The sequence below is a fragment of the Pseudomonas auratipiscis genome (assembly GCF_036324085.1).
Classification (GTDB): domain Bacteria; phylum Pseudomonadota; class Gammaproteobacteria; order Pseudomonadales; family Pseudomonadaceae; genus Aquipseudomonas; species Aquipseudomonas auratipiscis.
Map to the genome: position 1 here is coordinate 56,192 of NZ_JAZDCU010000020.1, position 57,206 is coordinate 113,397.

Consider the following 57,206-nt stretch of genomic DNA (forward strand, 5'->3'; position numbering starts at 1 on the left):
GATGTATTCGAGAACGTGGCGTTTCCGCTGCGGGTACATACCAAGCTGTCTGACGAGATGATTCGCGATATCGTCTTGATGAAGCTGCAGGCCGTCGGCTTGCGCGGCGCCATCGAATTGATGCCTGACGAACTGTCCGGTGGCATGAAGCGCCGAGTGGCCTTGGCGCGTGCCATTGCCCTGGACCCGCAGATCCTCATGTATGACGAACCCTTCGTCGGCCAGGACCCGATCGCCATGGGCGTTCTGGTGCGCTTGATCCGCTTGCTCAACGATGCCTTGGGTATTACCAGCATCGTGGTATCCCATGACCTGGCCGAAACTGCCAGTATTGCCGACTACATTTACGTGGTCGGTGATGGCCAGGTGCTTGGCCAGGGCACTCCGGATGAGCTGATGGGGTCGGATAACCCGCGCATTCGTCAATTCATGAAAGGCGACCCGGATGGCCCGGTGCCCTTTCACTTTCCTGCGCCGGATTACCGCGCCGATCTTCTGGGGAAGCGTTGATGCGCAGAAAATCCTTACTCGAACGTATTCGCCGCTTTGGCCGTTCGGCCATCGATGTGCTGGCGATACTCGGCCGCTCGTTCCTGTTCCTCCTGCATTCTCTGGTAGGGCGCAGTGGGACTGGCGGCGGTTTTCAACTGCTGGTCAGGCAACTTTATTCGGTCGGCGTCCTGTCGCTGGCGATTATCGTCGTATCCGGTGTGTTCATCGGCATGGTGCTGGCGCTGCAGGGCTTCAGTATTCTGACCAAGTACGGCTCGGAACAGGCGGTGGGGCAGATGGTTGCCTTGACCCTGCTGCGAGAGCTGGGTCCGGTGGTCACTGCGCTGTTGTTCGCCGGGCGGGCCGGTTCGGCGCTTACCGCCGAAATCGGCAACATGAAGTCCACCGAGCAGTTGTCCAGCCTGGAAATGATCGGTGTTGATCCGCTCAAGTACATTGTTGCTCCGCGGCTATGGGCTGGCTTCATCTCGCTGCCATTGCTGGCGCTGATTTTCAGCGTGGTGGGAATCTGGGGTGGGTCGTGGGTGGCAGTCGACTGGCTGGGCGTCTATGAAGGCTCGTTCTGGGCGAACATGCAAAATAGCGTGTCGTTTACCGATGACGTGCTCAATGGCGTGATCAAAAGTATTGTTTTTGCCTTCGTTGTTACCTGGATTGCCGTATTCCAAGGTTATGACTGTGAGCCCACGTCAGAGGGGATCAGTCGTGCCACTACCAAGACCGTGGTCTATGCCTCGTTGGCAGTCCTGGGTCTGGACTTTATTCTGACCGCCTTGATGTTTGGAGATTTCTGATGCAAAACCGCACCCTGGAAATCGGTGTCGGCCTGTTCCTCCTGGCGGGGATCCTGGCGCTGATTCTGCTGGCCCTGCGTGTCAGCGGCCTGTCGGCGAGCCCGAGCAGCGATACGTATAAAGTTTATGCAAATTTCGACAATATCGCTGGTTTGACGGTCAGAGCTAAAGTGACCATGGCCGGTGTAACCATCGGTAAGGTCACAGCCATCGATCTGGACCGTGACACCTATACCGGTCGAGTGACGCTGCAACTGGAAAAACGCGTAGACAACCTGCCTACCGACTCCACTGCATCTATCCTCACCGCTGGGTTGCTCGGCGAGAAGTACATCGGGATCAGCGTGGGCGGTGAAGACGCAGTACTCAAGGATGGTTCGACCATCCATGACACGCAGTCGGCGCTGGTGCTGGAAGATCTGATTGGCAAGTTCCTGCTCAATACCGTTGGCAAAGAAGCTAAATAAGGGGTTTCCATGATTTCTATCCTGCGACGCGGCTTGCTGGTGATTTTGGCGGCGCTGCCGTTGATGGCTGGCGCGGCTGCCCAGTCACCCAAAGAGGTGATTCAGGGCACCACCAATCAATTGTTGGCCGATCTGAAGGCCAACAAGGAGCAATACAAGGCCAATCCTAGTGCGTTCTACGATGCGCTCAATGCCAACCTGGGTCCGGTTGTGGACGCCGATGGCATTTCGAAAAGCATCATGACCGTCAAATATTCGCGCAAGGCCACCCCGGAGCAGATGCAGCGCTTCCAGGAAAATTTCAAACGCAGCCTGATGCAGTTCTATGGCAATGCCCTGCTCGAATACAACAACCAGGGCATTACCGTCGGCAATGCCAAGCTTGACGGTGATGATCGTGCCAGCGTCGACATGACGGTCAAGGGCAATAATGGCGCCGTCTACCCGGTGTCCTACACCCTGACCAAGCTGGGTGGCGAGTGGAAGGTGCGTAATGTCATCGTCAATGGCATCAACATCGGCAAACTGTTCCGTGATCAGTTCGCCGATGCCATGAACCGCAATGGCAATGACCTGGACAAGACCATCGACGGCTGGGCAGGTGAAGTGGCCAAGGCCAAGGAAACCGCCGACGAAGCAGTCGAGAAGCAAGCCCAATGAGTGATAGCGCCGTAACCATGAGCGAGCCGGGCGTCCTCAGCCTGGCCGGGGTGCTGGACCACCGCAGTGGTCCCACCTTGCGCAAGGAAGGCAAGGCCTTGATTGCTGCGTGCAAGGCCCAAGGCCTGGTGCTCGATTGTTCCAGGGTGGAAAAATCCAGCAGCGTCGGACTGTCGCTGTTGTTGGCGTTCATGCGCGATGGCAAGGCGGCCGGGAAGGCAGTCGAGTTGCGTGCGATGCCCCAGGACATGCGTGAAATCGCCGAGGTTTACGACCTCGATGAGGTGCTGGTCGGTCAATGATCGCCAGCCAGTAACTGGCCCCTCTGTCAGAGTCTCCGATTACGGGGTTCGCAGGCGAGGGGCTTTTTTGTATGATGGCCGACCCGCGCGCACAGGGCGCCGATTGAGGTTGAGCATGCAGGCCGTAGAAGTTAAGAACTTCCTTGAAGAAAAGTTGCCGGGAACCCGGGTCGAAGTTGAAGGCGAAGGCTGCAACTTCCAGTTGAACGTGATCAGCGACGAGTTGGCGGCCCTGAGCCCGGTCAAGCGTCAGCAGCAGATCTATGCTCATCTTAATCCGTGGATCACCGATGGCAGCATCCATGCGGTAACCATGAAATTTTTCAGCAGCGCAGCCTGGGCTGAGCGCACCTGAGCCTAAATTGGCGGCGAGACAGAAATGGACAAACTGATTATTACTGGCGGTGTTCGCCTCGATGGCGAAATCCGCATTTCCGGTGCCAAGAACGCGGCTCTGCCGATTCTTGCCGGTACTCTGCTTTGTGATGGACCAGTAACGGTCGGCAACCTGCCGCACCTGCACGACATCACCACCATGATCGAGCTGTTCGGACGCATGGGCATCGAGCCTGTGATCGACGAAAAGCTCTCGGTTGAAATCGATCCGCGCACCATCAAGACCCTGGTCGCACCGTACGAGCTGGTTAAAACCATGCGTGCCTCGATCCTGGTTCTGGGCCCAATGGTCGCTCGTTTCGGCGAGGCCGAAGTGGCGCTGCCTGGCGGTTGCGCCATCGGTTCGCGTCCTGTCGACCTGCACATCCGTGGCCTTGAAGCCATGGGCGCGAAGATCGAGGTCGAAGGCGGCTACATCAAGGCCAAGGCGCCTGAAGGTGGCCTGCGTGGTGCACACTTCTTCTTCGACACCGTCAGTGTGACCGGTACCGAGAACATCATGATGGCCGCGGCCTTGGCCAAGGGCCGCAGCGTTCTGCAGAACGCCGCGCGTGAGCCGGAAGTGGTGGACCTGGCCAACTTCCTCAACGCCATGGGCGCCAAGGTTCAGGGTGCCGGTACCGATACCATCACTATCGATGGCGTCGAGCGTCTGGGTTCTGCAACCTACCGCGTCATGCCAGACCGTATTGAAACCGGTACCTACCTGGTCGCTGCTGCCGTCACCGGTGGCCGTGTCAAGGTCAAGGACACCGACCCGACCATTCTTGAAGCCGTCCTTGAGAAGCTCAAGGAAGCCGGCGCCGAAGTCACCACCGGTGAAGACTGGATCGAGCTGGACATGCATGGCAAACGGCCAAAAGCCGTCAACCTGCGTACCGCTCCGTACCCGGCTTTCCCGACCGACATGCAGGCGCAGTTCATCTCTCTCAACGCGATTGCCGAAGGCACTGGCGCAGTGATCGAGACGATTTTCGAGAACCGTTTCATGCACGTCTACGAGATGCATCGTATGGGCGCATTGATCCAGGTCGAAGGCAACACCGCGATCGTTACCGGTACCAAGACCCTCAAGGGTGCTCCAGTAATGGCCACCGACTTGCGGGCCTCGGCCAGCCTGGTGCTGTCGGCCCTGGTCGCCGAGGGTGACACCTTGATCGATCGCATTTACCACATCGACCGTGGTTATGAGTGCATCGAAGAAAAACTGCAGATGCTGGGCGCCAAGATCCGTCGCGTACCGGGCTAGTCTGTTATCGGCGCAGGGACGCGCCAGCCAATTGCTGCACCGAATTGAATGCGGTCGGGCCAACTCAGGCCCGGCCGGCTGTAGCCGCATAAGGACCGACGTTTCCCATGTTGACCATCGCGCTATCCAAGGGTCGGATTCTCGACGATACCCTGCCACTGTTGGCAGAAGCGGGTATTGTTCCGACCGAAAACCCGGACAAGAGCCGCAAGCTGATCATTCCTACGACGCAGGACGATGTACGCCTGTTGATCGTACGCGCTACCGACGTGCCGACCTATGTCGAGCATGGCGCCGCCGATCTGGGTGTGGCCGGCAAGGACGTGCTGATGGAGTACGGCGGTCAGGGTCTCTATGAGCCGCTCGACCTGCAGATTGCTCAGTGCAAGCTGATGACTGCCGGCGCAATCGGCGCAGCCGAGCCCAAGGGCCGGTTGCGAGTGGCGACCAAGTTCGTCAACGTTGCCAAGCGCTACTATGCCGAGCAAGGCCGTCAGGTCGATATCATCAAATTGTACGGTTCGATGGAGCTGGCGCCGTTGATCGGTCTGGCTGACAAGATCATCGACGTCGTCGATACCGGCAACACGCTGCGCGCCAATGGCCTGGAACCCCAGGAAATGATTGCCACCATCAGCTCCCGGCTGGTGGTCAACAAGGCTTCGATGAAGATGCAGCATGCACGCATTCAAAGCCTGATCGACACCCTGCGCCAGGCTGTCGAATCGCGACACCGCGGCTGACCTCTGCGCGCGACCTTCGCTGTCGCGCCCGTCTATCCGCGTCATAGCCAATTTTCTCGGGTGCCCGCGCGGATGGACTGGTAGCTTAGGGTGCCTGAGCAATCGCCATTTATTGAGGCCCTCGCTATGACCACGTCCACTGCAATTGCCCGACTCAATGCCGCTGACCCGGATTTCGCCCGACATCTGGATCATCTGTTGAGCTGGGAAAGTGTGTCTGACGATACGGTCAACCAGCGTGTGCTCGACATCATCAAGGCTGTGCGTGAGCGCGGTGATGCGGCACTGGTGGAATTTACCCAGCGTTTCGATGGCGTGGATGCCAAATCGATCGATGACCTGATCCTCGGTCGTGAACGCCTGGAGCTGGCTCTGACACGCATTACCCAAGCTCAGCGCGAAGCCCTGGAAAAGGCTGCCAGCCGTGTGCGCAACTATCATGAACGGCAGAAGCAGGATTCCTGGAGCTATACCGAAGCCGACGGTACCGTGTTGGGCCAGAAGGTTACGCCACTGGATCGCGCCGGCCTCTACGTACCGGGCGGCAAGGCATCCTATCCTTCCTCGGTGCTGATGAATGCGATTCCAGCCAAGGTGGCCGGTGTTGGTGAGGTCGTCATGGTGGTGCCAACCCCGCGCGGTGAAGTCAACGAGCTGGTGCTCGCAGCGGCCTGTATTGCCGGTGTCGATCGGGTGTTCACCATTGGTGGAGCGCAGGCGGTCGCCGCGCTGGCCTATGGCACCGAAAGCGTGCCGCAGGTAGACAAAGTGGTCGGGCCCGGCAACATCTACGTGGCTACTGCCAAGCGTCATGTATTCGGCCAGGTAGGTATCGACATGATTGCCGGACCTTCGGAGATCCTGGTGGTGTGTGACGGCCAGACCGACCCGGACTGGATTGCCATGGACCTGTTCTCCCAGGCTGAGCACGACGAAGACGCACAATCGATCCTGGTGAGCCCGGATGCCGCGTTTCTCGACAAGGTGGCGGCGAGCATCGACAAGCTGCTGCCGACCATGGAACGTGCCGAAATCATTAAAACGTCGATCAACGGCCGCGGTGCGCTGATCCAGGTACGTGACATGCAGCAAGCCATGGAGGTCGCCAACCGTATCGCGCCCGAACACCTGGAACTTTCGGTAGCGGATCCACAAGCCTGGCTTCCACAGATTCGCCACGCCGGTGCGATCTTCATGGGGCGGCACACCAGCGAAGCGTTGGGTGACTACTGCGCAGGTCCAAACCACGTATTGCCGACCTCGGGCACCGCACGCTTCTCATCACCACTGGGGGTCTACGACTTCCAGAAGCGTTCGTCGATCATCTACTGCTCCGAACAGGGTGCATCGGAGCTTGGCCACACTGCGTCGATCCTGGCGCGCGGCGAATCGTTGACCGCCCACGCCCGCAGTGCTGAATACCGTATCGTTGCCGACAAAAAGGGGAACTGAGCATGAGTAAATTCTGGAGCCCCTTCGTCAAGGACCTGGTGCCTTACGTACCGGGTGAGCAACCGAAACTGGCCAGGCTGGTCAAGCTCAATACCAATGAAAATCCGTATGGCCCATCGCCAAAGGCGCTTGAGGCGATGCGTGGCGAGTTGAGCGACAATCTGCGTCTTTACCCCGATCCCAACAGCGATCTGCTCAAGCAGGCGGTAGCGAACTACTACGGGGTAAATGGCAACCAGGTGTTCCTGGGCAACGGCTCGGATGAAGTGCTGGCGCACATTTTCCACGGCCTGTTCCAGCACGGCGCGCCCTTGCTGTTCCCGGACATCAGTTACAGCTTCTATCCGGTCTACTGCGGTCTTTATGGCATTCCTTTCGAACAGGTTGCACTCGACGAGCAGTTCCAGATTCGTGTGGAAGATTATGCCAAGGCCAATGGCGGCATCATTTTCCCCAACCCCAACGCGCCTACTGGCTGCCTGTTGGCGCTGGATGCCATTGAGCACTTGCTCAAGGCCAACCCCAACTCGGTGGTGGTGGTCGATGAGGCCTACATCGACTTCGGTGGCGAAACGGCAATCAGCCTGGTGGATCGCTATGACAACCTGCTGGTCACTCAGACCTTGTCCAAGTCGCGCTCGCTGGCAGGCTTGCGAGTGGGTCTGGCAGTAGGGCATCCCGACCTGATCGAGGCTCTGGAGCGGATCAAGAACAGCTTCAACTCCTACCCGCTCGATCGCATGGCAATCGTCGGTGCGGCGGCGGCGTTCGACGATCGCGCCTACTTCGATGACACCTGCCGCAAAGTCATCGATAGCCGTGAAGCGCTGGTGGGCGAGCTTACTGCCCGTGGCTTTGAAGTGCTGCCTTCGGCCGCCAACTTCATTTTCGCCCGTCATCCGCAGCACGATGCCAGCGAATTGGCGGCGAAGCTGCGCGAGCAAGGGGTAATCGTGCGTCACTTCAAGCAAGCGCGTATTGCCCAATTCCTGCGCATTACTATCGGTACACCGGAGATGAATCAGGCATTGCTCGATGCGTTGAACTGACACTGCTACAAGTGGCTCGCGGGGCAAGCTCGCTCTCACAGGTTGGGAGCAGGCATGCCCCGCGATTGCTTTTACACATTCGAGAGGGGTATTCTCTCTCGCCTGAATTCATCCGATGATTGGATGTAAGTGCACATGACGCTACTCATCAAACGTTCTCTGGTCGAACAGGCTGTCGATCAACTCCGTCAACGCATTGCCAGCGGTGCTTGGTCGATAGGGCAGCGTCTGCCTACCGAACCTGAACTGGCCACCGAGCTTGGCATCAGCCGCAACACTGTGCGCGAAGCTATGCGGGTGTTGGCGTTCAGTGGTCTGGTCGAAGTCCGCCAGGGCGATGGCAGCTATCTGCGTACTGCTGTCGATCCGCTGCAGGCGGTGCAGGCTTTGTCGCGCTGCAGCCTGGAGCAGGCACGCGAAGCCCGGCACATTCTGGAAGCTGAGGCGATTGGCCTGGCAGCCTTGCGCCGCACCGATGAAGACCTGCACGGCCTGCGTGAGGCACTCGCTCATAGCAGCGAGCATTTCCATGCAGACCTCGAGCGTTACGTAGACTGCGATCTGATCTTTCACCAACGCCTGGTCGACGCTGCGCACAATCCGGCCCTGAGTGAGTTGTATCGCTACCTCTCCGGCGTGGTGGCGGCGACTGTCCATCACAATTTGAGCCACGCTCCGCGCTGCCAGCTGGTTTTCGACCTGCATGGGCAGATTCTCGAGGCCATCGAACAACGTGATTCGGACAAAGCCAAAGCGCTGAGCCGAACCCTGATCAACGAATCCTGACCTTGCGAGACTGCCATGGCGCATGACACTACCCGATCCGCTCCAGTGGCCAGTGGCCCGGAGCTTGAAGAACTGTTGATCGATGCCGAAGTGGACGATGAACAGGTGCAGCAGCAACCTGTGATGTTGCTGCGGCCCTGGTTGCTTCTGGTCGGCCTGGTGCTGGTGGCCCTGAACCTGCGCCCGGCATTGTCGAGCATGGCGCCGTTACTCGGTCTGGTTTCCGAAAGCCTCGGCCTCAGTGCTTCTCAGGCTGGACTGCTGACGACCTTACCCGTGCTTTGCCTGGGTTTGTTCGCGCCGTTGGCGCCGGTACTGGCTCGGCGTTTTGGCAGTGAGCGAGTGATCCTCGGCATTCTCCTGACCTTGGCGGCGGGCATTGCCGTGCGCAGCGCATTTGGTGCCACCGGGGTGTTCGTTGGCAGTGTCATGGCCGGCGCCAGTATCGGTGTGATTGGTGTGCTGTTACCCGGTATCGTCAAGCGCGACTTTCCCAGGCACGCCGGCACCTTGACCGGGGTCTACACCATGGCGCTGTGCCTGGGGGCTGCGATGGCGGCGGGCGGCACGGTGCCGTTGAGTGAGCACTTGGGCAATAGCTGGGAGTTGGGCCTGGGTTTCTGGTTGATTCCGGCGCTATTCGCTGCGCTGGTATGGCTGCCTCAGGCGCGCCAGGGCCATGGGCCGCATCATGTGGCCTATCGAGTTCGCGGTCTGCTGCGTGATCCGCTGGCCTGGCAGGTAACGCTGTACATGGGATTGCAGTCGTCACTGGCTTACATCGTATTCGGCTGGTTGCCATCGATTCTTATCGGCCGTGGCCTGTCGCCGACCGAAGCCGGCCTGGTGTTGTCCGGCTCGGTGATTGTGCAATTGATCAGCTCACTCAGTGCGCCTTGGCTGGCAACGCGAGGGCAAGATCAGCGCCTGGCCATTGTGTTGGTCATGCTGTTGGCCCTGGCTGGCTTGTTTGGATGCCTCTATGCGCCGATTGAAGGCCTCTGGGGCTGGGCTGTGGTGTTAGGCCTGGGGCAGGGTGGTACCTTTGCACTGGCGCTGACGCTGATCGTGCTGCGCTCCAAAGACGCTCATGTGGCGGCCAATCTATCGAGCATGGCTCAGGGGGTAGGTTACACCTTGGCATCCATGGGGCCATTTGCCGTGGGGCTGGTGCATGACTTGACCGGCGGCTGGGATGCAGTCGGCTGGATCTTTGCCGTGCTGGGCGTCGGCGCCATTGGCTTTGGCTTGAAGGCTGGGCGCAATCTGCATGTTCAGGTGGTCAGTGAGCGTGTGTGAGGCCTCACGAGTCATGCATTAGTCGGCATTTTGGAGGTTGCCGCTATTCATCCGGCAAATGCTCGTAGCTTTTTGCCACTTGCGCAGACTATCGTGCGGGTCCCTCCCTTCGGAAACGGACCCGCCTCATGAGCGCTGGCAATTGTGCTTTGATCAATCGCTTCTATCAGGCTTTCCAACGCCTGGACGCAGAAGCCATGGTGGCGTGCTACAGCGATGACATCGTCTTCAGTGACCCGGCCTTTGGTACCTTGCGTGGTAAAGACGCTGGCGACATGTGGCGCATGCTGGTCACCCGCGCCAAGGACTTCTCCCTGACCTTTGACAGCGTGCGCGCTGATGAGCACAGCGCAAGTGCTCATTGGGTCGCTACTTACCTGTTCAGCCAGACCGGTCGTATCGTAATCAATGACATTCAGGCCCATTTCGTTTTGCGCGATGGAAAAATCTGCGAGCACCGGGACAGTTTCAGTCTGTGGCGCTGGTCGCGGCAGGCGTTGGGCACCTCAGGGCTGTTGCTGGGGTGGACGCCGTTGGTGCAGGGCAAGGTGCGTGCTCAGGCGCTCAAGGGCTTGCGAGCGTTTCAGGCAGGCCGCTGAGGCGTTAAGCTGTGCGCTTTACCCTTCGCAGTCGATACCGTGACAGAGCCTATTGCCCAAGCACTGAACAAATCCTGGTATGTCTATCTGGTTCGCGCGGCCAACGGTTCGTTGTATTGCGGGATCAGCGATAACCCGCAGCGGCGTTTCATTGCTCATCAAAAAGGCCAGGGTGCCCGCTACTTCAGTACCAGCCCGGCAGTGGCGCTGGTATACGTCGAGGCGTGGCCGGACAAGGCCGAGGCATTGCGTCAGGAGCGCCTGGTAAAGAAACTGCGCAAGAGCGCAAAGGAGGCCTTGGTGGCCTCCTGGCAGGGGCTCAGTCCTTGCGGCGCTTGAGCTGATCGGTGAGCTGCGTCGGCAGTCCCTTGATGATCAGCGTGCCATTCTCTTCGTCATATTCGATCTTCGAACCCAACAGGTGTGCTTCGAAGCTGATCGACAGGCCTTCAGCGCGTCCGGTGAAGCGGCGGAACTGGTTCAAGGTGCGCTTGTCAGCGGGAATCTCCGGTGACAGGCCGTAATCCTTGTTGCGAATGTGCTCGTAGAACGCGCGGGGACGATCCTCGTCAATCAACCCGGAAAGCTCTTCCAGGGTCACTGGTTCGCCGGCCTTGGTTTGACTGGTGGCGTAGTCGACCAGGGTCTGGGTTTTTTCCCGGGCGGCCTCTTCAGGCAGATCCTCGCTTTCGACAAAATCGCTGAAAGCCTTGAGCAAGGTACGGGTTTCGCCGGGACCGTCGACGCCTTCCTGGCAGCCGATGAAGTCGCGGAAGTACTCCGAGACTTTTTTGCCGTTCTTGCCTTTGATGAACGAGATGTACTGTTTCGACGCCTTGTTGTTCTGCCACTCCGAAAGGTTGATCCGCGCGGCAAGGTGCAACTGGCCAAGATCCAGGTGACGGGACGGAGTGACATCCAGCTCGGCGTTCACCGCCACGCCTTCACTGTGGTGCAGCAGGGCGATTGCCAGGTAGTCGGTCATGCCTTGCTGATAGTGGGCAAACAGGACGTGGCCACCCACCGACAGGTTGGATTCCTCCATCAGCTTTTGCAGGTGCTCGACGGCAACGCGGCTGAAGGCAGTGAAGGTGCTGCTATCTTCCAGGTATTCTTTCAACCAGCCGCTGAACGGATGGGCGCCGGATTCGGCGTGAAAGTAGCCCCAGGCTTTGCCCTGTTTGGCGTTGTAGCTGTCGTTGAGGTCGGCCAGAAGGTTTTCGATGGCGCCGGACTCGGCAAGCTCGGAGTCGCGAGCGTGCAGCACAGCAGGGCTGCCATCGGGTTTCTTGTCGATCAGGTGGACGATGCAATGACGGATCGGCATGGGATTCTCGGTTGAAAATGGGCGGTGCTGGCCGCGTTGCAAAGTTGCCAAGTGTACCTCAGGCCGAAGGTGATTCTGCGGCCAGATGTTGGCAGAAATGTCGGTTGTTCGTTTTTTGTTCAGTTTTTTGCGCTTTTTCGCGCAAACCCCCGAAAAACCTGCACATTTACCGTGTCAGCAGCGGATATTTATCCATTCCTGTGGTAGTTTTGCCCGGTCTTGCGCACCGTGTGTGGCGCATTGCTGGCAGACCGCTCGCGTCAGGTCGAACCAAACGTCTTTTTGCGTATCTACATACGCGATTGACATGGCTTTAACTCCGGACCGCTGGATACCCCGCAGGTCTGGCTCGATGACTGACGTAGCACTCTGCATACTCACTGAATTTGATAGGGAAGGAACACCACCATGGCATTGACCAAAGACCAACTGATCGCCGACATCGCCGAAGCTATTGACGCGCCGAAAACCACCGCGCGTAACGCTCTGGAGCAACTGGGTCAGATCGTTGCTGATCAACTGGAAAATGGCAGCGAAATCACTCTGCCAGGCATTGGCAAACTGAAAATCACCGAGCGTCCTGCCCGTACCGGCCGCAACCCTTCGACTGGCGCTGCCATCGAAATCGCTGCCAAGAAAGTTGTTAAGTTCGTGCCAGCCAAAGTGCTGACCGACGCTGTAAACAAGTAAGTGTAAACAGCAAAAAAAACCGCGTCTGGTGTGAGCCAGGCGCGGTTTTTTTGTGCCTTGTGCTGGGCGCGCGTGTTACTTGCTCGCCCAGCGGGCTTGGCGGGCGCTGGCATCCTGGAAGGTCCAGGCCACCATCCGGCTTTGCTTCTGTCCTTGGCCCATCTCGACAATGCGCACTTCCTGAGCACCGGCCTTCTTCAATGCAGCTTCAATGCCGGGCAGGTTGGACGCCTTGGACACCAATGAGGTGAACCACATCACCTGTTTAGCAAGCGCAACGCTTTCAGCCACCAACTGGCTGACGAAACGGATTTCTCCGCCTTCGCACCAAAGTTCATTGTTCTGCCCACCAAAGTTGAGCACCGGCAACTTGCGCTTGGGGTCTGCCTTGCCCAGTGCTCGCCATTTGCGCTGGCTACCACGAGTGGCTTCCTCTCGCGAGGCGTGAAACGGCGGATTGCACAGGGTCAGGTCGTAACGCTCGTCGTCTTTTAGCAGGCCCATGAGAATGTGCTTGCGGTTGCTTTGCTGGCGCAGGCTGATGGCTTTGTCCAGGCCGTTGGCGTGCACGATGGCCTTCGCTGCCGCTAGCGCCGTGGCGTCGATGTCCGAGCCGAGGAAGCGCCAGCGGTAATCACTGTGGCCCAGTAACGGGTAGATGCAGTTGGCACCGACACCGATATCCAGGGCGCGTACCTGGGGCCCACGGGGGATTTCGCCGCCGTTGTCCAGGGCCAGCAGATCGGCTGCTACGTGAATGTAGTCGGCACGACCAGGAATCGGTGGGCACAGGTAGTCGGCGGGAATATCCCAGTGTTGGATACCGTACTGAGCCTTGAGCAGGGCACGGTTGAACACCCTGACTGCCTCGGGATTGGCAAAGTCGATACTGGGCTTGCCGTATGGATTGGTGATCATGAACTGGCCCAATTCAGGGCTACTCTTGATCAACTCGGGGAAGTTGTAACGGCCCTGGTGGCGGTTGCGCGGATGCAGGGTCGGTTTGTCAGGTGTCGTCATTTTAAGGTCCGGTGAAAAGCATCGCGGGTCAAGCCCGCTCCTACAGGGTGTCCTGTGGGAGCGGGCTTGACCCGCGATAGCATCACTGAAATCAGCGATGTTTACAGGGCGGCGATCCGTGCATGCTGCTCGGTGAAGTTGGCCAGGGCTTGTTCAGCCTCGGCCAGCTTGGCGCGTTCCTTGTCGATCACTGCTGGCGGCGCCTTGTCGACGAAGGCTGCGTTGGACAGCTTGCCGCCCACACGCTGAACTTCGCCTTGCAGACGCTGAATTTCCTTGTTCAGGCGTGCCAGCTCGGCGTCCTTGTCGATCAGGCCAGCCATCGGCACCAGCACTTGCAGGTCGCCCACCAGCGCCGTGGCGCTCAGCGGTGCTTCGTCCTGTTCGCCCAATACGGTGAAGGACTCGATTTTCGCCAGCTTTTTCAGCAGCGCTTCGTTTTCCTGCAGACGGCGTTGGTCTTCGGCGTTGGCGTTCTTGAGGAACAATTGCAGCGGCTTGCCAGGGCCGATGTTCATTTCGCCACGGATGTTACGGACACCGAGCATCAATTCCTTGAGCCACTCGATATCGTCTTCGGCCGCCGCATCGATGCGGCTGTCATTGGCCACCGGCCATGGCTGCAGCATGATGGTCTTGCCTTCGGCACCGGCCAGCGGCGCGAGGCGCTGCCAGATTTCTTCGGTGATGAACGGCATGAACGGGTGCGCCAGGCGCAAGGCCACTTCCAGCACTCGCACCAGGGTGCGGCGGGTGCCACGGGCGCGCTCGACCGGGGCGTTTTCGTCCCACAGCACAGGCTTGGACAGTTCCAGGTACCAGTCGCAATACTGGTTCCAGATAAACTCGTAAAGCGCCTGTGCAGCCAGGTCGAAGCGGAACTGCTCCAACTGGCGGGTGACTTCGGCTTCGGTACGCTGCAACTGCGAAATGATCCAGCGGTCAGCCAGCGACAGCTCGTAGGCTTCGCCGTTCTGGCCACAGTCTTCGCCTTTGTCCAGCACGTAGCGGGCGGCGTTCCAGATCTTGTTGCAGAAGTTGCGATAGCCTTCTACGCGGCCCATGTCGAACTTGATGTCACGACCGGTAGATGCCAGCGAGCAGAAGGTGAAGCGCAGGGCATCGGTGCCATAGCTGGCGATGCCTTCGGGGAACTCGGCCTTGGTCTGCTTGGCGATTTTTTCGGCAAGCTTGGGTTGCATCAGGCCGCTGGTGCGTTTTTCCAGCAGTTCATCCAGGGTAATGCCGTCGACAATGTCCAATGGGTCAAGGACGTTGCCCTTGGACTTGGACATCTTCTGGCCCTGGCCATCGCGAACCAGGCCGTGAACGTACACGGTCTTGAACGGAACTTGCGGGGTGCCATCCTCGTTCTTCACCAGGTGCATGGTCAGCATGATCATCCGGGCAACCCAGAAGAAAATGATGTCGAAACCGGTGACCAGTACATCGGTGGAGTGGAAGGTCTTGAGGAATTCGGTCTGCTGCGGCCAGCCCAGAGTCGAAAAGGTCCACAGGCCCGAGCTGAACCAGGTATCGAGTACGTCGTTGTCCTGATTCAGGACAACCTCGGCGCCGAGGTTGTGCTTGCTGCGAACCTCTTCTTCGCTGCGGCCTACATAAACCTTGCCGGACTCGTCGTACCAGGCAGGAATGCGGTGGCCCCACCACAGCTGACGGCTGATGCACCAGTCCTGGATGTCACGCATCCACGAGAAGTACATGTTTTCATACTGTTTAGGCACGAACTGGATACGGCCATCTTCAACGGCGGCAATGGCAGGCTCGGCCAGCGGTTTGGTCGACACGTACCACTGGTCGGTCAGCCAAGGCTCGATGACAGTGCCCGAGCGGTCGCCTTTCGGCACTTTAAGGGCGTGGTCATCGACGCTTACCAGCAGGCCGGCGGCGTCGAAGTCGGCGACGATCTGCTTGCGCGCAACAAAACGGTCAAGGCCAGCGTACTGGGCGGGCAGGGTGGCGTCGACGCTTTCGTTGACGCTGCCGTCGAGATTGAATACCTGGGCAGCAGGTAATACGAAGGCGTTCTTGTCGAAGATATTGAGCAGTGGCAGGTTGTGGCGCTTGCCGACTTCATAGTCGTTGAAGTCGTGGGCCGGGGTGATCTTCACGCAACCGGTACCGAACGCCGGGTCACAGTAGTCGTCGGCGATGATCGGGATGCGACGGCCAACCAGCGGCAACTCGACAAACTTGCCGATCAGTGCCTTGTAACGTTCGTCTTCGGGGTTAACGGCAACGGCGGCGTCGCCGAGCATGGTTTCCGGACGGGTAGTTGCAACCACCAGGTAGTCTTTGCCGTCGGCGGTCTTGGCACCGTCAGCCAGTGGGTAACGCAGGTTCCACAGGTGACCTTTCTCGTCGTGGTTCTCCACTTCGAGATCGGAGATCGCCGTGTGCAGCTTGGTGTCCCAGTTGACCAGGCGCTTACCGCGGTAGATCAAGCCGTCTTCGTGCAGGCGCACGAAGGCTTCCTTGACCGCTTCGGACAGGCCGTCGTCCATCGTGAAACGCTCACGGCTCCAGTCGACGGAGGAGCCCAGGCGGCGGATCTGACGGCTGATGTTGCCACCGGACTGATCTTTCCATTCCCAGACTTTTTCCAGGAACTTTTCGCGGCCCAGGTCGTGGCGGCTCTGGCCTTTGGCTTCAAGCTGACGCTCGACCAGCATCTGGGTAGCGATACCGGCGTGGTCGGTGCCCGGCTGCCACAGGGTGTTGCGGCCCTGCATACGACGGAAACGGATCAGGGCGTCCATGATCGCGTTGTTGAAGCCATGACCCATGTGCAGGCTGCCGGTTACGTTCGGCGGCGGAATCATGATTGTGTAGGCATCGCCCGCGCCTTGCGGAGCGAAATAATTCTCTGACTCCCAGGTGTTGTACCAGGAAGTTTCAATAGCGTGCGGCTGGTAGGTCTTATCCATGCGCGGCGGGACCCTATGGCATTTATTCAGGAAAGCCGGAGAGTATAACGAAGCGGCAAGCTTCAAGCGACAAGCTCAGCGCGCCGCACGGCGCTTGAAGCTTGCCGCTATTGCCTATTGATTGAGCAGGCGTTCGAGCCGGGCATCGAGGCGACGCTTGATTTCGTTCTCGATGTGCGGGGTAAAGTCGTTGATCACGTCCTGCATGATCAACTGCGCCGCCGCGCGCAGTTCGCTATCAAGGTGCAGCAGGGTTTCCTGACGCTTTGCCTGTGGGTCGGCTGGCGCTTGCGGTGTGGGTTCTGTTGCCACCACAGGGGCTGGATCGGCTTCTTCGAGCAGTAGTGGAATCTGCTCTTCGACGGTCTCGGTCAGCAGTGGTGGCTCGAGAGACTCATCGCCCAGCAATTGGCGAATCGATTCGAGGTCGTCCAGCAGGTGGGCGGATTGGGGCAAGGGAGTGGGTTTGTCCATTGTCTTCAGAGTCGCTGTAAGCGGTGATCTTGCAGAGCATAGCCCTGTTCGCGATAGAAACGGAAACTCTCTCGGGCGGCCTGGCGGATCGTTGGCTCTTCGACAACGATCTCGGCAATGCGGGCAAAGCGCGCGGCGAACGGAGCCACCTTCAGATCAAGGTTGATCAGCAGGTCCGTGTGGCTGCCGCAGTCAGCACCGAGCCCCAGCACGACACCGCCCAGAGCGAACTCTTCGGCGTTGTTGTGTGGTACGAACGTCTCAGCCTTGAACGCCCACAGGCGCGCGTCCAGATCGTCACGCTGGGCGGCATCGGCACAGTGCAGGTAGACCTGATGGCCCATGCGCCAGGCTTTCTCGCAGAGTTTGCAGGCAAAATCCAGGCGCGCCGACGGCGCGTCACTGGGCAGAATATAAAAGTCGACTTTACTCATGATTAGCGGGCCGGCCGGCTACGCCCGAATGGGCGCAGGCGGCAGGCACTGTCTCAGACGTTGGCGCGGTCGAGCAGGTATTGGGTCAGCAGCGGGACCGGACGGCCAGTGGCGCCTTTGTCCTTGCCGCCACTGATCCAGGCGGTACCGGCGATATCCAGGTGCGCCCAGTTGTAGGCCTTGGCAAAGCGCGACAGGAAACAGCCAGCGGTTATGCTGCCTGCCTTGGGGCCGCCAATGTTGGCGATGTCGGCAAACGGGCTGTCGAGTTGCTCCTGGTACTCGTCGAACAGAGGCAACTGCCAGGCGCGGTCGTCAGCGCGCTTGCCGGCGTCGAGCAACTGGTTGATCAGATCGTCGTTGTTGCCCATCAGGCCCGAGGTGTGGCTGCCCAGGGCGACGATGCAGGCACCGGTGAGGGTGGCGATGTCGATCACTGCCTGAGGCTTGAAGCGCTCTGCGTAGGTCAGGGCATCACACAGTACCAGGCGGCCTTCGGCGTCGGTATTGAGGATTTCGACGGTCTGACCGCTCATGGTGGTAACGATGTCGCCTGGACGGGTGGCGCCGCCGCTTGGCATATTTTCGGCACAGGCCAGCAGGCACACCAGGTTGATCGGCAGTTGCAGTTCGAGCACTGCACGCACAGTGCCGAAGACACTGGCAGCACCACCCATGTCATATTTCATTTCGTCCATGCCGGCACCGGGCTTGAGGCTGATGCCACCGGTGTCGAAGGTGATGCCTTTGCCCACCAGCACGTAGGGCTTCTCGCTTTTCTTGCCACCCTGATAGTTGAGCACGATCAGGCGTGGTGGCTGGTCGCTACCCTGGCCTACGGCGTAGAAGGCGCCCATGCCCAGTTCCTTGATTTTTTTCTCATCAAGGACTTCGACCTTGAGACCCTTGTAGGCCTTGCCCAGACCTTTGGCCTGTTCGGCGAGGAAGCTTGGGTGGCAGACGTTAGGTGGCAGATTGCCCAGGTCACGGGCAAGGCTCATGCCGGAGGCAATGGCGCTAGCGTGCTTGACGGCGCGCTGGACCTCGGCGGCACCGGCCTTGTCGGCCAGCAAGGTGATTTTCTTCAGGGCGCGAGGCTCGGCTTTTTTACTCTTGAACTGGTCGAAGACGTACTCGCCATCGAGCAGGGTCTCGGCCAGCAGGCGCGATTGGCTGTAGAAAGCATCGCGGCCGGTCACTGCCACTTCGTCCAGTGCCAGCACCGCGTCGCTGCCGTTGAGGCCCTTGAGTACGTTCAGCACGCAAGAAACCACTTTGCGCCAGCTGCGGTCTCCCAGTTCGTTGTCCTTGCCGGTGCCAACCAGTAGAACCCGTTCGGCCTTGAGGTTGGGCAGGCCTTGCAGCAGCAGGGTCTGGCCCAGCTTGCCGGTCAGGTCGCCACGCTTGAGAACAGCGCTCAGCGCGCCGGCGCAGGCTTCATCGACAGCCTTGGCGCTGGCGCCAAGCTTGCGCCCTTCGCCCACCCCAAGCACCAGGGTGGCGGTTTTCAAGGATGCAGCGGCTACACTTTTTACAACCAGTTCCATGTCAGGGTCCCCGAATGATCTGTCTTTGCGCGTTGTCTATGCAGGCGCTTGAGCGAGCTGGCCGCGTACTCGCGCACCAGTTAGAAAGCTGCCAGTTTGAGCCTGCTCGGACCGACCTGACAACCCCGTTGACCACGCATTGTGCGTCGCCAGTGACAGGCACGGCCAATCACAGGATAATGCGCCAACTTTTGTGCAGGTTCGCTCAGGCGAGCCAGCAACTATCTTGGCTGTTATGGATTTCTTGTTTGGCTGTCCGAGCCTGACAACCCAGGAGTGTCTGGTTTGATCGTCTTCCGATATCTATCCCGCGAGGTCCTGGTGACCTTGAGTGCCGTCAGCGCCGTGCTGCTGGTGATCATCATGAGCGGGCGCTTCATCAAGTACCTGGCCCAGGCGGCCCAGGGCATACTCGATCCGGGTGTGCTTTTTCTGATCATGGGCTATCGGCTGCCGGGTTTCCTGCAACTGATTCTGCCTCTGGGGTTGTTCCTGGGGATTCTCCTGGCCTACGGTCGCCTGTACCTTGAAAGCGAGATGACTGTGCTCTCGGCCACCGGCATGAGCCAGCAGCGTCTGCTGGGCATGACTATGGCCCCGGCTGCGCTGGTGGCAGTGCTGGTAGCCTGGTTGAGTCTGGGCCTGGCACCGCAGGGTGTTACCAAAGTTGCTCAGATCATCAACCAGCAGGATGCCTTGACCGAGTTCGATACCTTGGTACCGGGCCGTTTCCAGACCTTGCGCGATGGCAGCCGTGTCACTTACACCGAACAACTGTCTGAAGATCGTGGCAACCTGGCTGGAGTGTTCATTTCCGAGAAGCGTTTCTCCCAGGACAAGACCAAAGAGCGTGCACCCTCGGTACTGGTGGCTGAAAAGGGTCGCCAGGAAATCGGTGCCGACGGCAACCGTTACCTGATCCTGGAAAACGGCTATCGCTATGATGGCAACCCTGGACAGGCCGACTACCGTGCCATCAAGTACGACACCTATGGCGTATTGCTGCCCAAGCCCGAGGTCAGCGAAGAAATCACTGATCGCGAGGCTATTCCGACCTCCGAGCTGTTGGCTAGCGACGGGCGACGCGAGCGTGCCGAGCTGCAATGGCGTCTGTCGTTGCCCCTGCTGGTATTCGTCGTAACCCTGCTGGCAGTGCCGCTGTCACGGGTCAATCCTCGCCAGGGCCGCTTCCTCAAGCTGCTGCCGGCAATTCTTCTGTATATGGCGTATCTGACTATGCTGATTGCCGTGCGCGGTGCCCTGGAAAAAGGCAAGTTGCCGATCGGCCTTGGCATCTGGTGGGTCCACGGACTGTTCCTGCTCATCGGCCTGGGCTTGATGTATTGGGAGCCATTGCGCCTCAAGCGTGCCGCGCGTCGTGCGGAGGTGGCCCATGGTTAAGCTCGACCGCTACATCGGCAGGAGTGTGCTGGTGGCCATTCTTGCCGTGCTCGGGATCATCCTGGGCCTGGCATCGCTGTTTGCCTTTATCGATGAGATGGGCGATATCACGGACAGCTACACCCTGATGGATGCGGGCAACTTCGTGTTGCTGACCGCGCCGCGGCGCCTTTACGACATGCTGCCAATGGCAGCCCTGATCGGTTGCCTGATCGGCCTGGGCAGCCTGGCCAGCAGCAGCGAACTGACCATCATGCGTGCTGCCGGGGTTTCCATCGGACGCATCGTCTGGGCGGTCATGAAGCCCATGCTGGTACTGATGCTCGCCGGTATCCTGATCGGTGAGTATCTGGCCCCAGTAACCGAAAACAAAGCCCAGGCCGACCGCTCCCTGGCTCAGGGCAGTGGTAACGCCCAGAGCTCCAAGCGCGGTATGTGGCACCGCCAGGGCGACGAATTCGTGCACATCAACTCGGTGCAGCCCAATGGCCTGCTGTACGGGGTAACCCGCTACCGCTTCGATAACGAACGGCACCTGGTTACCTCGAGCTTTGCGCGCCGTGCGCAATACCAGGAAGACCACTGGCAGTTGAGCGACGTGACCACCACGCATTTTCGTGGTGACCACACCGAAGTCGTCAAGGCGCCGGCAGAGCGCTGGGATGTTACGGTTACCCCGCAACTGCTCAACACCGTGGTGCTGGCACCAGAATCTCTATCGATTACAGGCTTGTGGGATTACATCCATTATCTGTCCGACCAGGGCCTGAACAATGCTCGCTACTGGCTGGCTTTCTGGACCAAGGTGTTGCAGCCGATGGTTACCGCTGCGCTGGTGCTCATGGCTATTTCCTTCATCTTCGGTCCGTTGCGTTCGGTGACCTTGGGTCAGCGAGTGTTTACCGGTGTACTGGTAGGCTTTGTATTCCGCATTGCCCAGGACCTGCTGGGCCCGTCCAGCCAGGTATTCGGTTTCCCACCGCTGCTGGCGGTAGTGATACCCGCGGCGATCTGTGCGGGTGCAGGATTGTGGATGCTGCGTCGAGCGGGTTGAGTACACGCGCGTAAAAAAGCCGACCCCAGGGTCGGCTTTTTTGGGCCTGTCACTTTTTGCTCTTGGGTAGCTGAACCAGTTGCGTCTCGGAGTACATGTCATGCCAGGTACGCTGGCGCTTGTCGAGCAGCGACCATATGAAGCCCAGGCCCAGGCACAACCAGGAGGCGATGGAGACGACGAAACGCAACAGGGCCTGCCACAGGCTGATGGCACTGCCGTCGGCGTTCTGTACGCGAATGCGCCATACCTGCATGCCGAGCGTCTGTCCGCCGTGGGTCCAGAACTTGGCGAAAAACCCGAATAGCACGAACAGCAGCACCGTCGACAGCAGCGGATCACCGTCCAATGCGCCAGCATCGGTCATTGCGCGCATTTGCGCTTCTCCGATAATCGCCATCTGGATCATTTTGTAGATGCCAGCGGTCACGATCAGCAATGCGGTACACAGAAGAAAGTCATAGAACATGGCAGCCAGGCGCCGGCCGAGGCCGACGGTGGGGTAATCACCCTGGGGCTGCAACAACTGCTTGGGCATACTAAGTGCCCTCCTTGGGCAAAAGGAGCCATTCTACGGAATTGCGCGGAAAAATCGTTGCCCTGTGGCACGGTTTAGCTGCCAGGTTGTTTTCGCCGTGCCAGTGCGTGGTCACCGAGCGCGCACAAAAAAGCCCCTGCTGTTGCCAGCAGGGGCCTCTTTGTTGAGGAAGATCAGCCTTCGGCTTGAACTTCGTCAGCCTGCATGCCCTTCTGGCCTTGCACGGCGATAAAGGTAACTTTCTGGCCTTCTTTCAGGCTCTTGAAGCCGTTACCCTGGATAGCGCGGAAGTGTACGAACAGATCCGGACCGCTTTCTGGAGTGATGAAACCAAAACCTTTCTCGTCGTTAAACCACTTGACGGTACCGCTCTGACGTTGGGACATTGTCTTATTTCCTTTGAAACTTAGAATTAGTAACAGCTTCTTCCAAATGAAAGAGTACTGGGCTGGGTTGCAGGAAAGTAAGAGACGTCGAACGGGTTGTAGCAAATCTCAGCGCTACTGCCCAGGTCACGAACCATAGCGACCCATGCAAACACAGTGCAGTGACTCTACGCTAACTCAGTTGGCAAAAACAAGCCCTGGAAGCCGCTCCCTCTCTACCTTTTAGCTGTCCTTCGGTCGATTTTTTTTTGCTCATCCCAGACCGTGCAGAGGCGCTTTTCGAAAGTTATAAAACACGTTCGAATTCGAAAATCCGAACGCGTTATGACACAAAGTTTCAACTATCGTTTCAGCCCCGGTAATAGCGTTGGGCAACGAACGGCATCTTGCTAACTTTCATCGCGACCCGCTTACCGCGAACAATAGCCCAGACCGGTGTATCAATTGCGCTATGGGCAGTATCGAGATAACCCATTGCCACCGGCGCGGTCAGGGTTGGACCGAAACCACCGCTGCAAACTTTACCGATGACCGAACCGGCTTCATCGACAATCTCTGCCTCTTCACGTACCGGTGTGCGCTCTTGTGGCAACAAGCCCACACGCTTGCGAACGACGCCGTTCTTCTGCTGGGCGAAAATCTGCTCGGCACCTGGGAACCCCCCTGCGCGTTCGCCATCGGTGCGGCGCACCTTGGAAATTGCCCACAGCAGACTGGCCTCGATAGGGGTGGTCTGGGTGTTCATATCGTGGCCGTACAGGCACAGGCCGGCTTCAAGGCGCAAGGAGTCGCGAGCACCGAGGCCGATTGCCGCTACTTCTGGTTCTTCCAGCAGTCGGCGGGCCAGGGCGTCGACCTGCTCGGCCGGAACGGAAATTTCGAAGCCGTCTTCACCGGTGTAGCCGGAGCGGCTGACGAAGCAGTCGGCGCCAAGCAGTTGCACAGGCTTGAATTGCATGAAGGTCATGGTGGCTACTTCTGGTGCCAGGCGCTCGAGCACATTGACTGCCTTCGGGCCTTGCAGGGCCAGCAGTGCGCGTTCTTCGAACAATGGCTGGATCTGGCACTGTTCGCCAATGTGCTTGCGCAGGTGGGCCAGGTCCTGGTCCTTGCAGGCGGCGTTGACCACCAGGAACAGTTCATCGTTGCCCAGGTTGGCAACCATCAGGTCGTCCAGGATGCCACCCTGTTCGTTGATGAACATTGCGTAGCGTTGCATACCCACTGGCAGATCGATGATATCCACCGGAACCAGGGTTTCCAGCGCCTTGGCAGCGTTAGCGCCGGTCAGCCGGATCTGGCCCATGTGTGAGACATCGAACAGACCCGCCTGTTCACGGGTATGCAAATGCTCCTTCATCACGCCCAGAGGGTATTGGACCGGCATGTCGTAGCCTGCGAAAGGCACCATGCGTGCGCCCAGTTCCAGATGCAGGGCATGCAACGGGGTCTTGTGCAGCGTTTCGGTGGACATTGATGACTCCTTGGGACTTGAGAGGGTGTCAACATTCAATGATGTTGACGGCCAGACCGCCGCGGGCGGTCTCCTTGTATTTGCTTTTCATGTCGGCGCCGGTCTGGCGCATGGTGCGAATGACCTTGTCGAGAGAAACAAAATGCTGACCATCACCCCGCAGGGCCATTCGCACCGCATTGATAGCCTTCACCGAGCCCATTGCGTTGCGCTCGATGCAAGGCACCTGAACCAATCCTCCAATTGGATCGCAGGTCAGGCCCAGGTTGTGTTCCATGCCAATTTCGGCGGCGTTCTCCACCTGTTGCACGCTGCCACCCATGACTTCGCACAGAGCGCCGGCAGCCATTGAACAGGCGACCCCGACTTCGCCCTGACAGCCGACTTCGGCACCGGAGATCGAAGCATTTTCCTTATAGAGAATGCCGATGGCCGCCGCGGTCAGCAGAAAGCGCACGACGCCATCTTCATTGGCTCCGTTGATAAAGCGCATGTAGTAATGCAGTACCGCAGGCACGATTCCGGCGGCGCCGTTGGTGGGGGCGGTAACCACGCGTCCGCCGAAGGCGTTTTCTTCGTTTACCGCCAGTGCGTAGAGGTTGACCCAGTCCAGTACCGAGAGGGCATCACGCAGGCTTGCTTCGGGGTTGCTGCAGAGCTGGCGGTACAGCGCGGCTGCCCGGCGCTTGACCTTCAGTCCACCCGGCAGGATGCCTTCGTTGCGGCAACCGGCGGCCACGCAGTCCTGCATCACTTGCCAGATACGCAACAGCCCGCTGCGGGTTTCGCTTTCCGTACGCCAGGCCGCTTCATTGGCCAGCATCACCTGGCTGATCGAGAGGTTCAGTGCAGTGCAGTGGCCAAGCAGTTCCTTGGCAGTCTTGAACGGGTAGGGCAGGACGGTGCTGTCTTCGACGATACGGTCGGCACCAGCGGCGTCTTCATCAACGACAAAGCCTCCGCCCACCGAGTAATACTCGCGGCTACGGATTTGCAGGCCGGCGCTGTCGAAGGCGCGGAAAATCATGCCATTGGGATGGTAGGCCAAGGGCTTGCGAATCATCGCCAGGTGTTGCTTCTCGATGAATTCAATGTCGTGCTCGCCCAACAGCTTGAGCCTACCGCAGCTGCGGATGGCCTGCAGGCGAGTGGGGATGGTTTCGGTATCGACGCTGTCTGGATGTTCGCCTTCGAGGCCCAGAATCACGGCCTTGTCGCTGCCGTGCCCCTTGCCGGTGGCACCCAGCGAACCATACAGCTCGACTTTAACGCTGGTAGTGGCCTTTAGCAGATCGTCGCGGCGCAGTCCTTCGGCAAATCGCGCAGCGGCGCGCATCGGGCCGACGGTATGAGAACTGGAGGGGCCGATGCCGATCTTGAACAGGTCGAAGACGCTAAGTGACATGGTTGTGCCCTCGTGATGGTGAAGGGATTCGCGGGGCAAGCCCGCGCCCACAGTCTGCGTGTGGGCGCGCGCTTTACCCGCGATCAGCCCCCTCAAACGTCCTGGTAGCTCTCGATCGATGGGCAGGCACACACCAGGTTGCGGTCACCGAAGACGTTGTCGACGCGACCGACCGGTGGCCAGTACTTGCCTTCGACCAGCGTAGCTACCGGGTACACCGCTTGTTCGCGGCTGTACGGATGGCTCCACTCGCCAGCAATTTCGGCAGCGGTGTGCGGGGCGTTCTTCAGCGGGTTGTCATCCTTGTCCAGGCTGCCGTTTTCAACCGCACGAATTTCTTCGCGGATTCGGATCATTGCCTCGCAGAAGCGATCCAGCTCTTCCTTGGACTCGCTTTCAGTCGGTTCGATCATCAGCGTACCCGCTACCGGGAACGACATGGTCGGAGCGTGGAAGCCGAAGTCGATCAAGCGCTTGGCGACGTCGTCAACGCTGACACCGCTGCAGTCCTTGATGGGACGCAGGTCGAGGATGCACTCATGCGCCACCAGACCGTTGCTGCCGGTGTACAACACAGGATAGTGCTCTTCCAGGCGACGGGCGATGTAGTTGGCATTGAGGATGGCCATTTGCGAGGCACGTTTAAGACCGGCGCCGCCCATCATGCGGATGTACATCCAGGTGATGGGCAGAATGCTGGCGCTGCCGAACGGTGCAGCGCAGACCGCGCCTTGCTTGTTCTGCATGTGGCCGTGGCCAGGCAGGAACGGCGCCAGGTGCGACTTGACGCCAATCGGGCCGACACCCGGACCGCCACCGCCATGCGGAATGCAGAAAGTCTTATGCAGGTTCAGGTGCGAGACGTCGCCGCCGAACTTGCCCGGGGCGCAAAGACCGACCATGGCGTTCATGTTGGCACCGTCGATGTAAACCTGACCGCCGTTGTCATGGATGATCGCGCAGATTTCGCCGATGGCTTCCTCGAACACACCATGAGTCGACGGGTAGGTGATCATCAGTGCCGCGAGGTGTTCGCGGTGCTCGATAGCCTTTGCACGCAGGTCGTCGATATCGACGTTTCCACGTGCATCACAGGCGGTTACCACCACACGCATGCCAGCCATATGGGCGGTGGCCGGGTTGGTACCGTGCGCCGAAGACGGAATCAGGCAGATGTCGCGTCGGGCATCGCCGCGGCTCTGGTGGTAGGCGCGAATGGCCAGCAGGCCTGCGTATTCGCCTTGCGAGCCGGCGTTGGGTTGCAGCGACACAGCGTCATAACCGGTGGCGGCGCAGAGCATGGCCTCTAACTCGTCGGTCAGTTGCTGGTAGCCCTGGCTTTGCTCGGCGGGGGCAAACGGGTGCAGGTTGCCGAACTCGGCCCAGGTGACCGGGATCATTTCGCTGGCGGCGTTGAGCTTCATGGTGCATGAGCCCAACGGAATCATGGTGCGGTCCAGCGCCAGGTCCTTGTCGGCCAGACGGCGCAGGTAGCGCATAAGCTCGGTTTCGCTGTGGTAGCGATTGAATACCGGGTGTTCGAGGATTGCAGATTGGCGCAGCAGAGTGACAGGCAGTTGCACCTGAACGTTGGCGGCGAGGACCGCGAAGTCGGGTACGACGTTGCCATCGGCAAACAGCTGCCAGAGTGTTTCCACGTCTGCCTGAGTGCTGGTTTCATCCAGCGACAGGCCCAGGCGTTGGCTGTCGATCTGGCGCAGGTTCAGGCGTTGGGCGCGCGCCTGCTCATGCAGGGTTGCAGTGGCGGTGCCGGTGACCAGGGTCAGGGTGTCGAAGAACGCTTGGTTTTCGACGCTGGCGCCAAGCTGCTTGAGGCCCGCGGCGAGAATCGCGGTCAAGGCATGGGTGCGGCCTGCGATTTGCTTCAGACCCTGTGGGCCGTGGTAAACGGCATACATGCTGGCAATGTTGGCCAGCAGTACTTGGGCGGTGCAGATGTTGCTCGTCGCCTTTTCGCGTCGGATATGTTGCTCGCGGGTCTGCATCGCCAGACGCAGGGCGGTCTTGCCGAAGCGGTCGATCGAAACACCGACCAGGCGACCTGGCATGTCGCGCTTGAACGCATCGCGGGTAGAGAAATAGGCCGCATGCGGGCCACCGAAGCCCAGCGGCACACCGAAGCGCTGGGCGCTGCCGATGGCGACGTCGGCGCCGAACTCGCCAGGCGGGGTCAGCAGGGTCAGTGCCAGCAGATCAGCGGCAACCGCGACCAGGGCATTGGCTGCGTGCAAGCGTGCCACCAGTTCGCTGTAGTCGAAAACTTCGCCATTGCTGGCTGGGTACTGCAACAGGGCACCGAAGAAGGCGCTGACATCGTCGAGCTCGCGCTCGTCGCCTACCACCACCTCGATGCCCAACGGCTCGGCACGGGTGCGCAGCACATCGAGGGTTTGAGCATGGCAATGCACGGAGGCGAAGAAGGTGTGGCTACCTTTGTTCTTGCTGAGGCGTTTGCAGAAGGTCATGGCTTCGGCAGCAGCAGTGGCTTCGTCGAGCAGCGAAGCGTTGGCAATCGGCAGGCCAGTGAGGTCGCTGATCATGGTCTGGAAGTTCAGCAGCGCTTCGAGGCGGCCTTGGGAAATTTCTGGCTGATACGGGGTGTAGGCGGTGTACCAGGCCGGGTTTTCCAACAGGTTGCGCAGGATCGGCGCGGGGGTGTGGCAGTTGTAGTAACCCTGGCCGATGAAATTCTTGAACAGTTGGTTGTTGCCAGCGATGGCTTTGAGCGAGGCCAGGGCATCGGCTTCGCTTTGGCCTGCGCCCAGCTCCAGCACACTGGTGCCCTTGATGCTGTCGGGAATGACCGCGGCACTCATGGCTTCCAGGGAGTCGAAACCCAGGGTCGCGAGCATTAGTTGCTCGTCATTCTGGCGTGGGCCGATATGGCGGGCGATGAATTCGTTGGCAGTGCCCAGGTTGATGGTCATGGTGATTCCTCAGGCGTCAGCGTTGGCTTTGATCAGGCGGTCGTAGGCATCCTGGTCGAGCAGTTGCGCAACGGCGTCGGCATCGGCTGGAATGAAGCGGAAGAACCAGCCTTCGCCCAGTGGGTCTTCGTTGACCAGCTCTGGGTTGTCTGCAAGTTGGTCGTTGACAGCGACCACTTCACCGCTCAGTGGCATGTACACGCCGCTGGCAGCCTTTACCGATTCTACGGTCGAGGCTTCAGCACCCTGCTCGTAGCTTTGCAGTTCCGGCAACTGCACATAGACCACATCACCCAAGGCGTTCTGAGCGAAGGCGGTAATGCCGACAGTAACGCTGCCGTCAGCTTCGGTCCGCAGCCATTCGTGATCTTCGGTAAAACGCAACTCGCTCATGGAAACTCCTCAAGGGTAGGCGTGGCCCAGGTTCGGCGCTGAGCCCTGATAATGAGCGTTGTCTCTGCAATTTCACTGCCATTTATAAAAATGTGTTTAAAAACAATAGGATATGAAATTTATGAGCTGAGTGTGCGTCTGGGCCGTAGCGAAATCGCTACACCGCAGTGTAGGAAAAAAAGCTTAAAGGGATCAGAACCTTGCAGGGCAACGTTTCCCTTGCCCTGTACTGAAATCGCTACGCTGTAGCGTTTTCAGTACAGGGCGTTAGGGCTCAAACCTTGGTGGGAATGCCGTATTTTCGCAGGCGATGGGCGATAGCGGTGTGCGAGGTCTGCAAACGATTGGCCAGTTGGCGAGTTGAGGGGTAACTGGTGTAGAGCTTTTCCAGTAGAGTGCGTTCGAAGTCCTCCACGGCCTGTTCCAGGCTGCTCACCTCGCTATTGTGGTTGCGGGCTACCGAAGTGCCAGCAATATCCAGATCGCCGATGTCGACCACATTGCTTTCGCAGATGGCCGCAGCGCGAAAAATCACGTTTTGCAGTTGGCGGACATTGCCCGGCCAACGGTTGTCGAGCAGGGCTGCATAGGTACCCGCAGCCAGCCGGCATAACGGTCGCTGAATCTGGGTGCAGGCTTGCTGCATGAAGTAGCCGGCCAGCAGGAGAATGTCCTGGCCGCGTTCGCGCAGTGGTGGAACCTGGAGGTTAAGCACATTCAGGCGGTAGAACAGGTCCTCTCGAAAACTGCCTTCGGCGACCATTTTTTCCAGGTCACGGTGTGTGGCGCTGAGGATTCGCACATTGACCTTGACCTCGCGATCACCGCCAACCCTGCGAAAGCTGCCGTCATTGAGAAAACGCAGGAGCTTGGCCTGTAGATAGGGGGACATTTCGCCGATTTCATCGAGAAACACCGTGCCCTGGTTGGCCAGCTCCATCAGGCCCGGTTTGCCACCGCGCTGGGCGCCGGTAAAGGCGCCTGGGGCATAGCCGAACAGTTCGCTCTCGGCGAGGTTCTCGGGCAGCGCTGCGCAGTTCAGGGCCAGGAAAGGGGCACTGTGGCGACTGCTGATGGCATGGCAGGCGCGGGCTACCAACTCTTTACCCGTGCCGGTCTCGCCATGGATCAGCAAGGGTGCATCGAGCGCTGCCACCCTCAGGGCGCGGGCCTTCAAGGTGCGGATGGGGGGCGAGTCGCCGAGTAGGGCGTCAAAACCTTCAGCGTGGTCGTGATGCAGTGCCGAGAGCCGTTCGCCGATACGGTTAGGCTGATACAAGGTCAGCAGGGCGCCGGCATTGGTGATTGGAGTAGCATCGAGCAGCAAGGTCTGGCCATTGAGCACTACCTCGCGCATTGGCAGGCGGAAGCCCTGTTCGATCAGTGCCTCCAAAAGGCCGGGGTCGTCGAACAGATCGACTACCGAGCGATCGGAGGGTTCCTGACCACACAAGGCTATCAGCGCCGGGTTGGCCAGGAGTACATGGCCGGCGCTGTCCAGGGCCAGTACCGGATCGCTCATGGCTGCGAGCAGGGCGTCGAGTTGCAGGTGGCGGCGCTGACCGGGGAGAATGTCGACCACGCGCACCGATTGCACGCCATGTACGTTCAGTAATGCGTCGTGCAGTTCTTCAAGTACATGCGGGCTTAAAGTCGGGGCATCGATGTAGACGTTGGGCGGCACCATCTCCACCGCATCCAGGTTGAGATTGCGGGCACCTAGCAGGGCCAGCACTTCCTGGGTGATACCGACGCGGTCGATGAAACTGACGTGGATGCGCATTAGGCGAGAGGGTTCAAGGCTGCCGAAGAGGGCAAGTATGCCTTAAATTGCGGGGCAAGTCGGATAGCCGGCGTGCCCCGTGAAGGGAATGGGTGGGTTACTCGAAGTGCTCGGGGTTTACCGGGTCGCCCGACTTCATGCTCAGCTGTTTACGCACATCCTCGAACATCGCGTCGTAAGGTTTGTGCATGGAGCCAATGCTGCTGAGGTGTTTTGGAATACCGTATTTTTCCGCGATCTTGGTCACGTTGCTGGCAAAGTTGTAGGCCTGTTCTTTGGCCAGGAAGAAGACTTCCTTGAAATCCTTTCCTTCGATGGTGCCATGCATGGTGAACTGCATGCCCTTGCCTTCCTTGGGGTCGGTCGTGACTTCGTAGTCGATGAACAGATTGTAATTGCAGTCATCCTTGGTCAGCGCGTGGCGCTCGATATGCAGATGACCGGGTTCGAACTTGGCCATGGAAGGCTCCTCTGGAAGGGTGAAACGGGCGGACCTTGAGTCCGCCCAACTGCATCAACGGTAGCTTATTCCAGGCTTGGCCGTACTGACACGGGTTCCGGCAGTACCTTCGACAATTTTTTCGATATCCGCCAACGAACCAATCACCGCGACTTTGCCGGTTTCGCGGGCAAATTCGCAGGCTGCCTGGACCTTCGGTCCCATGGAGCCTGCGGCAAAGCCAAGGCGCTCCAGTTCGTCCGGGTGGGCCTGGGCCACGGCTTTCTGGGTTGGTTTGCCCCAGTCGATATAGGCGGCATCGACGTCGGTAGCGATAACCAGCAGGTCGGCCTTGAGTTGTTGAGCCAGCAAGGACGAGCACAAGTCTTTGTCGATCACCGCTTCTACGCCACTGAGCACCTTGCCGCTCTCATCGTAAATAGTCGGAATGCCGCCGCCACCCGCACAGATCACCACGGTGCCTTTTTCCAGCAGCCAGGTAATGGGGCGAATTTCAAAAATTCGTTTTGGCCGAGGGCTGGCGACAACACGGCGGAACTTGTCGCCATCCGGGGCGATCGCCCAGCCTTTTTCTGCCGCCAGGCGCTCAGCATCTTCTTTGGAATAGACCGGCCCGATTGGCTTGCTCGGCTTCTGGAACGCCGGGTCTTTACCGTCGACTTCAACCTGGGTCAGCAGGGTGGCGAACGGCACTTCGAACGCCAGCAGGTTACCCAGCTCTTGCTCGATGATGTAGCCGATCATGCCTTCGGTTTCAGCCCCGAGAACGTCAAGCGGGTAGGCTTCGTCCGGCTTGTAGGACTGCGCCTGCAGCGACAACAGACCAACCTGAGGACCATTGCCATGGGCAATGACCAGTTCGTTACCTGGATGGATCTTGGCGATCTGCTCGGTGGCAATGCGGATATTGGCGCGTTGATTTTCCGCGGTCATGGGTTCGCCACGGCGTAGCAGGGCGTTACCGCCCAATGCAACAACGATACGCATGATGAAATTCCTTCTGAAGAAGTGATATGTGGGAGCGGGCCTGGCCCGCGATTACGACGTGCCGGGCACATCGCATCGCGGGGCAAGCCCGCTCCTACAGAGGTGTTACAGGTCAGCCAGGGTCGATACCAGGATGGCCTTGATGGTGTGCATGCGGTTTTCCGCTTGCTCGAAGGCGATGCAGGCTGGGGACTCGAACACGTCGTCGGTGACTTCGATGCCGTTGGCCAGGTTCGGGTACTGCTCGGCGATCTGTTTGCCGACTTTGGTGTCGGAGTTATGGAACGCTGGCAGGCAGTGCATGAACTTGGTCCGAGGGTTGCCGGTGGCTTTCATCAGCTCGGCGTTGACCTGGTAAGGCAGCAATTGCTGGATACGTTCGGCCCAGGCTTCCACTGGCTCGCCCATCGATACCCAAACGTCGGTGTGGATGAAATCGACGCCTTTGACGGCGGCTTTCGGGTCTTCGGTCAGGGTGATGCGTGCGCCGCTTTCTTCTGCGTATTTCTTGCAGCGTGCGACCAGGTCGTCATGTGGCCACAGTGCCTTGGGTGCGCAAATGCGTACGTCCATGCCCAGTTTCGAACCCACCAGCAGCAAGGAGTTGCCCATATTGTTGCGGGCATCACCCAGGTAAACGTAGCTGATCTCGTGAATTGGCTTGTCGGCATGCTCACGCATGGTCAGCACGTCGGCGATCATCTGGGTTGGGTGGTATTCGTCAGTCAGGCCGTTGAACACCGGTACACCGGCAAACTTGGCCAGCTCTTCGACGATTTCCTGTTTGAAGCCACGGTATTCGATGGCGTCATACATGCGGCCAAGAACCCGAGCGGTGTCCTTCATGCTTTCTTTGTGGCCGATCTGCGAGGAGTTAGGGTCGATATAGGTAACGTTGGCGCCCTGGTCGTAAGCGGCCACTTCGAAGGCACATCGGGTGCGGGTCGAGGTTTTCTCGAAAATCAGCGCAATGTTATTGCCTTTGAGGTGTTGCTGTTCGGTGCCGGTGTACTTGGCACGTTTCAGGTCACGGGACAGATCCAGCAGGTAGCGCAACTCGCGAGGGGTGTGGTGCTCCAGGCTCAGCAGGTTACGGTTGTGAATATTGAACGCCATGATGATATTCCTTGAATTCGGTAATCGGTCCAGCCGGCGCCGGGTAGGCGCGGCTGGGTTGATGGTCGTTTTAGTAGTCGATAGGGTCGCGGACAATTGGGCAGGTCATGCAGTGACCGCCGCCACGGCCGCGGCCGAGTTCGCCAGCGCTGATGGTGATGACTTCGATACCAGCCTTGCGCAGCAAGGTGTTGGTATACGTATTGCGGTCATAACCGATGACTACGCCAGGCTCTACAGCCACCACGTTGTTACCGTCATCCCACTGCTCGCGTTCAGCGGCAAAGCTGTTGCCGCCGGTTTCGACGACACGCAGTTTTTTCAGGTTGAGGGATTCGGCAACCACCTCGATGAAGGTCTTGTTCTCGCGGCGTACATCCATACCGTAAGGCTTGCTGCTGTCCGGACGGATGACGAACGGTACGATTTCCTTGACCACTTCAGGGAAGACCGTGACCAGGTCGCGGTCGCAGAAGCTGAACACGGTGTCCAGGTGCATCGCTGCACGGGACTTTGGCAGGCCGGCGACAACGACTTTCTCGACCGCGCCCTTGGCGAACAACGATTGAGCCAGTTGGCCGATGGCCTGACGCGAGGTGCGCTCGCCCATGCCGATCAGAACCACGCCGTTGCCAATTGGCATTACATCGCCGCCTTCAAGCGTGGCTTTGCCATGATCCTGATCAGGATCGCCATACCAGATTTCGAAGTCAGCTTCAGTGAACTCTGGGTGGAACTTGTAGATGGCAGTGGTCAGCAGGGTTTCTTGGCGTCGCGCTGGCCAGTACATCGGGTTCAGGGTGACGCCGCCATAGATCCAGCAAGTGGTGTCGCGAGTGAACTGGGTGTTGGGTAGCGGGTCCAGCAGGAAGCTGGAGTGGCCCAGGTAGTCGCGGTACATCTTGATGACGCCGGAACCTTCACTTTCTGGCAGGTCTTCACCGGCCACGCCGCCAATCAGGAATTCGGCAATCTTGCGTGGTTCCAGGCCTTCGATCCAGCTGCGTACTTCGTTGGTCAGGCCGATACCCACGGTATCAGGGGTGAGCTTGCGATCGAGGATCCATTTCAACGCTTCTGGGTTCTGAACGGTCTCGGTCAGCAGATTGTGCATTTCCAGCACTTCGATACCGCGCTCACGCATCTTGGTGACGAAATCGAAGTGGTCACGCTTGGCCTGGTTGACCCAGATGACGTCGTCGAACAACAGCTCGTCGCAGTTACTCGGCGTCAGGCGCTGGTGCGCCAGGCCTGGGGAGCAGACCATTACTTTACGTAGTTTGCCGGCTTCAGAATGTACGCCGTACTTAACTTTTTCCGTGGACATGGTTATTTCCTCCAAGTTGCGAATACGGGGGTTACAGAGTCAGGAAGCCGTCGTACAGGCCATAGGCAGCCACCAGGGCGCCGATAACCACGGCGGCGAAAAGCAGTTTCTCCACGTTGGTAAAAATCGGTTGGCCGACCTCGCGCTTGGCCTTGGCGAACAGGATCACGCCAGGGGCATAGAGCAGGGCCGAGAGCAGCAGGTATTTGACGCCACCGGCATACAGCAGCCAGATGGCGTAGACCAGGGCGATACCGCCGATGATCAGGTCTTTCTTGCGCTCAGCCAGTGCTTGCTCGTAAGTCTCGCTGCGCCATGCCAGCAGGAAGGCGTAGGCCGCAGACCACAGGTAAGGCACCAGGATCATCGAAGTGGCGAGGTAGATCAGCGACAGGTAAGTACTGGCCGAGAACAGGGTGATGACCAGGAAGATCTGCACCATGGCGTTGGTCAGCCACAGCGCATTGGCAGGTACATGGTTGGCGTTCTCGCGGCGCAGGAACTCCGGCATGGTGTGGTCTTTGGCAGCGGCGAACATGATCTCGGCGCACAGCAGTACCCAGGACAGCAGGGCACCGAGCAGCGAGATGATCAGGCCTACGCTGATCAGCACTGCACCCCAGTGACCGACCACGTGCTCAAGCACGGCAGCCATCGATGGGTTCTGCAGTTTGGCCAGCTCAGGCTGAGTCATGATGCCCAGCGACAGTACGTTCACCAGAACCAGGAACAGCAGCACGGTGATGAAGCCGATGACGGTTGCCTTGCCCACATCCGAGCGCTTTTCTGCCCGAGCGGAGAAGATGCTCGCGCCTTCAATACCGATGAACACCCAGACGGTGACCAGCATCATGTTGCGCACCTGGTTCATCACGCTACCGAGGTCCGGGTTCATGGTGCCCCAGATGTCAGCGGTGAAGATGTCCAGCTTGAACGCGAACAGCGCGATGAGGATGAACAGCGCCAGTGGCACTACCTTGGCTACGGTAGTGACGAGGTTGATGAAGGCAGCTTCCTTGATGCCACGCAGCACCAGGAAGTGTACGGCCCACAGCAGCACCGAAGCGCCAATGATGGCTGCCGGGGTGTTACCCTCGCCAAAGATCGGGAAGAAGTAGCCCAGGGTACTGAACAGCAGCACGAAGTAGCCGACGTTGCCCAGCCAGGCACTGATCCAGTACCCCCAGGCGGACGAAAAGCCCATGTAATCGCCAAACCCAGCCTTGGCGTAGGCGTATACCCCACCGTCAAGATCCGGCTTTCGGTTGGCCAGGGTCTGGAACACGAAGGCCAGGGTCAGCATGCCGATAGCGGTGATGCCCCAACCGATCAGCACTGCGCCTACGTCAGCACTTGCAGCCATGTTTTGCGGCAGCGAAAAGATCCCGCCACCAATCATTGAACCGACTACTAGTGCAACAAGTGCACCAAGTCGTAGTTTCCCGGGAGTGTCTGACATCGAATAACTCCATATCAGTTGAAAAGATGAAGCTAGAGTAAATCCAGCGACGTATTCGTAAGCTGATTCAAGTCAGTTTATGGTGCGGTCCGTTGCATCGTTGACAGAAAGAGCTCCCCCCGGAGTATGCCGATGGCCTTGCTGAAAGCCTCGTACACAGGCACCTCCATGGTGTTTTAGAGCATTCGCTCTGACAGCCTGCGAGAATTGAAGCTAGCCCGTTTCACAGCTTTAGCAAATTTTTAACGAGATTTTCTCTTATTTACTTGAAAGGCCCGATCTAGTGCACAAAACTCACCATCTAGTTCGTCCGGCATAGGCGTCATAGTTATGATGAGGATAGTTTTAAAGACGTAATATTTATAAACGCCTAAACTGCACATATATTTAACTTCAGGGTGCCTCGCTGAGGTTACAAAGACGAGACAAAAGGGGATCTGCATGTCCGAACCGGGACAAAAACTGCGCTTGGGTGCGTTGATCGCGCTGGTGGTCGGCTCGATGATCGGTGGCGGAATTTTTTCCTTGCCACAGAACATGGCCGCGCGCGCTGACGTCGGCGCCGTGCTGATCGGTTGGGGCATCACAGCGGTGGGCATGTTGGCCCTGGCTTTTGTGTTCCAGACCCTGGCCAACCGCAAGCCGGACCTGGATTCGGGGGTTTACGCCTATGCCAAGGCCGGGTTTGGCGATTACATGGGCTTTTCGTCCGCCTGGGGATACTGGATCAGCGCCTGGCTGGGCAACGTCGGCTATTTCGTGCTGCTGTTCAGCACCCTGGGGTTTTACTTCCCGGTTTTTGGTGAGGGCAACACGCCCACCGCCATTGCCTGTGCCTCTCTGCTGCTGTGGGCCGTTCACTTTCTGGTACTGCGCGGCATCAAGGAAGCCGCTTTCATCAACCAGGTGACCACGGTGGCCAAGATCGTGCCGCTGCTGATGTTTGTCGTCATCGCGGCGGTGGCCTTTCGGGCGGATATCTTTACGCGCGACATCTGGGGCCTGAGCAACCCGAAGTTCGGCAGCGTGCTCGACCAGGTGCGCAACATGATGCTGGTGACCGTGTTCGTGTTCATCGGCATCGAGGGCGCCAGCGTTTACTCAGGCAGAGCTCAGAAACGCTCGGACGTAGGTAAGGCCACGGTGATTGGCTTCGTCGGTGTGCTGGCTTTGCTGGTGCTGGTCAACGTGCTGTCGTTGGGTGTCATGACCCAGCCCGAACTGGCAGCGTTGCAGAACCCGTCGCTGGCGTCGGTGCTGGAGCATATCGTCGGGCCGTGGGGCGCATTGCTGATCAGTATTGGCCTGGCTATTTCGTTGTTGGGGGCATTGTTGTCGTGGGCACTGCTGTGTGCCGAAATTCTCTTCGCCACTGCGCGGGACCAGACCATGCCGCGCTTCCTGGCCAAGGAAAACGCCAATCATGTGCCTGCTAATGCCTTGTGGTTGACCAACGTGATGATTCAGCTATTCCTGCTGATTACGTTGTTCTCGGCAGGTACCTATACCAGCCTGATTTACCTGGCTTCGTCGATGATCCTGGTGCCTTACCTGTGGTCGGCAGCCTATGCCTTGTTATTGACGATACGCGGGGAAAGTTATCAGGAGCACGCAAGGGCGCGACGCAAGGATTTCCTGATTGCGGGGATCGCGCTGGTCTATGCAGTTTGGCTGCTGTATGCCGGTGGCTTGAAGTACTTGCTTCTCTCGGCGTTGCTGTACGCACCAGGCGTAATCCTTTTTGCTCGGGCCAAGCATGAGCAGGGCCAGGCGCTTTTTACCCATTGGGAGAAGTTGATTTTTCTGATGGTACTGGTGGGGGCGGGGGTGGCGGCTTATTCGCTTTACAGCGGGTTGTTGAGCCTATAGAGGTGCGCTACCGGTCAGCTATTGCCTAGTATTTTTGTCAGTTGTGGAGGGACAAACGGAACGCCTAACGTCGTGTCTGAGATGGTCACCAGCGACTGGTGCCAATGATGAGCGACGACAGGGTGGGAATTGACATGAGTACAATTGATCGATGGGAACGCACATTATCAGTCGAGGGAATGATGCTGGCGAACATAGCGCCACCTACCGACACCGGTAGTCCCTTCAAGGCCGATTTACTGGATATTTATCATCTAGGGAATGACATTCACGTCTGGGGGCTGCAGGGTGATGTCGACGGAAACTACAGCCTGATTCTGTTCATGATCCCGGAAAACATAGCAAATGGTGACCATGAGATCGTACCTGAAGGCGCAGATGGCATACGCGCCATTTTCGTGACTTCCCATGGGGCGAGTTTTGCGTCATTCGGCAGGGTCAAGCGTTTGGAAAAGGGAGAAAATTTCCTCCGTGCCGGGTTCTTTTTTGAGGCCTCGATTGACGATAGAAACTACACGGTCGACGGCGAGGTAGAACTCCCGAACATCGGCACGAGTGAACGAACGGCCTCGGTTGTCTCATCTGTGACCGCCAAACTATCCCCAGGGGTGATCCCGAAGGTCGAATCGTTTGACGCGTCAGGGTTCGAATTTTATAAAAAGAGCGAAATGCTCTACCAGCTTTATGCCTGGCAAACACTTCGCTCCGGGGATGAGCAGGCAATCATTATGCTCGTATCCTTCGACAACCTTAAAGCGCCTGCTCTCACATTGTTCGCCAAGAACTCCGGGGTTTATCTGACCAAGAACAGCACCCTGAACGGAACCGAATGGGACAAAGTCAAGCAAACCTTCACCGCAGGTTTCTCATTCGAGTTCAACGCCGGCGGCAAAACCCATAAGGTACAGGACGGTAAGATCGACCTGAAATATTGATCGATCTTGTTCATTTTTCAGGCCTTGGACCGACGCCAGTTCACACGCTGAACGGGTCCATCAGCGCCATTTGCTGGGACGAAAGGGTGTTGAGCTGGCTGCTCACCTTGTCACCCATGGCGTGTGGCTCGAACGCCAGCCAGATACCCAGTACCTTGGGGTTGCGCTCGAAGCTGGTGGCCAAGCTCTGGTTAATCGCTTCGCGTAAGTCGCCGGCACTCCGGTCTCGGCGCTGGGCCAGTCACTGCATCGGCGTTTCCGCGTTAGCCTTGAGTGGGCGCCGATGAGCGGTCGGCGTGGCTCAACGGCGCGGATTCCGGGCGTGACCAGATCCACAGGTTGCCCAGGGCCATGCCGCCAATCGCAAGAAAAACCGGCCAACGGTGGTCGAGAAACACCAGCATCACGCTCGCGCACACGACCATGCTTACGGTGGCGCTGAGTTTGGCGCGGCGCTGGATTACTTTGCCGTTACGCCAGTTGTGCAGGATCGGTCCGAACAGTCGATGATTTTCCAGCCAGGCGCTCAGGCGCGGCGAACTGCGGGTGGCCGCCCAGGCAGCGAGAAGAATGAACTCGGTGGTGGGTAAGCCAGGCACGACGATTGCGACCAGGCCAATGGCCAGGCTTACATAGGCCAGAAGGCCGAACAGCAGGCGAGCGAGTTTCGAGCTGGAGGGGCGTGTCATGGCATCGTCGGTAGCACGGGTAGGGCCCGGTTACCAAAAGGGTAACCGGGTACGGCGCATCAGGCCAGTTCGGCTTTAGGCGCAGTCGCGTAAGCGTGTTTGAGCAGTTCGGTGAATCGCTCGAATGCAGCGACTGCACCTTGCTCGGCCTTGGCTTCTTCTTCGGCGCTCAGTTCCAGGCCGTCGAGAATGCGCGTGAACTGCTTCCAGCCTTCGGCGCGACCGCCGGCTGGTTCGCCCAGGTGACGAGCACCGAAGCTGTCGGACAGGCCCAGGCCTACCGCACGCTTGATCAGGAAGGCAGCGCCTAGCTTGGAGCCTTCGGAAACGAAGATCCAGCCCATGGCTTCACCCAGACTTGGGTTAATGACCGCACCGGCGAAGTCGGCGGGAATTTCGGTGTTCAGATCCGCCAAGTCAAGACCAGCCTGTTCGGCGCGGCAGCGTTCGGCCAGGTCAGGGACGATGGCGATCAGTGCCGGGTCGGTGTACAGCGCTTTGAGTTCATTCTGGAACAGGTACTGAGCGACAACGAAACGGGCGAAACTTTCGCGAGTTTCAAAAGGCGCATGTGATTTGACCAACGCATCGAGCTCGGTGTGCGGAGCGTGGGTCAGTTGGTTCAGGCGCTGCGAACGCAGGCTGGCGCGTTCGGTGGTGGTTGCGGCGGTCATGGTGATTCCTTGCGAATTGGGCGTGCCTTGTTACTAGACGAACAAGAGGACGTACGACAGTAAAAAATCCTCACCTGAGTGGGATGTCACGGGGCACGTCGAGCCATCGACCCGCCCCGCGAAGCACTCAGATGTCCCAGACCAGATTGATGGCGAAGTTACGGCCAGGCATGGTCAACCGGTCGAGGTTGGCAGGCGAGGTCACCGCCGCTTCACCGAGGCCGTCATAGCCGCGTACGTCATCCCACTGCCAGTATTTCTTGTCAGTCAGGTTGTAGAGACCGGCGTTGACGGTGATGTCTTCGGTAACTTTGTAGAAGCCGGCGAGGTCGAGTACGCCGTAGCCAGGCGTGCGGAACTGCTTGCTGGTACCGTCGGGGGCGAAGAAGGTGGTGTCGTCGACGCGATCCTTGCGCTTGACCAAGGTCCAGCTCAGCAACGCACCGTATTGCTCCTGTTCGTAACCCAGGCCCATCACCGCGGTAAGCGGGTTGACGCTGTTCAGTGGTTGCCCGGTGTCGTCGTTGCGACCGTATGCATAAGCCAGCGAACCCTGGGTGTAGACGCCTTGAGGCGCACCGAAGTGATCGAGGTTCAAGCGACCTTTGAACTCGGCACCCTTGATGGTGGCGTGCTTGATATTGTTGGCTTCGAACGTGGTGCCAATGTTGGAGCCTTGGATGGCGTCTTCGTTGATGAAGTCGCGGTACTTGTTGTAGAACACCGCGACATCAAAGTTGCCTGCATCAAAGTTGCCACGCAGGCCGGTTTCATAACTTTTGCTGGTTTCCGGATCGAGATTGGAGTTCCCCCGTACGCTGTAGCCCAGCCCTGGATTTTCGAAACGGCCATAAAGTGCTTTTGCCGTTGGTGTACGGAAGCCTTCGGCGTACTGACCGTACCAGGTGTAGTTATCGTTGAAGGCGTACGTTACGCCGAACTTGGGCGATACCCGGTGCCACTTCTTCTGGTCATCGTTGACCGGATCGTTACTTGAAGCTTCAACGCCGCGCAGGTACTCATCACTCATGTGGGGTTTGAGTTGGGTGTAGTCGTAGCGCACGCCAGGCAAGAAGGTCCACTGATTCCAGCGAATCTCATCCTGAGCAAACAAACTGTAGGTGTTGACGGTCGGGTCCGGGAAGTCACTCACCCGCACCTGGCCATCGTCTGGGCTATCGGCGCCGATAGCGGCGCAGGTGCCGCCGACGTTCAGACAGGTGCCGGTGCCGCTGCGCGAACCGGTGACTTTCTGATGCTTGAGCGTGGTGCCGTAAGTCAGCAGATGTTCGGTTTCACCGATGTTGAACGCCTTGTCCAACTGAGCATCGAAGACCCATTGGCGATCCTTGTAGGTGGTCTTGCGGTCACGGAAAACTTCACGGCCCCGGGCAAAGTACAACTCTTCGGTGCGTTGGTCGGTTTTACCAATCTGGTAGTTCAGGCTCCACTTCATGTTGTCGGCCAACGAACTGCCCAAGGCGAATTCGTGGTTGATGCCGAAACGTTCGCGGGTCACGGTATCGTTGCCGGTGCGGTCGCGGTAGGAGTTCATGGCGCCGAAACCAGGAATGAACGGTCCACCTACGGCGCTCTTTTGATCAAGGTCGCGATCGTCCTTGTAATGCTCATAGGTCAGGGCCAGGCGCGAGTCGTCGGCATAGTTCCAGCCGGCCTTGGCCAGAATGTTGGTGGTGCGCACGTCTTCAGGGTTGGCCTCGGTCCGCTCAAGGCCGGTTCCGCCGTGATTGCCGTAGGACTCTGTTTCATGGCCATTGCGTTGGCTCAGGTGTAACAGACCGTCGAAATCGCCTTGGCGCCCGGCGACGGTGGCGGCGTTCAACCAGCTTTCGTCAGCTGAGCTGTAGCCGGTTTTCAACCGTGCACCGACATCCTGGCCAGGCTTGATGATGTCGTCGGCATCCAGGGTGAAGTAACTGACCGCGCCGCCAATGGCGTTGCTGCCATACAGCACCGAAGCTGGGCCTCGAAGAATCTCCACACGTTTGACGATTTCCGGGTCGACATAGTTGCGCTGGGTTTGTGCGTAGGGACCGAAGAAGAAACTGTCGGGGATCGACACACCGTCGATCTGAGTCAGTACCCGTTCACCGTCGATACCGCGAATGTTGTAGCCGTTCAGACCGCTGCGCTGGCCTGTTCCGCTTACCGATACACCTGGCTCGTAGCGCACCAGATCCTTGATGCTGTTGACGTTCTGGCGGTCGAGTTGTTCGCGGGTTTGTACCGACACCGTGCTTGGTACTTGGCTGATGTCCTGGGCGCTGCGAGTAGCGGTGACAGTGATCTGCTGCAGGGCGATAGCGCTGGAGTTGCTGCGCTCCAGTACCACGTTGCCTGGTCCAAGCTTGCGGTACTTCAGACCCGTGCCCACGAGCAGGCGCTGCAGGGCTGCATCTGGCTTCAGCGAACCTTGGACCCCTGGCGAGGCCACCCCTTCTGCCAGTTCAGCCGACAGCCCAACCTGCCAACCGGTTACCGCGGTGAAGGCATTAAGCGCCGAAACCAGTGGCTGCTGGTTGATTGCAAAACGGTAGTCACCCATGCGCGAGGCACTGGCCTGAGCGGGTTCGGCGGCCAATGCAGGCAAGCTGCAGGCGCCGCTGGCAAGCATGGCCAGGGTCAACAGGGAGAGGGTGCAACGTTGCAGGCCGGGTGTACGTGAAGTGTCCGAGGACCGACGAGTGAAACCAGTAGACATCGAAAGCGCTCCCTGTCGCGCGAATGTTATAGGTGCTACCTGATTCAAAAATAAGAATCAGTTGCATTGGCTATAACGAGACGAATCGTCGCAGGGGATCGCGTAAAAATACTTCCAGGTCAGTTGAGAATAACCACTGCCGGGAACTCGTACAGTTGTGCCGAGGTTATGTGGGCCAGGGAGCGCAAGGTCTCCAGCGGCTGGTCGAGGCGATAGTTGCCTGTAACGGCGACCTGCTCCAGGCGCTCATTGCGAGAGATGATGAGGCCAGGATAGTAGCGACGCAATTCGGCCAGTACCTGGTTGAGTGGGCAATTTTCAAAGATCAGTCGACCCTCGACCCAGGCCAGGTCCTTTTGCGCGTCGACGCGTTCGCGCTGGCCAAAGCCGTGTGGTCCGACCTTGATGCTGTCCCCACTGGACAGGCGAATACGCTGGTCGCTGCTGCCCTGAAGATCGATATCGCCGCGCTGCACTCGCACCTGGGCTTCCCCGTCGAGGTAGCGGACGGCGAAATCGCTGTCGCGAACACTGGCACGCAACGGCCCTGCCTGCAGTTCCAGTGGCTGTTCAAGGCCGGCGGGCACTTCGAAGAATGCCTCGCCCTGGTACAGGCGAGCGACGCGCTGACGATTATCGATGTCGCTGGAGAACGCTGAGTTGGTATTGAGCAGAACCTTCGAGCCGTCCTCAAGTTGCAGGCGCTGACGCTCGCCAACCACTGTCAGGTGATCGGCCTGAAGGCGCACCGGCAGATTGCCGAGAGTAAACACGCCAATCAGCAAAACCGCAGCCGCAGCCATGGGCTTCCAGTGTGGGCGCAAACGCGCCAGGCGCGAGGGGCGGTGGGCCTGGGCAATCTGGCTGGCAGCCTGGCGCACGGTTTCACCTTGCCAAAGTGCTTCAGCATCGACATAGGCCTGGGCGTTGGCAGGATCGGCTTCCAGCCAGGCTTCGAACGCCTGGGTGTCTTCGGTGGTGGCGCATTGCAGACGGATCAGCCAGTCCAGTGCCTGATCCATGGCGATATCGCAGGCAGCCGGGTCCGGCGGCGAAGGGCGGTCAGAGGCGCTATCGGTCACGGAGAGTCCTGGGTGGTCTTGTCGTTCTATTTATGATCAAGCGTAATGCGTTGCGTGGCAAGCCGGGTCTATTCGCGGTTCAGACGATTGGCGACGCCGACACAGATGGCCATGATCAATTTCAGTTCCTTCTGAACCGTGCTGGCCGAGACATTGAGCTGTTCGGCAATTTCCATATAGCTTGCGCCATGCAGGCGGCTGAGAATGAAAATTCGTTGCTGGCGCGGGGTCAATTGCCCAAGGCTGACGCTTAGGCGCTTGAGCAGTTGCTCGGCATGGGCAGCATCTTCGGCGCTACTGCTGGGGGCGGCGACGTTGTGCAGAATTTGTTCGGGCACATCGTCAACCAGATTGCGCGACTGCGCCCGACGAGCGCGCAGGTGGTCCAGCGCCAGGTTGCGAGCGGTCTGGAAAACGAACGGTTCCAGGTGTTCGATCGGACGCTCGCCCAGGGCGCGGGTGACGCGCAGGTAGGTCTCTTGCAGCAGGTCTTCGGCAGTACTGGGGTTGTCGACCATGCGCTGCAGGGTACGCAGCAGACTGAGCCGCTGGGCGAGGAACACCGCGTTGAACTGAGACTGACTCACAGCAATACCCGACCAATGTGAAGCGAATGATAATGCTTATCATAAACCTGATGGTCAAGTAGTTGCAGCTTCAGAACCTGTTTTACCACCCCTGGTCAGCTATGGAAGCAGGCCAGGATCATTGCGCGTTACAAAGCGCCAGGCAGTTATCGAGCATGCGGTTGGAGAACCCCCACTCATTGTCATACCAGGCCAGTATTTTGAGCATTCGGCCGTTGGTACGGGTGTGGTTGGCGTCGAATATCGACGACAGCGGGTTGTGGTTGAAGTCGCACGACACCAGCGGCAGGCTGTTGTAGCCGAGCACCTTGGAATGGCGGCTGGCATCCTTGAGCAAGTTGTTGACCTCTTCGACGCTGGTTTCGCGCTTGAGGTTTACCGTCAGGTCGACCAGCGAGACGTTGATCACCGGCACGCGCACGGCCATGCCGGTGAGTTTGCCGGCAAGCTCCGGCAGTACCAGGCCTACAGCTTCGGCTGCCCCGGTCTTGCTCGGGATCATTGACTGAGTGGCTGAGCGGGCACGAAATGGATCGCTGTGGTAAACGTCGGTCAGGCTTTGGTCGTTGGTGTAGGCGTGGATGGTCGTCATCAAGCCTTGTTCGATGCCCAGCTCGCGGTGCAGAACCTGGGCCACGGGCGCGAGGCAGTTGGTGGTGCAGGAGGCACTTGAAATGATCTGATGCGAGGCGCGCAACAGGTCATGGTTCACACCATAGACAATGGTTGCATCTGCACCTTTGGCCGGTGCCGAGATAATCACTTTGCGCGCTCCAGCAGTGAGGTGGGCGGCAGCCTTCGTGCGTTCGGTGAATAAACCAGTGCATTCGAATACCACATCGATGGCTTCGGCTTTCCATGGCAGATCAGCCGGGTTGCGAATGGCACTGACGGCGATACGGTCGCCATTGACGGTCAGGCTTTCGTGATCGGACTCGACGCTGGCAGCAAAGATGCCATGGACGCTGTCGTATTTGAGCAGGTGCGCATTGATCGCGCTGTCGCCTAGATCGTTGATCGCGACGACCTGCAGGTCCTGACGGTAGCCTTCGGTATAGAGTGCGCGAAGGATATTGCGGCCAATGCGGCCAAAGCCATTGATTGCGATACGTAGGGTCATGGAGCTACCTCTGCTAGCGGTGAAGCCGTGGTAAAACGAGGGATTGCTTCACTTAAACGTTTTTGTTGTTGGAATTACAAGATTATTCGTAAAAAAATAGAAAACAAGCCTTTTTGCTGGCAGTATTTTATTTAATCTACAACGAGCGATCGGCCAAGCCGTCCTCCCGCAACAGTCGCCCCTGGTTTTGAGCCTAGGTGGCGAACGCTGATTAGGGAAACTGCCGCAGAGGTCGCAACCACCGTTAGCCTGGAGTTCAGTACATGCATCCGCGCATTCTTGAGGTCACCCAACGGCTGATCGCCCGCAGCCGTCCTACCCGTGAACGCTACTTGCAATTGATTCGCGGGGCAGCCAGTGACGGACCGATGCGGGCCAAGCTGCAATGCGCAAACTTTGCCCACGGGGTGGCCGGTTGTGGCAGCCAGGACAAGAACAGCCTGCGCATGATGAACGCCGCTAACGTCGCTATCGTTTCTGCCTATAACGATATGCTCTCGGCGCATCAGCCCTACGAACACTACCCCGAGCAGATCAAGCAGGCCTTGCGCGAAATCGGTTCGGTCGGCCAGTTCGCCGGCGGCGTACCCGCCATGTGCGACGGTGTAACCCAGGGCGAGCCGGGCATGGAGCTGGGGATCGCCAGCCGTGAAGTGATTGCCATGTCTACGGCCATTGCCTTGTCGCACAACATGTTCGATGCGGCGCTGATGCTGGGAATTTGTGACAAGATCGTACCGGGCCTGTTGATGGGCGCTCTGCGCTTCGGTCATCTGCCGACCGTCTTCGTCCCTGGCGGCCCGATGCCTTCTGGCATTTCCAACAAGGAAAAGGCCGATGTGCGTCAGCGTTACGCTGAAGGCAAGGCGAGCCGCGAAGAGCTGCTCGAGTCGGAAATGAAGTCCTACCACAGCCCTGGCACCTGCACGTTCTATGGCACTGCCAACACCAATCAACTGCTGATGGAAGTGATGGGCCTGCACTTGCCTGGGGCTTCGTTCGTCAACCCGTATACGCCGCTGCGCGATGCGCTTACGGTCGAGGCTGCACAGCAGGTGACGCGGATGACCAAGGCCAGCGGTGACTTCATGCCGCTGGGCGAAATAGTCGATGAAAAATCCCTGGTCAACTCCATCGTTGCCCTGCACGCAACGGGCGGCTCGACCAACCATACCCTGCACATGCCTGCGATTGCGCAAGCGGCCGGTATCCAGTTGACCTGGCAGGACATGGCCGAGCTGTCCGAAGTGGTGCCGACCCTGTCGCACGTTTATCCGAACGGCAAGGCTGATATCAACCACTTCCAGGCGGCGGGCGGCATGGCCTTCCTGATTCGCGAGCTGCTCGATGCCGGGCTCTTGCATGAAGACGTCAATACCGTGGCCGGCCACGGCTTGCGCCGCTACACCCAGGAGCCGTTCCTGCAGGATGGCAAGCTGGTCTGGCGCGAAGGGCCGCAGGCGAGTCTTGATGAGGCCATTTTGCGTCCGGTCGCACGGCCGTTCTCGCCCGAGGGTGGCTTGCGCGTGATGGCGGGCAACCTAGGTCGCGGGGTCATGAAGGTTTCTGCCGTCGCCCCCGAACATCAGGTTGTCGAAGCGCCGGCACGGGTGTTTCATGATCAGCAAGCGTTGGCAGATGCCTTCCAGGCTGGCGAGCTGGAATGCGATTTCGTCGCGGTGATGCGCTTTCAGGGTCCCCGTTGCAATGGCATGCCGGAGTTGCACAAGATGACACCGTTCCTGGGGGTGCTGCAGGACCGCGGTTTCAAGGTCGCGTTGGTGACCGACGGCCGTATGTCTGGGGCCTCAGGGAAAATCCCGGCGGCTATTCATGTCTGCCCGGAAGCGTTTGACGGCGGGCCGCTGGCGCGGGTGCGCGATGGCGATATCGTGCGTGTCGATGGCGTTGCCGGCACGCTGACGGTGCAACTGGATGCTGCTGAATTGGCAGACCGCGAACTTCCCCCGGCACCCACGGGCAACGACCTGGGCTGCGGACGTGAGCTGTTCGGTTTCCTGCGCATGGCCTTGAGTCCTGCCGAGCAGGGTGCCAGCGCCTTTACCTCGGCGCTGGAGGCGCTTAAATGAAGCGTGCCCTGGTAGGTGACATCGGCGGTACCAACGCTCGTTTTGCCCTCTGGGAAAATAATCGGATGCACTCGGTACAGGTGTTCGCCACCGCCGATTACACAAGTCCTGAGCAGGCTATCGGTGCGTACCTGCTGGCACAGGGGTTGGTCAGAGGGGATCTGGGCGCGGTCTGCCTGGCGGTCGCGGGGCCGGTCAATGGTGATGCGTTTCGCTTCACCAACAATCACTGGCGCCTGAGCCGTGAGGCGTTTTGCAAGACCTTGCATATTGAGCAACTGCTGTTGATCAATGACTTTACCGCCATGGCCCTGGGCATGACGCGGCTACAGCCGCACGAATGTCTTGGCGTTTGCCCTGGTCAGGCCGAGGCGCGGCGTCCGGCGGTGGTCATTGGCCCTGGAACCGGGTTGGGTGTGGGAACCTTGCTCGGCCTGGACGATGGCCGCTGGATGGCGTTACCGGGAGAAGGAGGGCATGTCGACCTGCCGGTCGGTGATGCCCGCGAGGCGCAGATCCGTCAGCAGATCGCCAACGAGACCGGTCATGTCAGCGCCGAGACCGTGCTCAGCGGCGGTGGTTTATTGCGCTTGTACCAGGCAATTTGTGCGCTGGACGGGCAAGCGCCGGTGCTGCAGAGTCCTGCAGCCATTACTGATGCCGCATTGGCCGGTGATGCGCTGGCGCTGGCGGTAATCGAGCAGTTCTGCCGCTTTCTGGGGCGGGTCGCCGGTAACAATGTTCTGACCCTGGGTGGACGCGGTGGCGTGTACATTGTCGGCGGCATCGTACCTCGTTTCGCCGAGCTGTTCTTGCGCAGCGGTTTTGCCGAAAGTTTTGCCGCCAAGGGCTGCATGAGCGGCTATTTCAAAGGGATCCCCGTGTGGCTGGTGACCGCTGAATTCTCTGGCTTGCTTGGGGCGGGTGTGGCGCTGCAGCAATCTTAGCTGTCACTGAACAAGGAACAGGACTGTGAGCAAGTCGATACTGCTGGTCGACGACGACCAGGACATTCGCGAACTGCTGCAAACCTATCTGAGTCGCTGCGGTTTCACTGTTCAGGCCGCTGCCGATGGTCGCGGATTTCGCCAGGCCCTGGATGGCAGCGATTGTGACCTGGTGATTCTCGATGTGATGTTGCCGGATGAAGACGGCTTCAGCCTCTGTCGCTGGGTGCGTCAGCATCCGCGTCAGGCGCAGGTTCCAATCATCATGTTGACAGCCAGTTCCGATGAAGCTGACCGCGTCATCGGCCTTGAGTTGGGAGCTGATGATTATCTGGGCAAACCCTTCAGCCCACGCGAGTTGCAGGCCCGTATCAAGGCACTGCTGCGTCGCGCCAGTTTCGGCCAGGAGCGTGGCAGTGGCGACGTGCTGGCTTTCGATGACTGGCGACTTGATACAGTAAGTCACCGCCTGTTCCACCGCGATGGTGAAGAGGTGATTTTGTCTGGCGCTGATTTTGCCTTGCTCAAACTGTTTCTCGATCACCCCCAGCAGATCCTTGATCGTGACATGATCGGCAATGCCACGCGCGGGCGTGAACCCATGCCGCTGGATCGTATTGTCGATATGGGTGTCAGCCGTTTGCGCCAACGCTTGCGCGACACACACAAGCCGCCGCGACTGATTCGTACCGTGCGTGGCAGTGGCTACTTGTTGGCGGCCAGTGTTGCGCCTGCGCACTGACGGGCGTTGGCGTTTGCCGCTGCCTCGATCATTGCTCGGGCGCATGCTGCTATTGACCCTGTTGGTGGTGCTGATGGCCCAGGGCTTGTCGAGCCTGATCTGGCTGTCACAACTACGTGCCAGCCAGTTGCAAGGGCTGGTCGCCAGCGCACGCAGCCTGGCCCACTCGATGAGTGCCAGTGTCAGTTATTTTCGCTCGTTACCGCTGGCCTACCGGCCCATGGTTCTCGACCAGTTGCGCAGCATGGGCGGCACCCGTTTCGTTGTTTCGCTCAACGACAAGCCGCTGGGCATGCAAGTGTTGCCCGAGACTCCGCGCAAGCGCGCGGTGGTCACCGCGGTGGCTGAAGTGCTGCGACAGCGCCTGGGCGAACAGGTAGACATCTCTCTCGCGTTTGTACGCCCCCGGGATCTGCGTATTTTCAACAGTGGCCTGAAACTCGATGAGTTACCGCGTTCCTGGGCGCATTACGCGCTGACGCTGGAGCCGGTCGATCCGCCGATACTGGTCACTCAGATTCGCCTTGGCGAAGACGAGTGGCTGTATATCGCCTCACTGATGCCCCAACCCTATACCAGTCTAGAAGACGAAGGTCTGCCGTATCAGCAGGTGTGGTTCATCGGCCTGACCAGCTTCTTTCTGCTGCTGTTCATTGGCTTGCTGGTGCATTGGCAGAGCCGACCACTCAAGCGCCTGGCGCGGGCGGCGCGAGAGATGTCGCTGGGCGCCGATGTTCAGCCTGTGGTGGAGGGTGGTGCAAGTGAAGTGGTCGAGGTCAGTCGCGCGTTCAATACCATGCGTGAGCGCATCAGCCGATATTTGACCGAGCGCAGTCAGTTGTTCAGTGCGATCTCGCATGACCTGCGCACCCCGATTACGCGTTTGCGCTTGCGGGTCGAGTTACTTGAGGATCCACAGCAGCAAGGCAAGTTCAGCCGTGACCTCGATGAGTTGGAAATGCTGGTCAAAGGTGCGCTGCAGTGCGTCAAAGACACTGATATTCACGAGAACATCGAGCATATCGATCTCAACCATGTACTCGATTGTCTGGTCGAGCCCTATCTGATCAATGGGCGGGTTACGGTACAGGGTAGGGCGCTTGCGCTGTATGCGGGCAAACCACTGGCGTTGCGTCGGTGCATGGGCAACCTGATCGACAATGCCTTGAAATACGGTGAGCGCGCGCACCTGCGCGTACTCGACAGTGAGACGGGGTTTGTCCTGCAGGTAGATGACGAAGGACCGGGTGTACCTGAGCACAGTCAGGAGCAGGTGTTCGAACCTCATTTTCGTCTCGCCGGGCAACAGCAAGGATATGGGCTTGGCTTGGGCATCGCGCGCAACATCGCGCACAGCCACGGCGGGGAAGTGAGCTTGCGAAATTTACGTGACGGTGGCTTGCGGGTGACCCTGAGCCTGCCTCGTTACAGCGACTGACGCGGTGCTCTGCTGAATGTCACCGACTGGTGACATTCACGCATCCCTTCGTTACTTCTGTCGCTCCACGGGCTGGTTAGACTCCAGGCAAGCGCAAGCACCCTGACTTGCACCTGCATAACAACAAGAAAAGGTTTTGCCCATGAATGCGATCAATCGCCTCGCCGCTGTCGTTGCTCTTGCCTCCTTGTTGCCCTTGAACGCCATGGCCGCTGACAACGGTACCGTGGAGGTGCTGCACTGGTGGACTTCTGGCGGTGAAGCCAAGGCCGTTGAAACCCTCAAGGCACAGGTGGAAAAAGACGGTTTCATCTGGAAGGACAATGCCGTCGCCGGTGGCGGTGGTGCGGCGGCCATGACAGTGCTCAAAACCCGGGCCATTTCCGGTAACCCGCCAGCTGCTGCACAGATCAAAGGACCGGACATTCAGGAATGGGGCGCGCTGGGTCTGCTTACCGAGCTCGACGATGTCGCCAAGGCCAACAACTGGGATGCCCTGTTGCCGCAGAAAGTCGCGCAGATCATGAAGTACGATGGCCACTTCGTGGCAGTGCCGGTGAACATCCATCGGGTCAACTGGTTGTGGATCAATCCGGAGGTTTTCGCCAAGGCCGGGGCGAAGGTCCCGACCACGCTCGATGAGCTCTTCGCTGCTGCCGACAAGCTCAAGGCCGCCGGTTTTATCCCCTTGGCCCATGGCGGTCAGCCGTGGCAGGACAGCACTGTGTTCGAGGACATTGCCCTGAGTATCCTCGGTCCCAAGGGTTATCGCGCGGCGTTCGTCGAACTCGACCAAGACACCCTCACCGGAACGCAGATGGTTGAGGTGTTCAAGACCCTGCAGCGCCTGGGCACCTACATGGACCCCAATCGCGCCGGTCGTGACTGGAACATCGCCGCCGCCGAAGTCATCAACGGCAAGGCTGGCATGCAGATCATGGGTGACTGGGCGAAAAGCGAATGGACTGCCGCCGGCAAAGTCGCCGGCAAGGACTACCAATGTGTGGCCTTTCCGGGCACCCAAGGCAGCTTCGCCTACAACATCGACTCCCTGGCGATGTTCAAGCTCAAGAACGAAAACGACATCAACGCCCAGAACGACTTGGCAAAAGTCGCTCTTGAGCCGCAGTTCCAGACAGTGTTCAACCAGAACAAAGGTTCGCTGCCGGTGCGCCAGGACATGGACATGAGCCAGTTCGACGCTTGCACGCAGAAGTCCGCGGTGGACTTCAAGGAGGCCGAGAAAGGCGATGGCCTGCAACCGAGCATGGCCCACAACATGGCCACGACCCTGGCGGTGCAGGGGGCAATCTTCGACGTGGTGACCAACTTCCTCAATGACCCGAAAGCGGATCCCGCAACGGCGGTCAAGCAGCTTGACTCGGCGATCAAGTCGGCCAAGTGAATTCCTGTGGGAGCGGGCTCGCCCCGCGTTGACCCTCACCTCACTCGAGAGTCTCTGATGAGCACTGTTGCCATATTCAACAAGGCCTCGCCTGTCGATGCCTTGCAGCGCTGGCTGCCCAAGCTGGTACTGGCGCCAAGTATGCTGATTGTCCTGGTGGGCTTCTACGGCTACATCCTCTGGACCTTCATTCTGTCCTTTACCAATTCCAGCTTCATGCCCAGCTACAAGTGGGTTGGTCTGGCGCAATACGCCCGGCTGATGGAAAACGATCGTTGGTGGGTGGCAAGCAAGAACCTGATGGTGTTCGGCGGCATGTTCATCGCGATCACTCTGGCGATCGGCGTGCTGCTGGCGGTGTTGCTGGACCAGCGCATTCGCCGGGAAGGCTTTATCCGTACCGTCTACTTGTACCCCATGGCACTGTCGATGATCGTTACCGGTACAGCCTGGAAGTGGCTGCTCAACCCAGGGCTGGGCCTGGACAAGATGTTGCGCGACTGGGGCTGGGAAGGCTTTCGCCTGGACTGGCTGGTCGACCCTGACCGGGTTGTCTATTGCTTGGTAATAGCAGCAGTATGGCAGGCCTCGGGTTTTGTCATGGCGCTGTTTCTGGCTGGGCTTCGCGGCGTCGATCAGTCGATTGTTCGCGCCGCCCAGGTCGATGGTGCCAGCCTGCCGAGTATCTACCTGCGCATCGTGCTGCCCAGCCTGCGTCCAGTTTTCTTCAGCGCGGTGATGATTCTTGCGCACATCGCCATCAAGAGCTTCGACCTGGTCGCCGCCATGACCGCAGGCGGCCCTGGGTATGCCTCCGACTTGCCGGCAATGTTCATGTATTCCTTCACCTTCAGCCGCGGGCAGATGGGGATGGGCTCGGCCAGTGCGATGCTGATGCTTGGCGCGATCCTGGCCGTTCTGGTGCCCTACCTGTATTCGGAACTGAGGAGCAAGCGCCATGACTAGATCCCTGGCTGCGCGAACCTTCAGCTTCAGCCGAATGGCCATCTACTCGACACTGTTGCTGGCTTGCCTGCTTTACCTGATTCCATTGATTGCCATGCTGTTGACCAGCTTCAAATCAGTGGATGACATCCGTACCGGTAACTTGTTGAGTTGGCCCGAGGCAATCACTGCAATCGGCTGGATCAAGGCCTGGGACATCGTCGGCGGTTACTTTTGGAATTCGCTGAAGATCACCGTTCCGGCGGTGCTGATCTCGACCTTGCTCGGCGCGCTCAACGGCTATGTCCTGTCGATGTGGCGCTTTCGTGGGTCGCAACTGTTCTTCGGGCTGTTGCTGTTCGGCTGCTTCCTGCCGTTCCAGACGGTATTGCTGCCTGCCTCCTTTACCCTCGGCAAACTTGGCTTGGCCAGTACCACCACCGGCCTTGTTCTGGTGCATATCGTCTACGGCCTGGCGTTCACCACGCTGTTTTTCCGCAACTACTACTGCAGTGTGCCGAGTGCCTTGGTGCAGGCCGCACGGTTGGACGGGGCAGGCTTCTTCACCATCTTCGGACGCATCCTGTTGCCGATGTCGGTGCCGATCATCATGGTCTGCCTGATCTGGCAGTTCACCCAGATCTGGAACGACTTTCTTTTCGGTGTGGTATTCGCCAGCGGCGATGCGCAACCGATCACTGTAGCCCTGAACAATCTGGTCAACACCAGCACCGGGGCCAAGGAATATAACGTCGACATGGCGGCGGCGATGATCGCCGGGTTACCGACCCTGTTGGTCTATGTGCTGGCTGGCAAGTATTTCCTGCGCGGGCTTACGGCCGGCGCGGTCAAGGGGTAAACACTATGGCAACACTGGAACTGCGCAACGTCAACAAGACATACGGCAGTGGATTGCCGGATACCCTCAAGCATATCGACCTGTCGATCGAATCAGGCGAGTTCCTGATTCTGGTCGGGCCTTCCGGGTGCGGCAAGTCGACCCTGATGAACTGTATTGCCGGACTTGAACAGATCAGCGGCGGGGCGATTCTGCTCGACGATACCGATATTAGCGGGGTGAGCCCCAAGGACCGCGATATCGCCATGGTCTTTCAGTCCTATGCGCTGTACCCGACCATGAATGTGCGTGACAACATCGCCTTCGGCCTGAAGATGCGCAAGATGCCTGCGGCGGCCATCGATGACGAGGTCGCCCGGGTTGCTAAATTGCTGCAGATCGAGCACCTGCTGACACGTAAGCCTGGCCAGCTCTCTGGGGGGCAGCAGCAGCGCGTGGCCATGGGAAGGGCATTGGCCCGGCGGCCGAAGATCTATCTGTTCGACGAGCCGCTATCCAACCTCGACGCCAAGTTGCGGGTGGAGATGCGCACCGAGATCAAGCTGATGCATCAGCGCCTCAAGACCACCACGGTATACGTCACCCACGATCAGATCGAAGCGATGACCCTGGGTGACAAAGTGGCGGTGATGAAGGATGGCTTGATTCAGCAATTCGGCACCCCGCAACAGATCTATAGCGATCCGGCCAATCTGTTTGTGGCCAGCTTCATTGGTTCGCCACCGATGAACTTCGTGCGTGTAGGTTTGCAGCACAAGGATGGCCGCTTGCAGGCAACGCTCGACAGTGGTCAGGCCCGCTGCGAGCTACCGTTGGGTATCAGTGATGCGAGTCTTGATCAGCGTGAAGTGATTCTTGGCATTCGTCCCGAGCAGATCAGCCTGGCGCCTGCGCAGGGAAATGGTTTGCCGAGTATTCACGCCGAGGTGCAGATTACCGAACCCACCGGCCCCGACCTGTTGGCCTTCGTCACCCTCAACCAGACCAAGGTTTGCTGTCGATTGGCACCGGATGTGTCGGTGCGGGTTGGCGACACGCTCAAGCTCCAGTTCGATCCTGCACGGGTGCTGTTGTTCGATGCTGTCAGCGGCGAACGCCTTGGTGTGAACGTTGCTCCGTCAAGCGTGACCAAAGACAACGTAGCGCAATTCAAGGGCCGTTGAATTCGTTGTAAGCCGTATGAACCCATCAAGAACAATAAAATGAGGAAACAAAGGATGGATCACTTCAAACGCATCAAGCCGTTGGGGGCGCTGACCCTGCTGGCTGCCCTTGGGCTCAGCGGTGCGGCGCAAGCGGCTGGCGCTTTTGCCCCGGAATCGAAATGGATGAGCGGCGATTGGGGCGGTAAGCGTACCGAGCTGCTGGAGAAGGGCTACGACTTTACCCTGGACTACGTGGGCGAGGTGGCGGGTAACCTCAACGGTGGCTACAACAACGACAAGACGGCCCGCTACAGCGATCAATTTGCCTTGGGCGCGCACCTGGACCTGGAGAAAATTCTCGGCTGGCACGATGCTGAGTTCAAACTGGCAGTTACCGAGCGCAGTGGGCGTAACCTGTCCAACGATCGTATCAGCGACCCGCGGGCTGGGCAGTTCAGTTCGGTGCAGGAGGTCTGGGGGCGCGGTCAGACCTGGCGCCTGACGCAAATGTGGGTCAAGCAAAAGTACTTCGATGGCGCCCTGGATGTGAAAGTCGGCCGTTTCGGTGAGGGCGAGGACTTCAACAGCTTCCCTTGCGACTTCCAGAACCTGGCGTTCTGCGGTTCGCAGGTCGGCAACTGGGTCGGCGGCATCTGGTACAACTGGCCCGTCAGCCAGTGGGCAATGCGGGTGAAATACAACCTCACTCCGGAGTTTTTCGCGCAGGTCGGGGTGTACGAGCAGAATCCTTCCAATCTTGAGACCGGCAATGGTTTCAAGCTCAGCGGCAGCGGCACCAAGGGAATGATCCTGCCGGTGGAGTTGGTGTGGTCGCCGAGGCTCAACGAGCTGCCGGGCGAATATCGTTTGGGTTATTACTACAGTACGGCCAAGGCGGACGATGTCTTCGATGATGTCAACGGCCAGCCCCAGGCGGTTACTGGCAATGACTTCAAGTCGCACTCCAGCAAGCATGGTTGGTGGGTCGTGGCTCAACAGCAGGTGACAGCTCATAACGGCGATGCCAGTCGTGGCTTGAGCCTGTTTGCCAACTTCACCGTGCATGACAAGGCCACCAACGTTGTCGATAACTACCAACAGCTCGGCATGGTCTACAAAGGCCCGTTCGACGCGCGCCCCAAGGATGACATCGGTTTTGGTGTGGCGCGGATTCATGTCAATGACGACGTCAAGGACCGCGCCGAACTGCTCAACCAACAGAGCGGCATCAGCGATTACGACAATCCGAACTTTGTGCCGATTCAGAAGACCGAGTACAACGCCGAGCTGTATTACGGCTTTCATGTGACCAACTGGCTGACCGTGCGCCCCAACCTGCAGTACATCAAGCGTCCGGGTGGGGTAGACGAAGTAGATAACGCGCTGGTCGCCGGCTTGAAGATTCAGTCGTCGTTCTGAGGAAATATGTTGTAAATTTACGAGCTGATCGCGGCCCGAGTCCGTCTCCACCCTATACGCAGGGGGGGGCGGGCAGGCCTAGCGGTACGCTCCTCACTAACAACAAGAGTTCCAGACATGCCCGAGCACCCGCTACAACGCTTCTTCACCTCACAGAGGCCGAGGCCGACCTTTGAGTGGGAGCGTTATCAGCAGCGCGATGTGCTGATCATCGATCATCCCCAGTGCCAGGCTGCGTTCAGCCGCCAGGGCGCGCAGTTGTTGCACTTCCAGCCCACAAGTGAGCGCCCGTGGCTCTGGTGCGCGGCGCAATGGCCGCAGGTGGGGGCCATCCGCGGGGGTGTGCCGGTGTGCTGGCCCTGGTACGGTCGTCATCCCAGTGAAGATATGTGGCCAGCCCACGGTTGGGCGCGTTTGCTCGACTGGAAGTTGATCGACAGCAGCGAGGACGAAGAAGGTGTGGCGCTCACGTGGCGTTTGCAACTATGCGACTGGCAGGTCGACCTGTCGGCCAGGTTGGGCAAAGGCATGGAGTTGCAACTGAGCACGTCGCATCAGGACAGTCAGCCGTGTCAATTGAGTCATGCTCTGCTGGCTTACTGGTGTATTAGTGACGTTGCCGAGATAGCGCTATCTGGGCTAGAAAACATTGACGGTTATGACCGTTTGAACCGTCAGGCCTGTCGCCAGAAAGGTGCCTTGAAGGTCCATGGCGGCTGTCAGCGCGTGTTTCCCAATGCGGTGAATGTGCAGTTGCACGATTCAGCTTGGCAGCGGCAGCTGAGTATCGATACCGGCGATAGCGAAAACACAATCGTCTGGCATCCGGGCAATCGGCCTCTATTGGGCGTCAGCAGCAGTGAAACCCTGGGCTTCGTCTGTGTCGAGGCCGCCAGTGGCAGCAGCGACAGCCTTAGTCTTGCCCCAGGCGAACAGGCTCACCTGCGTTTGCAGGCGCAATTGTTCAGTTGAGTTCGTCGTCGATCGGGTAGCGGCTGGCGTTGAGGCTTTCCTTGATTTTGCGCAGGTGCGGCTGGAAGTCCACGCCCCGACGCAAT

At 58.9% G+C, this 57,206-nt stretch carries 55 protein-coding genes (2 of these 55 running past the window's edge); 29 read left to right on the forward strand and 26 right to left on the reverse strand.

Features of this window, described 5'->3' with window-relative positions:
* The 14 genes from V0R60_RS22670 to V0R60_RS22735 form a co-directional block, all read left to right on the forward strand.
* Positions 1-510 carry the 3' portion of an ATP-binding cassette domain-containing protein gene (locus V0R60_RS22670; RefSeq protein ID WP_136477966.1) on the forward strand. It extends 300 nt beyond the left edge of the window, so only the last 510 of its 810 coding nucleotides appear in the window; the start codon falls outside the window, past its left edge; its stop codon occupies positions 508-510.
* Positions 510-1,307 (forward strand): lipid asymmetry maintenance ABC transporter permease subunit MlaE, encoded by a 798-nt coding sequence (gene mlaE, locus V0R60_RS22675; RefSeq protein WP_136477965.1) that lies wholly within the window; start codon positions 510-512, stop codon positions 1,305-1,307. Before V0R60_RS22670 ends, mlaE begins: the two co-directional genes overlap by 1 nt.
* The gene (gene mlaD / locus V0R60_RS22680; protein WP_136477964.1) at positions 1,307-1,774 is read left to right on the forward strand and encodes an outer membrane lipid asymmetry maintenance protein MlaD; all 468 of its coding nucleotides are present in this window, start codon (positions 1,307-1,309) and stop codon (positions 1,772-1,774) included. Before mlaE ends, mlaD begins: the two co-directional genes overlap by 1 nt.
* 9 nt (positions 1,775-1,783) lie before the next feature.
* The gene (locus V0R60_RS22685) at positions 1,784-2,434 is read left to right on the forward strand and encodes an MlaC/ttg2D family ABC transporter substrate-binding protein (RefSeq protein WP_136477963.1); all 651 of its coding nucleotides are present in this window, start codon (positions 1,784-1,786) and stop codon (positions 2,432-2,434) included.
* On the forward strand, positions 2,431-2,736 hold the full coding sequence (locus V0R60_RS22690; RefSeq protein ID WP_136477962.1) for an STAS domain-containing protein: 306 nt from the start codon (positions 2,431-2,433) through the stop codon (positions 2,734-2,736). Before V0R60_RS22685 ends, V0R60_RS22690 begins: the two co-directional genes overlap by 4 nt.
* A gap of 115 nt (positions 2,737-2,851) precedes the next feature.
* Complete coding sequence (locus tag V0R60_RS22695) at positions 2,852-3,091, forward strand: BolA family protein (protein ID WP_010223373.1); 240 nt, start codon at positions 2,852-2,854, stop codon at positions 3,089-3,091.
* Between the two features lie 24 nt (positions 3,092-3,115).
* Positions 3,116-4,381: a UDP-N-acetylglucosamine 1-carboxyvinyltransferase gene (murA, locus tag V0R60_RS22700; RefSeq protein ID WP_136477961.1), complete on the forward strand. Its 1,266-nt coding sequence runs from the start codon at positions 3,116-3,118 to the stop codon at positions 4,379-4,381.
* 107 nt (positions 4,382-4,488) lie between these two features.
* Positions 4,489-5,124 (forward strand): ATP phosphoribosyltransferase, encoded by a 636-nt coding sequence (gene hisG, locus V0R60_RS22705; protein WP_136477960.1) that lies wholly within the window; start codon positions 4,489-4,491, stop codon positions 5,122-5,124.
* A 126-nt stretch (positions 5,125-5,250) separates the two neighbouring features.
* Complete coding sequence (hisD, locus tag V0R60_RS22710; protein WP_136477959.1) at positions 5,251-6,576, forward strand: histidinol dehydrogenase; 1,326 nt, start codon at positions 5,251-5,253, stop codon at positions 6,574-6,576.
* 2 nt (positions 6,577-6,578) lie between these two features.
* A complete protein-coding gene (gene hisC, locus V0R60_RS22715) occupies positions 6,579-7,625 on the forward strand; it encodes a histidinol-phosphate transaminase (RefSeq protein ID WP_136477958.1) in 1,047 nt (348 codons plus the stop codon).
* 135 nt (positions 7,626-7,760) lie between these two features.
* Positions 7,761-8,411: a FadR/GntR family transcriptional regulator gene (locus V0R60_RS22720; RefSeq protein ID WP_330080721.1), complete on the forward strand. Its 651-nt coding sequence runs from the start codon at positions 7,761-7,763 to the stop codon at positions 8,409-8,411.
* 15 nt (positions 8,412-8,426) lie between these two features.
* Complete coding sequence (locus V0R60_RS22725; protein WP_136477956.1) at positions 8,427-9,710, forward strand: CynX/NimT family MFS transporter; 1,284 nt, start codon at positions 8,427-8,429, stop codon at positions 9,708-9,710.
* 128 nt (positions 9,711-9,838) lie between these two features.
* A complete protein-coding gene (locus tag V0R60_RS22730; RefSeq protein WP_136477955.1) occupies positions 9,839-10,309 on the forward strand; it encodes a nuclear transport factor 2 family protein in 471 nt (156 codons plus the stop codon).
* A 39-nt stretch (positions 10,310-10,348) separates the two neighbouring features.
* Positions 10,349-10,648 carry a GIY-YIG nuclease family protein gene (locus V0R60_RS22735; RefSeq protein ID WP_136477954.1) on the forward strand — a complete coding sequence of 100 codons (300 nt, stop codon included), beginning with the start codon at positions 10,349-10,351 and terminating at the stop codon, positions 10,646-10,648.
* Here V0R60_RS22735 and yejK read toward each other — a convergent pair.
* Positions 10,629-11,636, reverse strand: coding sequence for a nucleoid-associated protein YejK (gene yejK, locus V0R60_RS22740; protein WP_330080722.1), 1,008 nt, complete (start codon positions 11,634-11,636; stop codon positions 10,629-10,631). The two genes, V0R60_RS22735 and yejK, sit on opposite strands and share 20 nt — an antisense overlap.
* A 408-nt stretch (positions 11,637-12,044) precedes the next feature.
* Here yejK and V0R60_RS22745 point away from each other — a divergent pair, with 408 nt between their 5' ends.
* Positions 12,045-12,326: an HU family DNA-binding protein gene (locus V0R60_RS22745; RefSeq protein WP_009398256.1), complete on the forward strand. Its 282-nt coding sequence runs from the start codon at positions 12,045-12,047 to the stop codon at positions 12,324-12,326.
* Positions 12,327-12,401: 75 nt separating this feature from the next.
* On the opposite strand, the gene rlmF is transcribed toward V0R60_RS22745, so the two are convergent.
* The 5 genes from rlmF to V0R60_RS22770 form a co-directional block, all read right to left on the reverse strand.
* Positions 12,402-13,346 carry a 23S rRNA (adenine(1618)-N(6))-methyltransferase RlmF gene (rlmF, locus tag V0R60_RS22750; protein WP_330080723.1) on the reverse strand — a complete coding sequence of 315 codons (945 nt, stop codon included), beginning with the start codon at positions 13,344-13,346 and terminating at the stop codon, positions 12,402-12,404.
* Positions 13,347-13,447: 101 nt separating this feature from the next.
* Positions 13,448-16,294: a valine--tRNA ligase gene (locus V0R60_RS22755; RefSeq protein ID WP_330080724.1), complete on the reverse strand. Its 2,847-nt coding sequence runs from the start codon at positions 16,292-16,294 to the stop codon at positions 13,448-13,450.
* Positions 16,295-16,408: 114 nt separating this feature from the next.
* The gene (locus V0R60_RS22760; RefSeq protein WP_136477950.1) at positions 16,409-16,768 is read right to left on the reverse strand and encodes a DNA polymerase III subunit chi; all 360 of its coding nucleotides are present in this window, start codon (positions 16,766-16,768) and stop codon (positions 16,409-16,411) included.
* Positions 16,769-16,773: 5 nt separating this feature from the next.
* The gene (locus tag V0R60_RS22765) at positions 16,774-17,202 is read right to left on the reverse strand and encodes a DNA polymerase III subunit chi (RefSeq protein WP_136477949.1); all 429 of its coding nucleotides are present in this window, start codon (positions 17,200-17,202) and stop codon (positions 16,774-16,776) included.
* 53 nt (positions 17,203-17,255) lie between these two features.
* Entirely contained in the window at positions 17,256-18,749 is a 1,494-nt protein-coding gene (locus tag V0R60_RS22770) for a leucyl aminopeptidase (protein WP_136477948.1), read from the reverse strand.
* A gap of 285 nt (positions 18,750-19,034) precedes the next feature.
* On the opposite strand from V0R60_RS22770, the gene lptF reads away from it, so the two are divergent.
* On the forward strand, positions 19,035-20,150 hold the full coding sequence (lptF, locus tag V0R60_RS22775; RefSeq protein ID WP_330080725.1) for an LPS export ABC transporter permease LptF: 1,116 nt from the start codon (positions 19,035-19,037) through the stop codon (positions 20,148-20,150).
* Positions 20,143-21,204: an LPS export ABC transporter permease LptG gene (gene lptG / locus V0R60_RS22780; RefSeq protein ID WP_136477946.1), complete on the forward strand. Its 1,062-nt coding sequence runs from the start codon at positions 20,143-20,145 to the stop codon at positions 21,202-21,204. Before lptF ends, lptG begins: the two co-directional genes overlap by 8 nt.
* Positions 21,205-21,253: 49 nt before the next feature.
* Here lptG and V0R60_RS22785 read toward each other — a convergent pair whose 3' ends face one another.
* From V0R60_RS22785 to arcD (V0R60_RS22840), 12 genes are all read right to left on the reverse strand, one after another.
* A complete protein-coding gene (locus V0R60_RS22785; protein WP_330080726.1) occupies positions 21,254-21,742 on the reverse strand; it encodes an RDD family protein in 489 nt (162 codons plus the stop codon).
* Between the two features lie 173 nt (positions 21,743-21,915).
* Positions 21,916-22,128: a cold-shock protein gene (locus V0R60_RS22790; protein WP_007931076.1), complete on the reverse strand. Its 213-nt coding sequence runs from the start codon at positions 22,126-22,128 to the stop codon at positions 21,916-21,918.
* Between the two features lie 349 nt (positions 22,129-22,477).
* Positions 22,478-23,602: a glycine cleavage system aminomethyltransferase GcvT gene (gene gcvT / locus V0R60_RS22795; protein ID WP_136477944.1), complete on the reverse strand. Its 1,125-nt coding sequence runs from the start codon at positions 23,600-23,602 to the stop codon at positions 22,478-22,480.
* 28 nt (positions 23,603-23,630) lie between these two features.
* Positions 23,631-25,007: an L-serine ammonia-lyase gene (locus tag V0R60_RS22800; protein WP_330080727.1), complete on the reverse strand. Its 1,377-nt coding sequence runs from the start codon at positions 25,005-25,007 to the stop codon at positions 23,631-23,633.
* Between the two features lie 92 nt (positions 25,008-25,099).
* Positions 25,100-27,955 (reverse strand): aminomethyl-transferring glycine dehydrogenase, encoded by a 2,856-nt coding sequence (gene gcvP, locus V0R60_RS22805; protein WP_136477942.1) that lies wholly within the window; start codon positions 27,953-27,955, stop codon positions 25,100-25,102.
* Between the two features lie 9 nt (positions 27,956-27,964).
* Positions 27,965-28,348: a glycine cleavage system protein GcvH gene (gene gcvH, locus V0R60_RS22810; protein WP_136477941.1), complete on the reverse strand. Its 384-nt coding sequence runs from the start codon at positions 28,346-28,348 to the stop codon at positions 27,965-27,967.
* A gap of 274 nt (positions 28,349-28,622) precedes the next feature.
* Positions 28,623-30,131 carry a sigma-54-dependent transcriptional regulator gene (locus V0R60_RS22815; protein WP_136477940.1) on the reverse strand — a complete coding sequence of 503 codons (1,509 nt, stop codon included), beginning with the start codon at positions 30,129-30,131 and terminating at the stop codon, positions 28,623-28,625.
* Positions 30,132-30,228: 97 nt separating this feature from the next.
* A complete protein-coding gene (locus tag V0R60_RS22820) occupies positions 30,229-30,591 on the reverse strand; it encodes a DUF5064 family protein (protein ID WP_136477939.1) in 363 nt (120 codons plus the stop codon).
* Between the two features lie 54 nt (positions 30,592-30,645).
* Entirely contained in the window at positions 30,646-31,578 is a 933-nt protein-coding gene (gene arcC / locus V0R60_RS22825; protein ID WP_136477938.1) for a carbamate kinase, read from the reverse strand.
* Between the two features lie 105 nt (positions 31,579-31,683).
* Positions 31,684-32,694: an ornithine carbamoyltransferase gene (locus V0R60_RS22830; protein ID WP_028942868.1), complete on the reverse strand. Its 1,011-nt coding sequence runs from the start codon at positions 32,692-32,694 to the stop codon at positions 31,684-31,686.
* A gap of 70 nt (positions 32,695-32,764) precedes the next feature.
* Positions 32,765-34,021, reverse strand: coding sequence for an arginine deiminase (gene arcA / locus V0R60_RS22835; RefSeq protein WP_136477937.1), 1,257 nt, complete (start codon positions 34,019-34,021; stop codon positions 32,765-32,767).
* A 31-nt stretch (positions 34,022-34,052) separates the two neighbouring features.
* Positions 34,053-35,480: an arginine-ornithine antiporter gene (arcD, locus tag V0R60_RS22840; protein ID WP_136477936.1), complete on the reverse strand. Its 1,428-nt coding sequence runs from the start codon at positions 35,478-35,480 to the stop codon at positions 34,053-34,055.
* Positions 35,481-35,921: 441 nt separating this feature from the next.
* Here arcD (V0R60_RS22840) and arcD (V0R60_RS22845) point away from each other — a divergent pair, with 441 nt between their 5' ends.
* Positions 35,922-37,349, forward strand: a complete 1,428-nt coding sequence (gene arcD / locus V0R60_RS22845) for an arginine-ornithine antiporter (RefSeq protein WP_136477935.1) — start codon at positions 35,922-35,924, stop codon at positions 37,347-37,349.
* 134 nt (positions 37,350-37,483) lie between these two features.
* Positions 37,484-38,284 carry a hypothetical protein gene (locus V0R60_RS22850; RefSeq protein ID WP_330080728.1) on the forward strand — a complete coding sequence of 267 codons (801 nt, stop codon included), beginning with the start codon at positions 37,484-37,486 and terminating at the stop codon, positions 38,282-38,284.
* Between the two features lie 40 nt (positions 38,285-38,324).
* On the opposite strand, the gene V0R60_RS22855 is transcribed toward V0R60_RS22850, so the two are convergent.
* The 7 genes from V0R60_RS22855 to gap all read right to left on the reverse strand — a co-directional run bounded on the left by V0R60_RS22855 (position 38,325) and on the right by gap (position 45,158).
* Positions 38,325-38,468, reverse strand: a complete 144-nt coding sequence (locus V0R60_RS22855; RefSeq protein WP_168198417.1) for a hypothetical protein — start codon at positions 38,466-38,468, stop codon at positions 38,325-38,327.
* Between the two features lie 79 nt (positions 38,469-38,547).
* A complete protein-coding gene (locus V0R60_RS22860; RefSeq protein ID WP_136477933.1) occupies positions 38,548-38,973 on the reverse strand; it encodes a YbaN family protein in 426 nt (141 codons plus the stop codon).
* Positions 38,974-39,032: 59 nt separating this feature from the next.
* Entirely contained in the window at positions 39,033-39,647 is a 615-nt protein-coding gene (locus V0R60_RS22865; protein WP_136477932.1) for a biliverdin-producing heme oxygenase, read from the reverse strand.
* A gap of 127 nt (positions 39,648-39,774) precedes the next feature.
* Positions 39,775-42,369, reverse strand: a complete 2,595-nt coding sequence (locus V0R60_RS22870; RefSeq protein ID WP_330080729.1) for a TonB-dependent receptor — start codon at positions 42,367-42,369, stop codon at positions 39,775-39,777.
* Between the two features lie 119 nt (positions 42,370-42,488).
* Positions 42,489-43,451, reverse strand: a complete 963-nt coding sequence (locus V0R60_RS22875; RefSeq protein ID WP_136477930.1) for a FecR family protein — start codon at positions 43,449-43,451, stop codon at positions 42,489-42,491.
* A 68-nt stretch (positions 43,452-43,519) separates the two neighbouring features.
* The gene (locus tag V0R60_RS22880; protein WP_136477929.1) at positions 43,520-44,038 is read right to left on the reverse strand and encodes an RNA polymerase sigma factor; all 519 of its coding nucleotides are present in this window, start codon (positions 44,036-44,038) and stop codon (positions 43,520-43,522) included.
* A 118-nt stretch (positions 44,039-44,156) separates the two neighbouring features.
* Positions 44,157-45,158, reverse strand: coding sequence for a type I glyceraldehyde-3-phosphate dehydrogenase (gene gap, locus V0R60_RS22885; RefSeq protein WP_136477928.1), 1,002 nt, complete (start codon positions 45,156-45,158; stop codon positions 44,157-44,159).
* 263 nt (positions 45,159-45,421) lie between these two features.
* Here gap and edd point away from each other — a divergent pair, with 263 nt between their 5' ends.
* The 10 genes from edd to V0R60_RS22935 all read left to right on the forward strand — a co-directional run bounded on the left by edd (position 45,422) and on the right by V0R60_RS22935 (position 57,120).
* The gene (gene edd, locus V0R60_RS22890; protein ID WP_136477927.1) at positions 45,422-47,248 is read left to right on the forward strand and encodes a phosphogluconate dehydratase; all 1,827 of its coding nucleotides are present in this window, start codon (positions 45,422-45,424) and stop codon (positions 47,246-47,248) included.
* Entirely contained in the window at positions 47,245-48,195 is a 951-nt protein-coding gene (locus V0R60_RS22895; protein ID WP_330080730.1) for a glucokinase, read from the forward strand. Before edd ends, V0R60_RS22895 begins: the two co-directional genes overlap by 4 nt.
* 25 nt (positions 48,196-48,220) lie before the next feature.
* Positions 48,221-48,937, forward strand: coding sequence for a response regulator transcription factor (locus tag V0R60_RS22900; RefSeq protein WP_330080731.1), 717 nt, complete (start codon positions 48,221-48,223; stop codon positions 48,935-48,937).
* Positions 48,938-48,980: 43 nt separating this feature from the next.
* Positions 48,981-50,375: a HAMP domain-containing sensor histidine kinase gene (locus V0R60_RS22905; protein WP_330080738.1), complete on the forward strand. Its 1,395-nt coding sequence runs from the start codon at positions 48,981-48,983 to the stop codon at positions 50,373-50,375.
* A gap of 142 nt (positions 50,376-50,517) precedes the next feature.
* A complete protein-coding gene (locus tag V0R60_RS22910; protein ID WP_136477924.1) occupies positions 50,518-51,780 on the forward strand; it encodes an ABC transporter substrate-binding protein in 1,263 nt (420 codons plus the stop codon).
* A gap of 57 nt (positions 51,781-51,837) precedes the next feature.
* Positions 51,838-52,746: a carbohydrate ABC transporter permease gene (locus V0R60_RS22915; protein WP_136477923.1), complete on the forward strand. Its 909-nt coding sequence runs from the start codon at positions 51,838-51,840 to the stop codon at positions 52,744-52,746.
* The gene (locus V0R60_RS22920) at positions 52,739-53,584 is read left to right on the forward strand and encodes a carbohydrate ABC transporter permease (protein WP_136477922.1); all 846 of its coding nucleotides are present in this window, start codon (positions 52,739-52,741) and stop codon (positions 53,582-53,584) included. The genes V0R60_RS22915 and V0R60_RS22920 overlap by 8 nt, the downstream gene beginning before the upstream one ends.
* A 5-nt stretch (positions 53,585-53,589) precedes the next feature.
* Entirely contained in the window at positions 53,590-54,747 is a 1,158-nt protein-coding gene (locus V0R60_RS22925) for an ABC transporter ATP-binding protein (RefSeq protein WP_330080732.1), read from the forward strand.
* 54 nt (positions 54,748-54,801) lie between these two features.
* Positions 54,802-56,148, forward strand: coding sequence for a carbohydrate porin (locus V0R60_RS22930; protein WP_136477920.1), 1,347 nt, complete (start codon positions 54,802-54,804; stop codon positions 56,146-56,148).
* Between the two features lie 117 nt (positions 56,149-56,265).
* Entirely contained in the window at positions 56,266-57,120 is an 855-nt protein-coding gene (locus tag V0R60_RS22935) for a D-hexose-6-phosphate mutarotase (protein ID WP_330080733.1), read from the forward strand.
* Here V0R60_RS22935 and hexR read toward each other — a convergent pair.
* A protein-coding gene (gene hexR, locus V0R60_RS22940) for a DNA-binding transcriptional regulator HexR (protein WP_330080739.1) crosses the window boundary here: on the reverse strand, positions 57,113-57,206 show its 3' portion. 767 nt of this gene lie beyond the right edge of the window; the window shows 94 of its 861 coding nt (coding positions 768-861); its start codon lies off the right edge, out of view; its stop codon occupies positions 57,113-57,115. The genes V0R60_RS22935 and hexR overlap by 8 nt on opposite strands.

Excerpts from the sequence above, each read along its gene's own strand:
- V0R60_RS22765 (WP_136477949.1), bottom strand. The coding sequence starts at position 17,202 with ATGAGTAAAGTCGACTTTTATATTCTGCCCAGTGACGCGCCGTCGGCG.
- arcA (WP_136477937.1), bottom strand. The coding sequence starts at position 34,021 with ATGTCCACGGAAAAAGTTAAGTACGGCGTACATTCTGAAGCCGGCAAA.
- gcvP (WP_136477942.1), bottom strand. The coding sequence starts at position 27,955 with ATGACCATCAACCTGGGCACTGCCAACGAATTCATCGCCCGCCATATC.
- V0R60_RS22930 (WP_136477920.1), top strand. The coding sequence starts at position 54,802 with ATGGATCACTTCAAACGCATCAAGCCGTTGGGGGCGCTGACCCTGCTG.
- V0R60_RS22760 (WP_136477950.1), bottom strand. The coding sequence starts at position 16,768 with ATGGACAAACCCACTCCCTTGCCCCAATCCGCCCACCTGCTGGACGAC.
- gap (WP_136477928.1), bottom strand. The coding sequence starts at position 45,158 with ATGACCCTACGTATCGCAATCAATGGCTTTGGCCGCATTGGCCGCAAT.
- gcvT (WP_136477944.1), bottom strand. The coding sequence starts at position 23,602 with ATGTCCACCGAAACGCTGCACAAGACCCCGTTGCATGCCCTGCATCTG.
- V0R60_RS22685 (WP_136477963.1), top strand. The coding sequence starts at position 1,784 with ATGATTTCTATCCTGCGACGCGGCTTGCTGGTGATTTTGGCGGCGCTG.
- V0R60_RS22695 (WP_010223373.1), top strand. The coding sequence starts at position 2,852 with ATGCAGGCCGTAGAAGTTAAGAACTTCCTTGAAGAAAAGTTGCCGGGA.
- V0R60_RS22720 (WP_330080721.1), top strand. The coding sequence starts at position 7,761 with ATGACGCTACTCATCAAACGTTCTCTGGTCGAACAGGCTGTCGATCAA.
- V0R60_RS22815 (WP_136477940.1), bottom strand. The coding sequence starts at position 30,131 with ATGCGCATCCACGTCAGTTTCATCGACCGCGTCGGTATCACCCAGGAA.
- edd (WP_136477927.1), top strand. The coding sequence starts at position 45,422 with ATGCATCCGCGCATTCTTGAGGTCACCCAACGGCTGATCGCCCGCAGC.
- V0R60_RS22920 (WP_136477922.1), top strand. The coding sequence starts at position 52,739 with ATGACTAGATCCCTGGCTGCGCGAACCTTCAGCTTCAGCCGAATGGCC.
- mlaD (WP_136477964.1), top strand. The coding sequence starts at position 1,307 with ATGCAAAACCGCACCCTGGAAATCGGTGTCGGCCTGTTCCTCCTGGCG.
- hisC (WP_136477958.1), top strand. The coding sequence starts at position 6,579 with ATGAGTAAATTCTGGAGCCCCTTCGTCAAGGACCTGGTGCCTTACGTA.
- V0R60_RS22830 (WP_028942868.1), bottom strand. The coding sequence starts at position 32,694 with ATGGCGTTCAATATTCACAACCGTAACCTGCTGAGCCTGGAGCACCAC.
- V0R60_RS22755 (WP_330080724.1), bottom strand. The coding sequence starts at position 16,294 with ATGGATAAGACCTACCAGCCGCACGCTATTGAAACTTCCTGGTACAAC.
- hisG (WP_136477960.1), top strand. The coding sequence starts at position 4,489 with ATGTTGACCATCGCGCTATCCAAGGGTCGGATTCTCGACGATACCCTG.
- V0R60_RS22745 (WP_009398256.1), top strand. The coding sequence starts at position 12,045 with ATGGCATTGACCAAAGACCAACTGATCGCCGACATCGCCGAAGCTATT.
- yejK (WP_330080722.1), bottom strand. The coding sequence starts at position 11,636 with ATGCCGATCCGTCATTGCATCGTCCACCTGATCGACAAGAAACCCGAT.
- V0R60_RS22730 (WP_136477955.1), top strand. The coding sequence starts at position 9,839 with ATGAGCGCTGGCAATTGTGCTTTGATCAATCGCTTCTATCAGGCTTTC.
- V0R60_RS22895 (WP_330080730.1), top strand. The coding sequence starts at position 47,245 with ATGAAGCGTGCCCTGGTAGGTGACATCGGCGGTACCAACGCTCGTTTT.
- arcD (WP_136477936.1), bottom strand. The coding sequence starts at position 35,480 with ATGTCAGACACTCCCGGGAAACTACGACTTGGTGCACTTGTTGCACTA.
- V0R60_RS22690 (WP_136477962.1), top strand. The coding sequence starts at position 2,431 with ATGAGTGATAGCGCCGTAACCATGAGCGAGCCGGGCGTCCTCAGCCTG.
- arcD (WP_136477935.1), top strand. The coding sequence starts at position 35,922 with ATGTCCGAACCGGGACAAAAACTGCGCTTGGGTGCGTTGATCGCGCTG.
- V0R60_RS22800 (WP_330080727.1), bottom strand. The coding sequence starts at position 25,007 with ATGTCACTTAGCGTCTTCGACCTGTTCAAGATCGGCATCGGCCCCTCC.
- V0R60_RS22910 (WP_136477924.1), top strand. The coding sequence starts at position 50,518 with ATGAATGCGATCAATCGCCTCGCCGCTGTCGTTGCTCTTGCCTCCTTG.
- rlmF (WP_330080723.1), bottom strand. The coding sequence starts at position 13,346 with ATGACGACACCTGACAAACCGACCCTGCATCCGCGCAACCGCCACCAG.
- V0R60_RS22905 (WP_330080738.1), top strand. The coding sequence starts at position 48,981 with ATGCTGCTATTGACCCTGTTGGTGGTGCTGATGGCCCAGGGCTTGTCG.
- hisD (WP_136477959.1), top strand. The coding sequence starts at position 5,251 with ATGACCACGTCCACTGCAATTGCCCGACTCAATGCCGCTGACCCGGAT.
- V0R60_RS22725 (WP_136477956.1), top strand. The coding sequence starts at position 8,427 with ATGGCGCATGACACTACCCGATCCGCTCCAGTGGCCAGTGGCCCGGAG.
- gcvH (WP_136477941.1), bottom strand. The coding sequence starts at position 28,348 with ATGAGCGAGTTGCGTTTTACCGAAGATCACGAATGGCTGCGGACCGAA.
- V0R60_RS22770 (WP_136477948.1), bottom strand. The coding sequence starts at position 18,749 with ATGGAACTGGTTGTAAAAAGTGTAGCCGCTGCATCCTTGAAAACCGCC.
- V0R60_RS22935 (WP_330080733.1), top strand. The coding sequence starts at position 56,266 with ATGCCCGAGCACCCGCTACAACGCTTCTTCACCTCACAGAGGCCGAGG.
- V0R60_RS22925 (WP_330080732.1), top strand. The coding sequence starts at position 53,590 with ATGGCAACACTGGAACTGCGCAACGTCAACAAGACATACGGCAGTGGA.
- V0R60_RS22870 (WP_330080729.1), bottom strand. The coding sequence starts at position 42,369 with ATGTCTACTGGTTTCACTCGTCGGTCCTCGGACACTTCACGTACACCC.
- mlaE (WP_136477965.1), top strand. The coding sequence starts at position 510 with ATGCGCAGAAAATCCTTACTCGAACGTATTCGCCGCTTTGGCCGTTCG.
- lptG (WP_136477946.1), top strand. The coding sequence starts at position 20,143 with ATGGTTAAGCTCGACCGCTACATCGGCAGGAGTGTGCTGGTGGCCATT.
- V0R60_RS22785 (WP_330080726.1), bottom strand. The coding sequence starts at position 21,742 with ATGCCCAAGCAGTTGTTGCAGCCCCAGGGTGATTACCCCACCGTCGGC.
- V0R60_RS22865 (WP_136477932.1), bottom strand. The coding sequence starts at position 39,647 with ATGACCGCCGCAACCACCACCGAACGCGCCAGCCTGCGTTCGCAGCGC.
- V0R60_RS22915 (WP_136477923.1), top strand. The coding sequence starts at position 51,838 with ATGAGCACTGTTGCCATATTCAACAAGGCCTCGCCTGTCGATGCCTTG.
- V0R60_RS22850 (WP_330080728.1), top strand. The coding sequence starts at position 37,484 with ATGAGTACAATTGATCGATGGGAACGCACATTATCAGTCGAGGGAATG.
- arcC (WP_136477938.1), bottom strand. The coding sequence starts at position 31,578 with ATGCGTATCGTTGTTGCATTGGGCGGTAACGCCCTGCTACGCCGTGGC.
- V0R60_RS22820 (WP_136477939.1), bottom strand. The coding sequence starts at position 30,591 with ATGGCCAAGTTCGAACCCGGTCATCTGCATATCGAGCGCCACGCGCTG.
- V0R60_RS22790 (WP_007931076.1), bottom strand. The coding sequence starts at position 22,128 with ATGTCCCAACGTCAGAGCGGTACCGTCAAGTGGTTTAACGACGAGAAA.
- murA (WP_136477961.1), top strand. The coding sequence starts at position 3,116 with ATGGACAAACTGATTATTACTGGCGGTGTTCGCCTCGATGGCGAAATC.
- V0R60_RS22860 (WP_136477933.1), bottom strand. The coding sequence starts at position 38,973 with ATGACACGCCCCTCCAGCTCGAAACTCGCTCGCCTGCTGTTCGGCCTT.